Annotated in this window: 48 protein-coding genes, 2 pseudogenes and 1 riboswitch (2 of these 51 running past the window's edge); of the genes and pseudogenes, 18 read left to right on the top strand and 32 right to left on the bottom strand. The window is 69.9% G+C overall.

Annotated features, from left to right (window positions below; genetic code table 11):
• The 4 genes in view from WFG93_RS01045 to WFG93_RS01060 are tightly spaced (at most 51 nt apart) and all read left to right on the top strand, a layout consistent with a single transcriptional unit that may run on beyond the window.
• Positions 1–752, top strand: the 3' portion of a protein-coding gene (locus WFG93_RS01045; RefSeq protein ID WP_336644460.1) for a GntR family transcriptional regulator. The gene continues 40 nt to the left of window position 1, outside the view; the window shows 752 of its 792 coding nt (coding positions 41–792); its start codon lies beyond the left edge, outside the window; its stop codon occupies positions 750–752.
• Between the two features lie 51 nt (positions 753–803).
• Complete coding sequence (locus tag WFG93_RS01050; RefSeq protein WP_336644461.1) at positions 804–1,853, top strand: PLP-dependent cysteine synthase family protein; 1,050 nt, start codon at positions 804–806, stop codon at positions 1,851–1,853.
• Between the two features lie 18 nt (positions 1,854–1,871).
• Positions 1,872–2,390, top strand: a complete 519-nt coding sequence (locus WFG93_RS01055) for a glycine cleavage system protein R (protein WP_336644462.1) — start codon at positions 1,872–1,874, stop codon at positions 2,388–2,390.
• A complete protein-coding gene (locus WFG93_RS01060; RefSeq protein WP_336644463.1) occupies positions 2,383–3,771 on the top strand; it encodes an FAD-binding oxidoreductase in 1,389 nt (462 codons plus the stop codon). The genes WFG93_RS01055 and WFG93_RS01060 overlap by 8 nt, the downstream gene beginning before the upstream one ends.
• A gap of 63 nt (positions 3,772–3,834) precedes the next feature.
• Here the strand turns inward: WFG93_RS01060 and WFG93_RS01065 are convergent, their stop codons facing one another.
• From WFG93_RS01065 to WFG93_RS01075, 3 genes are read right to left on the bottom strand one after another with little or no spacing between them, the layout of a single operon-like run.
• Positions 3,835–4,848, bottom strand: a complete 1,014-nt coding sequence (locus WFG93_RS01065) for an aldo/keto reductase family protein (RefSeq protein ID WP_336644464.1) — start codon at positions 4,846–4,848, stop codon at positions 3,835–3,837.
• Positions 4,849–4,891: 43 nt separating this feature from the next.
• On the bottom strand, positions 4,892–5,383 hold the full coding sequence (locus WFG93_RS01070; protein ID WP_336644465.1) for a hypothetical protein: 492 nt from the start codon (positions 5,381–5,383) through the stop codon (positions 4,892–4,894).
• A 12-nt stretch (positions 5,384–5,395) separates the two neighbouring features.
• Entirely contained in the window at positions 5,396–7,003 is a 1,608-nt protein-coding gene (locus WFG93_RS01075) for a DUF4407 domain-containing protein (RefSeq protein ID WP_336644466.1), read from the bottom strand.
• Between the two features lie 103 nt (positions 7,004–7,106).
• Here WFG93_RS01075 and WFG93_RS13965 point away from each other — a divergent pair.
• Positions 7,107–7,325 (top strand): annotated as a pseudogene (locus WFG93_RS13965) (SixA phosphatase family protein); the annotation flags it as partial.
• 289 nt (positions 7,326–7,614) lie between these two features.
• Here WFG93_RS13965 and rlmN read toward each other — a convergent pair.
• Positions 7,615–8,931 carry a 23S rRNA (adenine(2503)-C(2))-methyltransferase RlmN gene (gene rlmN / locus WFG93_RS01085; RefSeq protein ID WP_336644468.1) on the bottom strand — a complete coding sequence of 439 codons (1,317 nt, stop codon included), beginning with the start codon at positions 8,929–8,931 and terminating at the stop codon, positions 7,615–7,617.
• 99 nt (positions 8,932–9,030) lie between these two features.
• On the opposite strand from rlmN, the gene WFG93_RS01090 reads away from it, so the two are divergent.
• Positions 9,031–9,684, top strand: a complete 654-nt coding sequence (locus WFG93_RS01090; protein WP_336644469.1) for a bifunctional 4-hydroxy-2-oxoglutarate aldolase/2-dehydro-3-deoxy-phosphogluconate aldolase — start codon at positions 9,031–9,033, stop codon at positions 9,682–9,684.
• A 27-nt stretch (positions 9,685–9,711) separates the two neighbouring features.
• Positions 9,712–10,443, top strand: a complete 732-nt coding sequence (locus WFG93_RS01095) for a sulfite exporter TauE/SafE family protein (RefSeq protein ID WP_336644470.1) — start codon at positions 9,712–9,714, stop codon at positions 10,441–10,443.
• A gap of 4 nt (positions 10,444–10,447) precedes the next feature.
• On the opposite strand, the gene WFG93_RS01100 is transcribed toward WFG93_RS01095, so the two are convergent.
• A complete protein-coding gene (locus WFG93_RS01100) occupies positions 10,448–11,278 on the bottom strand; it encodes an SDR family oxidoreductase (RefSeq protein ID WP_336644471.1) in 831 nt (276 codons plus the stop codon).
• Between the two features lie 110 nt (positions 11,279–11,388).
• Positions 11,389–12,165 carry an SDR family NAD(P)-dependent oxidoreductase gene (locus WFG93_RS01105; protein WP_336644472.1) on the bottom strand — a complete coding sequence of 259 codons (777 nt, stop codon included), beginning with the start codon at positions 12,163–12,165 and terminating at the stop codon, positions 11,389–11,391.
• 118 nt (positions 12,166–12,283) lie between these two features.
• Between WFG93_RS01105 and WFG93_RS01110 the strand changes: the two genes are divergently transcribed.
• Positions 12,284–12,646, top strand: a complete 363-nt coding sequence (locus WFG93_RS01110; RefSeq protein ID WP_336644473.1) for a DUF488 domain-containing protein — start codon at positions 12,284–12,286, stop codon at positions 12,644–12,646.
• Between the two features lie 8 nt (positions 12,647–12,654).
• Here the strand turns inward: WFG93_RS01110 and WFG93_RS01115 are convergent.
• From WFG93_RS01115 to WFG93_RS01125, 3 genes and pseudogenes are all read right to left on the bottom strand, one after another.
• Positions 12,655–13,404 (bottom strand): annotated as a pseudogene (locus tag WFG93_RS01115) (energy-coupling factor transporter transmembrane component T family protein); the annotation flags it as partial.
• A 155-nt stretch (positions 13,405–13,559) separates the two neighbouring features.
• Positions 13,560–15,053 carry an ABC transporter ATP-binding protein gene (locus WFG93_RS01120; protein WP_336644474.1) on the bottom strand — a complete coding sequence of 498 codons (1,494 nt, stop codon included), beginning with the start codon at positions 15,051–15,053 and terminating at the stop codon, positions 13,560–13,562.
• Between the two features lie 2 nt (positions 15,054–15,055).
• Positions 15,056–15,703 (bottom strand): ECF transporter S component, encoded by a 648-nt coding sequence (locus WFG93_RS01125; protein WP_336644475.1) that lies wholly within the window; start codon positions 15,701–15,703, stop codon positions 15,056–15,058.
• A riboswitch (TPP riboswitch) is annotated at positions 15,696–15,805 on the bottom strand. Its footprint overlaps the gene before it by 8 nt.
• A gap of 74 nt (positions 15,806–15,879) precedes the next feature.
• Here WFG93_RS01125 and WFG93_RS01130 point away from each other — a divergent pair.
• Positions 15,880–17,487 (top strand): D-alanyl-D-alanine carboxypeptidase family protein, encoded by a 1,608-nt coding sequence (locus WFG93_RS01130; protein WP_336644476.1) that lies wholly within the window; start codon positions 15,880–15,882, stop codon positions 17,485–17,487.
• 13 nt (positions 17,488–17,500) lie between these two features.
• Here the strand turns inward: WFG93_RS01130 and WFG93_RS01135 are convergent, their stop codons facing one another.
• Entirely contained in the window at positions 17,501–19,681 is a 2,181-nt protein-coding gene (locus WFG93_RS01135) for an ABC transporter ATP-binding protein (protein WP_336645041.1), read from the bottom strand.
• Positions 19,682–19,707: 26 nt separating this feature from the next.
• Positions 19,708–21,435, bottom strand: coding sequence for an ABC transporter ATP-binding protein (locus tag WFG93_RS01140; RefSeq protein WP_336644477.1), 1,728 nt, complete (start codon positions 21,433–21,435; stop codon positions 19,708–19,710).
• Positions 21,436–21,579: 144 nt separating this feature from the next.
• On the opposite strand from WFG93_RS01140, the gene WFG93_RS01145 reads away from it, so the two are divergent.
• Complete coding sequence (locus WFG93_RS01145; protein WP_336644478.1) at positions 21,580–22,743, top strand: glycosyltransferase family 4 protein; 1,164 nt, start codon at positions 21,580–21,582, stop codon at positions 22,741–22,743.
• A gap of 120 nt (positions 22,744–22,863) precedes the next feature.
• On the opposite strand, the gene WFG93_RS01150 is transcribed toward WFG93_RS01145, so the two are convergent.
• Entirely contained in the window at positions 22,864–23,922 is a 1,059-nt protein-coding gene (locus tag WFG93_RS01150; protein WP_336644479.1) for an enoyl-CoA hydratase/isomerase family protein, read from the bottom strand.
• A 133-nt stretch (positions 23,923–24,055) separates the two neighbouring features.
• Between WFG93_RS01150 and WFG93_RS01155 the strand changes: the two genes are divergently transcribed.
• On the top strand, positions 24,056–26,089 hold the full coding sequence (locus WFG93_RS01155) for an ABC transporter ATP-binding protein (RefSeq protein WP_336644480.1): 2,034 nt from the start codon (positions 24,056–24,058) through the stop codon (positions 26,087–26,089).
• 24 nt (positions 26,090–26,113) lie between these two features.
• Here the strand turns inward: WFG93_RS01155 and WFG93_RS01160 are convergent, their stop codons facing one another.
• From WFG93_RS01160 to hemE, 11 genes are all read right to left on the bottom strand, one after another.
• Positions 26,114–26,563: a hypothetical protein gene (locus tag WFG93_RS01160; protein WP_336644481.1), complete on the bottom strand. Its 450-nt coding sequence runs from the start codon at positions 26,561–26,563 to the stop codon at positions 26,114–26,116.
• A gap of 86 nt (positions 26,564–26,649) precedes the next feature.
• A complete protein-coding gene (gene hemL / locus WFG93_RS01165; RefSeq protein ID WP_336644482.1) occupies positions 26,650–27,978 on the bottom strand; it encodes a glutamate-1-semialdehyde 2,1-aminomutase in 1,329 nt (442 codons plus the stop codon).
• Positions 27,979–28,092: 114 nt separating this feature from the next.
• On the bottom strand, positions 28,093–29,076 hold the full coding sequence (hemB, locus tag WFG93_RS01170; protein ID WP_336644483.1) for a porphobilinogen synthase: 984 nt from the start codon (positions 29,074–29,076) through the stop codon (positions 28,093–28,095).
• Complete coding sequence (locus WFG93_RS01175; protein WP_336644484.1) at positions 29,073–29,870, bottom strand: uroporphyrinogen-III synthase; 798 nt, start codon at positions 29,868–29,870, stop codon at positions 29,073–29,075. Before WFG93_RS01175 ends, hemB begins: the two co-directional genes overlap by 4 nt.
• 11 nt (positions 29,871–29,881) lie before the next feature.
• On the bottom strand, positions 29,882–30,868 hold the full coding sequence (gene hemC / locus WFG93_RS01180; RefSeq protein ID WP_336644485.1) for a hydroxymethylbilane synthase: 987 nt from the start codon (positions 30,866–30,868) through the stop codon (positions 29,882–29,884).
• On the bottom strand, positions 30,865–31,542 hold the full coding sequence (gene hemQ / locus WFG93_RS01185; RefSeq protein WP_336644486.1) for a hydrogen peroxide-dependent heme synthase: 678 nt from the start codon (positions 31,540–31,542) through the stop codon (positions 30,865–30,867). Before hemQ ends, hemC begins: the two co-directional genes overlap by 4 nt.
• Positions 31,543–31,587: 45 nt before the next feature.
• Positions 31,588–31,932: a hypothetical protein gene (locus tag WFG93_RS01190; protein ID WP_336644487.1), complete on the bottom strand. Its 345-nt coding sequence runs from the start codon at positions 31,930–31,932 to the stop codon at positions 31,588–31,590.
• A complete protein-coding gene (locus WFG93_RS01195; RefSeq protein WP_336644488.1) occupies positions 31,919–32,329 on the bottom strand; it encodes a phage holin family protein in 411 nt (136 codons plus the stop codon). Before WFG93_RS01195 ends, WFG93_RS01190 begins: the two co-directional genes overlap by 14 nt.
• Positions 32,330–32,332: 3 nt before the next feature.
• On the bottom strand, positions 32,333–32,752 hold the full coding sequence (locus tag WFG93_RS01200; RefSeq protein WP_336644489.1) for a hypothetical protein: 420 nt from the start codon (positions 32,750–32,752) through the stop codon (positions 32,333–32,335).
• A gap of 115 nt (positions 32,753–32,867) precedes the next feature.
• Positions 32,868–34,379, bottom strand: coding sequence for a protoporphyrinogen/coproporphyrinogen oxidase (locus WFG93_RS01205; protein ID WP_336644490.1), 1,512 nt, complete (start codon positions 34,377–34,379; stop codon positions 32,868–32,870).
• A gap of 161 nt (positions 34,380–34,540) precedes the next feature.
• Positions 34,541–35,572, bottom strand: a complete 1,032-nt coding sequence (gene hemE, locus WFG93_RS01210) for a uroporphyrinogen decarboxylase (RefSeq protein WP_336644491.1) — start codon at positions 35,570–35,572, stop codon at positions 34,541–34,543.
• Positions 35,573–35,661: 89 nt separating this feature from the next.
• On the opposite strand from hemE, the gene WFG93_RS01215 reads away from it, so the two are divergent.
• The 3 genes from WFG93_RS01215 to WFG93_RS01225 all read left to right on the top strand — a co-directional run bounded on the left by WFG93_RS01215 (position 35,662) and on the right by WFG93_RS01225 (position 38,646).
• Entirely contained in the window at positions 35,662–36,936 is a 1,275-nt protein-coding gene (locus WFG93_RS01215; protein WP_336644492.1) for a glutamyl-tRNA reductase, read from the top strand.
• Between the two features lie 73 nt (positions 36,937–37,009).
• Complete coding sequence (locus WFG93_RS01220; protein WP_336644493.1) at positions 37,010–37,918, top strand: oxygenase MpaB family protein; 909 nt, start codon at positions 37,010–37,012, stop codon at positions 37,916–37,918.
• 155 nt (positions 37,919–38,073) lie between these two features.
• Positions 38,074–38,646: an HhH-GPD-type base excision DNA repair protein gene (locus WFG93_RS01225; RefSeq protein ID WP_336644494.1), complete on the top strand. Its 573-nt coding sequence runs from the start codon at positions 38,074–38,076 to the stop codon at positions 38,644–38,646.
• Between the two features lie 24 nt (positions 38,647–38,670).
• On the opposite strand, the gene WFG93_RS01230 is transcribed toward WFG93_RS01225, so the two are convergent.
• The 6 genes from WFG93_RS01230 to WFG93_RS01255 form a co-directional block, all read right to left on the bottom strand.
• The gene (locus tag WFG93_RS01230) at positions 38,671–39,144 is read right to left on the bottom strand and encodes an adenylyltransferase/cytidyltransferase family protein (RefSeq protein ID WP_336644495.1); all 474 of its coding nucleotides are present in this window, start codon (positions 39,142–39,144) and stop codon (positions 38,671–38,673) included.
• 120 nt (positions 39,145–39,264) lie between these two features.
• A complete protein-coding gene (locus WFG93_RS01235; RefSeq protein ID WP_336644496.1) occupies positions 39,265–40,479 on the bottom strand; it encodes an endo-beta-N-acetylglucosaminidase H in 1,215 nt (404 codons plus the stop codon).
• 38 nt (positions 40,480–40,517) lie between these two features.
• Positions 40,518–43,703, bottom strand: coding sequence for a GH92 family glycosyl hydrolase (locus WFG93_RS01240; protein WP_336644497.1), 3,186 nt, complete (start codon positions 43,701–43,703; stop codon positions 40,518–40,520).
• Positions 43,700–44,626 carry a carbohydrate ABC transporter permease gene (locus WFG93_RS01245; protein WP_336644498.1) on the bottom strand — a complete coding sequence of 309 codons (927 nt, stop codon included), beginning with the start codon at positions 44,624–44,626 and terminating at the stop codon, positions 43,700–43,702. Before WFG93_RS01245 ends, WFG93_RS01240 begins: the two co-directional genes overlap by 4 nt.
• On the bottom strand, positions 44,623–45,510 hold the full coding sequence (locus WFG93_RS01250; protein ID WP_336644499.1) for a carbohydrate ABC transporter permease: 888 nt from the start codon (positions 45,508–45,510) through the stop codon (positions 44,623–44,625). Before WFG93_RS01250 ends, WFG93_RS01245 begins: the two co-directional genes overlap by 4 nt.
• 55 nt (positions 45,511–45,565) lie before the next feature.
• Entirely contained in the window at positions 45,566–46,861 is a 1,296-nt protein-coding gene (locus WFG93_RS01255) for an ABC transporter substrate-binding protein (RefSeq protein ID WP_336644500.1), read from the bottom strand.
• 142 nt (positions 46,862–47,003) lie between these two features.
• Here WFG93_RS01255 and WFG93_RS01260 point away from each other — a divergent pair, with 142 nt between their 5' ends.
• A complete protein-coding gene (locus WFG93_RS01260) occupies positions 47,004–48,305 on the top strand; it encodes a glycoside hydrolase 5 family protein (RefSeq protein WP_336644501.1) in 1,302 nt (433 codons plus the stop codon).
• Between the two features lie 7 nt (positions 48,306–48,312).
• Here the strand turns inward: WFG93_RS01260 and WFG93_RS01265 are convergent, their stop codons facing one another.
• The gene (locus WFG93_RS01265; protein ID WP_336644502.1) at positions 48,313–49,338 is read right to left on the bottom strand and encodes a LacI family DNA-binding transcriptional regulator; all 1,026 of its coding nucleotides are present in this window, start codon (positions 49,336–49,338) and stop codon (positions 48,313–48,315) included.
• Between the two features lie 89 nt (positions 49,339–49,427).
• Between WFG93_RS01265 and WFG93_RS01270 the strand changes: the two genes are divergently transcribed.
• Positions 49,428–52,421, top strand: coding sequence for an alpha-mannosidase (locus WFG93_RS01270; protein ID WP_336644503.1), 2,994 nt, complete (start codon positions 49,428–49,430; stop codon positions 52,419–52,421).
• 419 nt (positions 52,422–52,840) lie between these two features.
• On the opposite strand, the gene WFG93_RS01275 is transcribed toward WFG93_RS01270, so the two are convergent.
• Positions 52,841–54,226, bottom strand: coding sequence for a glycine--tRNA ligase (locus WFG93_RS01275; RefSeq protein ID WP_336644504.1), 1,386 nt, complete (start codon positions 54,224–54,226; stop codon positions 52,841–52,843).
• A 109-nt stretch (positions 54,227–54,335) separates the two neighbouring features.
• Between WFG93_RS01275 and WFG93_RS01280 the strand changes: the two genes are divergently transcribed.
• The gene (locus WFG93_RS01280) at positions 54,336–54,752 is read left to right on the top strand and encodes a VOC family protein (RefSeq protein WP_336644505.1); all 417 of its coding nucleotides are present in this window, start codon (positions 54,336–54,338) and stop codon (positions 54,750–54,752) included.
• Here WFG93_RS01280 and WFG93_RS01285 read toward each other — a convergent pair.
• On the bottom strand, positions 54,742–55,431 hold the full coding sequence (locus WFG93_RS01285) for a GNAT family N-acetyltransferase (RefSeq protein ID WP_336644506.1): 690 nt from the start codon (positions 55,429–55,431) through the stop codon (positions 54,742–54,744). The genes WFG93_RS01280 and WFG93_RS01285 overlap by 11 nt on opposite strands.
• Before the next feature lie 121 nt (positions 55,432–55,552).
• Between WFG93_RS01285 and WFG93_RS01290 the strand changes: the two genes are divergently transcribed.
• On the top strand, positions 55,553–56,267 hold the 5' portion of the coding sequence (locus tag WFG93_RS01290) for a TspO/MBR family protein (protein ID WP_336644507.1). Its footprint extends 86 nt past the window's final position; the window shows 715 of its 801 coding nt (coding positions 1–715); its start codon is at positions 55,553–55,555; its stop codon lies beyond the right edge, outside the window.

Here is a 56,267-nt window from a genome sequence, read left to right on the forward strand (position 1 = left end):
ACCGCGATTCCACTGCGCCGCTGTACGACCAGCTTCGTCAGCTGATCCTCGACAGCATCTCGCGCGACGGCCTGCAGCCGAGCGACCCGCTCCCCGGCGAGCATCGGCTGTGCGAGCAGTACGGCGTCTCCCGCACGGTCGTGCGGCAGGCGCTTGCACAGCTCGAGCACGAGGGTGCCATCGAGCGCATCAAGGGCAAGGGCACCTTCGTCGCCCGCCCGCGCACCAGTGAGTCGCTCGTGCACACCCTGGTCGGCCTGTTCGACGAGGTGCAGCGCCGGGGTGGCCACGTGCGCAGCGACGTGCTGCGCCACGAGATCGTCGAAGCGGATGCCGAGGTCGCCGGCGCCCTCGAGCTCGACCCCGGCACTCCCGTCGTCGTGCTCACCCGCCTGCGCCACGTGGACGGGCAGGCCTGGTCGTTGTCGACGACATGGATGCCGCTCGATGTGGGCGAGCCCACGCTCGGCGTCGATCTCCGCGAATCCTCGCTGTACGCGCTCCTCGCCGCGCACGACGTGGTCGCCACGCACGGCGTGCGGTCCGCGGAGGCCACCGTCGCGACACACGAGCAGGCGACTCAGCTGGGGGTGAGCGCGGGATCGGCCCTGCTGCGGCTGCGCAGCGTCAGCCGTGACGAGTCCGGCCGGCCGATCGAGTTCTTCATCGCATACCACCGCGGCGACCGCTCGCGCTTCGAATTCCGGCTCGGCGCGGACAGCTCGCAGGGATCACTCGTGCACGTCGACTGACGGCATCCGCGACTCCTGTTCGCGCCGCACCGACCGCTACGCTCGAGGATCATGAGCGAATGGGTCAGTTCCGCCATCCAGGTGCTCGAGGCGGATGCCAACCGCTCGGCCGACACTCACCTGCATCTGTTCCCGCTGCCCGCCCAGTGGGGCATCGACCTCTACCTGAAGGACGAGTCGGTGCATCCCACCGGCTCGCTCAAGCACCGGCTCGCCCGCTCGCTGATCCTCTACGGGCTCGTCAACGGGCTCATCGACGAGGACACGACGCTCGTCGAATCCTCCAGCGGCTCCACGGCGGTGTCCGAGGCCTATTTCGCCCGGATGCTGGGATTGAAGTTCATCACGGTGATCCCGCGCTCGACGAGTCGCGAGAAGATCGAGCTCATCGAGTTCTACGGCGGACACTGCCACCTCGTCGACCACGCGGACGAGATCTCGCCGGAGGCCCGCCGCCTCGCCGCCGGATGCCACGGCCACTACCTCGACCAGTTCACCTTCGCCGAGCGGGCGACGGACTGGCGCGGCAACAACAACATCGCCGAGAGCGTGTTCAGCCAGCTGGCGCTGGAGCGGCATCCCATCCCCCGCTGGATCGTCGTGGGCGCCGGCACCGGCGGCACCAGCGCCACCTTCGGCCGCTACGTGCGCTATCGCCGCCATCCCACGCAGGTCGCGGTGGCCGACCCCGAGGGCTCGGCGTTCTACGCCGCTTGGCAAGGTGATCCGGATGCCGTGGGCAGGGCCTCGATGATCGAGGGGATCGGTCGGCCGCGCGTGGAGCCGTCGTTCGTGCCGAGCGTGATCGACGAGATGATCGCGGTGCCGGATGCCGCGTCGGTGGCCGCCATCCGCCTGCTGCGCGAGCGGACGCTGCACCTCGCCGGCGGGTCCACCGGCACGAATCTGTACGGCGCATTCGAGCTGATCGCGCGCATGCGGCAGGCCGGTGAGACCGGCAGCGTCGTCACCCTGATCTGCGACAGCGGCATCCGCTACACGCAGACCTACTACGACGACGGCTGGGTCGCCGCGCAGGGCTGGGACATGCGGCCGCACCGGGAGCGGATGGAGCGCTTCCTCGACAGCGGGGAGTGGTGAGCGGGCTACGCTGAGGGCATGACCACGCTCATCCTCACCGTCGCGGGAGCGGATCGCCCCGGACTCGTCTCCGCTGTCGCCGACATCGTCGACGCGCACGGCGGCAACTGGGAGAACAGCCAGCTCGCCGAGCTCGCCGGCACCTTCGCAGGCGTGATCCAGATCTCCGTCGCCGACGACCGCGTCGATGCGCTGCGCACGGACCTGGGCGCACTGCAGGGCACGCTCGCCGTCAGCGTGCACGAAAGCGCGGATCCGGCACCCGCAGTGACGGATCGCCGCATCTCGCTCACCGTGCTCGGCAACGACCGCCCCGGCATCGTCCGTGAGATCTCCGGCGTGCTCAGCGCCCACGCACTGAGCATCGAGACCATGGTCACCCACACCCGCGACGCGGCGATGGCGGGAGGACGCCTCTTCGAATCGGCGGTCACCGCGACGGTTCCGGCGTCGGCGGACCTCGACACGCTGCGTGCCGACATCGAGCGTCTCACTCACGATCTGCAGGTCGAGATCGACCAGGACGGCGATGAGTGAAATCTCTGCCGCGGAGGTAGTCGACGCGCTGACCGACGCCCTGGGGACCGACGCTGTGGTCACCGATCCCGATTCACTGCAGGCGTACCGACGCGACCGCGCCGAGGACCCGGACGCCGGCACGCCGCTCGCCGTCGTGCGCGCCCGATCCACCTCCGACGTGCAGACCGCCGTGCGCATCGCGGCCCGCGCCGGGATCGCGATCGTGCCGCGCGGCGCCGGCTCGGGTCTGTCGGGCGGCTCGACCGCCGTGGACGGCGCGCTCGTCGTGTCGCTCGAGCGGATGCGGCAGGTCACCATCGATCCGACGATGCAGATGGCCGTGGTGCAGCCGGGCGCCCTCAACGCCGAGGTGAAGGCCGCAGCATCCGAGCACGGCCTCTGGTACCCGCCCGACCCGTCGTCGTACGAGTTCTGCTCGATCGGCGGCAACATCGCCACCAACGCCGGAGGGCTGTGCTGTGTGAAGTACGGCGTCACCACCGACTACGTGCTGGGGCTGACGGTCGTGCTCGCCGATGGCCGCGCCGTGACGCTGGGCGGACCGCGACTGAAGGACGTCGCCGGGCTGTCACTGACGAAGCTGTTCGTCGGCAGCGAGGGAACGCTCGGCATCGTGACGGAGGCGACACTGCGACTCGTGCCCGCGCAGCGCACGCCGACGACGCTGGTGGCGATGTTCCCTAGCGTCAGCGGCGCCATCGCGGCCGTCGTCGACGTCAAGAGCGCGATGCGCCCGTCCATGCTCGAGTTCATGGACCGCGTCACCATCAACGCCGTCGAGGACGTCACCCGCATGCAGCTCGACCGAATCGCCGAGGCGATGCTCATCGTGCAGTCCGATGAGGCGCCCGAGGTCGCAACCGCGCAGATCGAGGCCATCGAGAAGCTGTGCGCCCTGCACGGCGCGACCGAGGTGTACGCCACCAGCGACCCGGACGAGAGCGAGGCGCTCATCGAAGCGCGGCGCATCGCCATCCCCTGCGTTGAGAAGCGCGGCGCACTGCTGCTCGAGGACGTCGGCGCACCGCTGCCACGCCTGGGTGAGCTTCTCGAAGGGGTGCGGGCCATCGCCGAGAGGCGCGCGGTGGAGATCGCGGTCGTCGCGCATGCCGGCGACGGCAACACCCATCCGCTCATCGTGTTCGACCCGGCGGATGCCGACCAGAAGGCGCGTGCGGAGGTGGCCTTCGGCGAGGTGATGGATCTCGCCATCGCGCTGGGCGGCACGATCACGGGCGAGCACGGCGTCGGCCGTCTCAAGCAGCCGTGGCTGGCCGACTACCTCGGCGAGGACGTGCTCGAGCTGAACCTGCGCATCAAGAAGGCGCTCGATCCGCAGAACATCCTCAACCCGGGGGCTGTGTTCGGAGAGCTCTGAACACAGCCCCGCTTCCCGTGCGATCGCGCGGGAAGCGGGGCTCGATCCGTCGAACGGGCCGGGTCAGACCAGCCGGGTCTTGGGCGACACGTCGTAGGTGTCCTCGGGGTTCGTGTTCGCCACGTCGCCGAGCGCCTCGTCGATGGCCGCCATCACGTCGGCGCCGAGTCGCACACCCGATGCCTTCACGGTCTCCGCGAGCTGCTCGGGCCGCGAAGCGCCGACCAGCGCGGCGGCGACGTTCTGGTTCTGCAGCACCCAGGCGATCGCCAGCTGCGGCATGGTGAGGCCGGCGTCCGCCGCGATCGGCTTGAGCTTCTGCACGGCGGTGAGGATGTCGTCCTGCAGCAGTCGCTTGATGAACTCCGCACCCGAGTGCGGGTCGGTCGCACGCGAGCCGTCCGGCACGGGCTGGCCGGGCAGGTACTTGCCGCTGAGCACGCCCTGCGCCATCGGCGACCACACGATCTGCGAGATGCCCAGGCTCTCAGCGGTCGGCACGACCTTGCCCTCGATCACGCGGTGCAGCATCGAGTACTGCGGCTGGTTCGAGATCAGCTGGAACCCGAGCTGGCGCGAGAGGGCATGTCCCTCGCGTAGCTGCTCGGCGGTCCACTCCGAGACGCCGATGTACAGCGCCTTGCCCTGACGCACGACATCCGCGAAGGCCTGCATCGTCTCCTCGAGTGGCGTCTCGTAGTCATACCGGTGCGCCTGATAGAGGTCCACGTAGTCCGTGCCGAGCCGCTGCAGCGATCCGTCGATCGACTCGAAGATGTGCTTGCGGCTCAGACCGGTGTCGTTCGGGCCCTTCGGCCCGGTGGGGAAGTACACCTTGGTGAAGATCTCCAGCCCCGCGCGGCGCTGGCCGGCCAGAGCCTTGGCCAGCACGACTTCCGCCGCGGTGTTGGCGTAGGTGTCGGCGGTGTCGAAAGTGGTGATCCCGGCATCGAGTGCGGCGTGCACGGTGGCGATGGCGGCGTCGTCGTCGACTTGCGAGGCATGGGTCACCCAGTTGCCGAAGGTGATCTCCGAGACCTTGAATCCGCTGTTTCCGAGGTAGCGATAGTTGACCATGGATACACGCTATCCGCGATCTGGGTCCGCGCGGCGCGATGCGTCAGGCCTTGACAACGGCGGGACGCGATCCCCTCATCCGCGTCGCCAGAACCACGGCCGCGACGGCAGCGACGAGGCTCACCGCATAGAGCAGAAGCGACCACCGGCTGTGATCGCCACCGCTGATCATGAACGCGTCAGCGAGGTTCATCCCGGGGCCGAACGAGGCGACGAAGTACCCGGGGGTGCCGATGATCAGCAGCAGCAGGAACAGCAAGGCGCTGAGCGTGGGCTCCAGCCGCGATCGGATGCTGAGCACCGCCACCGCGATCGCCGCGACCACTCCGGCGCCGAGCAGCAGCAGCGGCATGGTCACCGGCATGGTCTCGCCGACGGCATCCATCTCCGCATAGATCGCAGCGAGGGATGATCCCGGCACCGCTGCGAGCGGATTCAGCACCAGGATCTGCACGGCGGCGATCAGAGCGTAAGTCGTCACCGCTGCCACGCCGCCGAGCGCGACGCGCAGCGTGGTGACCGCAGGGGCGTTCATGGCGCCATCATGTCAGACCGACGCGGTCTCGCGGATGTCGGCGCGCGTGATCGGCTCGGTCTCCGCACGCTCATTCGCGGACCCGGATGCCCCCGGCCGGGCAGACCTGGCATCCGCAGACGCGCCTGCGGTGGACCGCGCCTCCGCGCCGGTCACGATCGCCGCCCGATCGCGGAAGCCCTCGGCGCTCACCCGGTCGAGCTCCACCTGATTGCGGATCGCGCGGGTGCGCTCGTACAGGGTCGGGTCCCCCCAGCTGGTGAGCACCTTCACCAGCACCGGCAGCAGCTCGATCATGAAGAACAGCGCGGCGATCAGCCAGTGAGCCCAGAGGATCGTCGGCTCCTTGTCGGCCAGGCGGTTCAGCCCGGTGATCTGACTGAGCAGGCCGACGGCACCCGCATTGCCCTGTGCGACGGCGTCGGCACGGGCATTGTAGGCGCCGAGTGCCTGCTGATAGGTCTGCTTCGCGGCGGGCAGCTGATCCTTCGCCTGCGCGCGGTTGGCGGCTTCGGATGCGGTGGTGTTGGCCTTCGCGTCGGACTCCGCCGCGGAGAGGTCGTCGTTCGCGCTGCGCAGCTGCGCGGCGAGGGCGTCGTACGTCTGCTGCGCCTGGGCGAGCTGCGCCTTGGCGGCATCCGAACTCGAGCCCTGCCCGTTCACCCCGGTGCAGCCGGGGACCTCCCCGACTCCTTCACCGGTCAGCTCGCACTGGTACAGCGCGCGGGCGGAGTCGATCACCTTCTGCTGCTCGGCCATCTTGCCCGTCAGCTCGTCGACGGTCGACTTCGCCGCGGTCGTGGATGCCGAGCCCGAGTCGGTGCCGGCGACGACACCCGTCGCTGCCTGGTTCTCGAGTGCGGCGACGCGAGCGGATGCCGCATCCAGCGCCTTCTTCTCCGGACCGCTCTCGAGCGCATCCTGGTCGGTCTGCGCCTGCGTGATGTTCGTGGATGCCACTTCGCGCGCGATGTCGTTGTGGAACACCTGCAGCACCAGCGGTTCGGCGACGAGGAAGCCGATGAGCGCGGCCATGGCCACACGCGGCAGCGCCAGCGCGATGATCTTGCCGACCTTCCGAGTGGAGGTCATGGTCGATGTGAGGAAACGGTCCAGGTTGAAGATGATGGCCGCCCAGACGATGGCCAGTGGCACGGCCACCCAGATGGCCACCTGCACGCCCGTGCTGAGGGCGAACATCATCGAGATCGCCGAGACCAGCGCCGTTCCCAGCAGCACGAAGAACATCTGCACGAACCGCGGGGTCTCGCTCGGCACGCGGTCGAGGACCTCTCCCTCGGCGCCGCCGAGGATGGCAAGGGCGCGCAGCCGCGAGCCGGGGGTGCGCTCGCGCTTCTGGCGGCGGGCGCGCGGGAGACGCGGCGAGCGCGGCGTGCGGGGCGCGCGCGGTGGGGATGCCGGCGCCGGCGATGCAGGCGCATCGTCGGCGGGCGCCTCGCGGGGCTGGTCGACGGGGGCAGGGGTGTCCGACCCCGAGGGCTCGTACTGACGCAGGAATTCGAGGTCGTCGTCTGTCACGGCGCCCTCGGGGGCGCCGGACTCGAACGAGATCCGCCCCTGGGAATCCATGCGGCCAGGGCGATGTGCGGAGTAGGACATCCTATGAGCGTAGGAAACCTCGGCTGTGGGACTGCCGGATGCCGCCTGCGAACGACTCCCAGGAACCGCTGCGCCTTCCCGCGCGCGGTGCCAGGCTGAGAGCATGAAGACGCTCCTGCTGGCCCGCCACGCGAAATCCGACTGGGCAGACCCGGCGGTGCGCGACCATGACCGTCCACTCAATGCCCGCGGGCGCCGGGATGCCCCCGCGATGGCGCGACGTCTCGTCGACGAGGGTGTTGCACTGGCGCACATCGTCTCGAGCACGGCGCTGCGTGCGCGCACGACGGCGGACGCGTATGCCGCCGCCTTCGGCATGGAGGTGGCGGACGAGGCGCTGCTGTACGCCGCCTCGGCGCAGACGATCCTTCGCGTGGCCGCGGAACTGCCCGACGACGCGGACGTCGCGATGCTCGTGGGGCACAACCCCGGGATGGCGGACGCCGTCGCAGAGCTCACCGGGCAGTTCGTGGAGTTCCCGACGTGCGCCGTCGCCGAGTGCACTCTGGACGTGGGCTCCTGGGCAGAGCTGATCTCGGGTTCCGGCGACCTCGTGGCTCTGCGCACCCCGCGCTGATGCTCTTTCGTCGACGATCGTCGACGACGCGCACTCAGGCCAGCGCGGCGGCCTCCGCCTCGTCCTCGCTGGTCGCCACGAGCTGGCCGCAGGCGCCGTCGATCTCCTTGCCGCGGGTGTCGCGCAACGTGGTCGGGATCCCCGCGTCGTTCAAGCGGCGCACGAACTCGTTCTGCACGTGCACCTCTGATGCGGTCCAGATCGATCCGGGAGTGGGGTTCAGCGGGATCGGGTTCACGTGCACCCAGCCCCGCCCGCGGGAGTTGAGCTTCGAGGCGAGCAGGTCGGCGCGCCACGGGTGGTCGTTCATGTCCTTGATCAGGGCGTACTCGATGGACACCCGACGTCCGGTCTTGTCGAAGTACTCCCGTGCGGCATCCAGTGCCTCGCCGACCTTCCACCTCGAGTTGACCGGGATGAGCTCATCGCGCAGCTCGTCGTCGGGAGCGTGCAGCGACAGTGCGAAGGTGACCGGGATGTCCTCGTCTGCCAGCTTCTTGATCGCGGGCACGAGGCCCACCGTGGAGACCGTGATGCCGCGAGCGCTCATGCCCAGGCCGTCCGGCTGTGGCGCCACCATGGTGCGTACGGCATCCATGACGCGCTTGTAGTTGGCCAGCGGCTCGCCCATGCCCATGAAGACGATGTTGCTGACTCGCTCGAGGGAATGATCGCTCGCACGCTTCCCGCCCAGACCGCCATCGGCGATCAGGCGGTTCGCGCGCACGATCTGCTCGATGATCTCCGCCGTCGACATGTTGCGGGTCAGACCCGCCTGGCCGGTCGCGCAGAAGGGGCAGTTCATCCCGCATCCGGCCTGCGACGACACGCACAGCGTGATGCGGCCGGGATAGCGCATGAGCACCGACTCGACCAGCGCCCCGTCGTGCAGACGCCACAGGAACTTGATGGTGTCGCCACGGTCGGTCTCGAGCCGTTTGACCTCGGTGAGCAGGGGCGGCAGCATCCCGGCGACGAGCTGCTCGCGCTGTGCGGCGGGCAGGTCGGTCATCTGCGCCGGATCGGAGGTGTAGTGCGTGAAGTAGTGCGTCGACAGCTGCTTGGCGCGGAACCCCGGAAGCCCGAGCTCCTTCACCTTCTCCACGCGCTCCGCCGGCGTGAGATCAGCCAGGTGCACGGGCGGCTTGCCGCGCTTCGGGCTCGCGAACTGCAGCAGGGGGCGCCCCTCGGCATCCTTCTGCTGCGTCCATCCCTCGGTGGCAGGGCGCACCTGCGTACGGCGCGAAGAGCCCGTGCCGATGTCTTCGCCCGACGCGGCGCTGCCCCGCGGCCGTCCGGTGGCGCGCACCGGGGTGGATTGCGGGCGCGAAGCGTCTGAGGAGGCGGGCATGCATCCAGGTTACGGGTAGCGCCCTCGGAGATTGCCGAGTCCGACTTGTAATTACAGGCTGTTGAGTCTCACAATGAGAGGACCGATCAGAGGAGCGACATGGGTCCAGCACCGAGCGGCGATGACCGCCTCGCACGCACGAGGGAGACGGGCGTGCTCGCCGTGCTGCGGGCGCCCTCGCCGGAAGCGGCGCTGGACGCGGCAGAGGCGATCATCGCCGGGGGCATCACCGGTATCGAGGTCACCTTCTCCACGCCGGAGGCGCCTGCCGTGATCCGCGAGCTCATCCGTCGACACGGAGCGGCCGCCCACATCGGCGCGGGAACCGTGACCACCCGCGCTCAGGCCGAGGACGCGGCGGCGGCGGGCGCGGCCTTCCTGGTGAGCCCCGGCACTCTCCCCGATCTCACCCACGCGATGCGTGACACGGGCCGTGTCGTGATGACCGGAGCGCTGACGCCCACCGAGGTGATGACCGCACGCGACCTCGGCGCTGATGTGGTGAAGATCTTCCCGGCGTCGCTCGGCGGCCCGGGGTATCTGAGCGCGCTGCGCGGACCGTTCCCGGATGCCCCCCTCATGCCCACCGGCGGCGTGACGCCGCAGAACCTCGGCGCGTGGTTCGAGGCGGGAGCGGTCGCGGTCGGCGCCGGCGGAGATCTGGCCAGCTCCGCCGCGATCGCCGCGTCGGACTGGGCCGACCTCGAAGCGCGCGCAAGTCGCTTCGCCGCCGCGCTGGCCGCGAGCCGCTGACCGCCGCGCGGCACAGCGCGCGCCATCATGAGCAGCATGGACATCGGTGCGTGGGCGCTGCTCGCCGTGGCTGCGCTCATCGCCGGAATCGGCAAGACCGCGCTGCCGGGCAGTTCCACCATCGCCGTCGTGATCCTGGCATCCGTTCTGCCCGCACGCACCTCGACGGCGGCGATGCTGCTGCTCTTCATCGTCGGCGACGTCTTCGCTCTCCTCGCCTACCGCCGCCATGCCGACAGACGCACGCTGCTGCGTCTGGCGCCGGCCGTCGTCGTGGGCCTGCTCGTCGGTGCGGGATTCCTCGCACTCAGCAGTGACGCCGTCGTGCGCCGCACCATCGGCGTCATCCTGCTGGCCATGGTGACGCTCACGCTGTGGCGGCGCCGGCGCGCGAGCGCCCCGGCATCCGGTCGCGTCGCGGCAGCAGGCTACGGCACGCTGGCCGGGTTCACCACGATGGTCGCGAACTCCGGCGGCCCGGTGATGTCGATGTACTTCCTGGCCACGCGCACCCCGGTGCAGGTGTTCCTCGGCACCTCCGCCTGGTTCTTCGCGATCGTGAACCTCACGAAGGTGCCGTTCCTCGCCGGCATCGGATTGCTGACCCCCGAGGTGCTGCTGCTGGATCTCACCCTGGCCCCGATGGTCGTCATCGGGGCGCTGCTGGGCATCCGTGTGGCCAAGCGCATGCCGCAGCGACTGTTCGACCGACTGGTGATCGCGCTGACGATCGCCGGTTCGGTCTACCTGCTGTTCTGAGCGGTCAGTCGAGGAAGATGTCGGGGAACAGCCGGTCGTCGGAGGTGCCGGGAACGGCGGCGTACTTCGAGAAGTCGGTGACCCCGTCGGCGGCGAGCACGTCCTCGACGATGAGCGTCTGACCCGTGTACGTCGCGGCAGGCTTGGTGATCACCGCGTAGGCCGCATCGGCGTAGATGTCGGCGGTGCGGCTGGCGGCCATCACCCGGTCCCCGCCGAGGAGGTTCTGGACGGCGGCGGTGGCGATCGTGGTTCGCGGCCACAGCGTGTTGGCGGCGATTCCGGCATCCGCGAACTCGGCAGCCAGACCCAGCGTCGCCATCGTCATGCCGTACTTGGCGAGGGTGTAGCCGGTGTGCGCGCCGAGCCACTTCGGCGAGAGGTTCAGCGGCGGCGAGAGCGACAGGATGTGCGGATTGGCCGACTCGCGCAGCACCGGCACGGCAGCTCGGGAGAGCATGAACGTGCCGCGGACGTTGACGTCCTGCATGAGGTCGTACTTCTTGGCAGAGAGGTCGAGCGATCGCGACAGGTCGATGACGCTGGCGTTGTTGATGACGATGTCGATGCCACCGAACTCGCCCTGCGTCTTCATCACCGCCTCGGTGACCTGGCTGTCGTCGCGGACGTCGCCGACGATCGGCAGGGCCTGGCCGCCCGCGGCGCGGACTGCGTCCGCCGCGGTGTGCACGGTGCCCTCGAGCTTCGGATGCGGGGTGTCGGTCTTGGCGAGCATGGCGATGTTCGCGCCGTCTGCTGCGGCTCGCAGCGCGATGGCCAGGCCGATGCCACGGCTGCCGCCCGACATGAGGATGGTCTTGCCTGCGAGGGTCATGTTCTCTCCTTGCTCTTCATCTACCACCACCGCTACTCGCTCCGGTATGAGTTCCTGCCGCCTGATCCTTGTTCAGGCGACTCGAACTCATACCGGAGCGAGAGGCGGGGTCACTTGGGGGCCATCCGGATCGCACCGTCGAGGCGGATCGTCTCGCCGTTGAGGTAGCCGTTGGCGACGATGTGCTCGACGAGGGCGGCGTACTCGTCGGGCCGACCGAGGCGCGAGGGGTAGGGCACCTGCTGACCGAGCGAGTCCTGCGCGGCCTGCGGCAGCCCGGCGAGCATCGGCGTCTCCATGATCCCGGGCGCGATCGTGCAGACCCGGATGCGGTGGCGCGCGAGTTCGCGCGCGATGGGCAGGGTCATCGCGTGCACGCCGCCCTTCGATGCGGAGTACGCCGGCTGCCCGATCTGACCATCGAACGCGGCAACGCTCGCGGTGTTGACGATCACGCCCCGGTCGCCCGGCTGGCCCTCTGCGGCTGTCGATGGCGCGTTCTGTGCCATGACGGCGGCGGCCTGGGAGATGACGTTGAAGGTGCCGACGAGATTGATCCGGATGATCCGCTCGAAGCCGGCGAGGTCGGCGGGATTGCCGTCGCGATCCAGCACCTTCGCCGGCGGCGCGATGCCGGCGCAGTTCACGACCACGCGCAGGGGCGCGACGGCGTGTGCGGATGCCACCGCAGCGGCGATCTGCTCGGAACTGGTCACATCGGCCGGCAGGAAGAGCCCGCCGAGCTCGGCGGCGATCTGCTCACCGGCGGAGCTCGGCAGGTCGATGATGGCGACCCGCGCTCCGGCGGCGGACAGCCGGCGGGCGGTGGCGAGTCCGAGGCCGCTGGCACCGCCGGTGATCAGCGCGCCCTGTCCAGAGATCTGCATCGTGTTCTCCTTCGAACGGTGCGGCGGCGGTCGGCCACCACTGCGACTGAGTCTCAGCATATGTGACCTCGAGTATCTCCCGCTGGCGGGATCGCCGCGGCGGGAGGATGCTGGGGACATGGAACTCCGTCGCAGACGAGCCTACGACACCCCCTCTCCGGACGACGGGTTCCGGGTGCTCGTCGACAGACTCTGGCCGCGCGGTGTCTCGAAGGAGCGCGCAGCGATCGACCTGTGGGCGAAGGAGGTCGCGCCCAGCGTCGAGCTGCGCCACGATTGGCATGCGGCGCCCGAGGCCGGCTTCGATGTGCACGCGCAGCGCTATCGAGCGCAGCTGGAGCACGAGAGCGCCGACGCGCTGCAGGCGCTGGTGGATGAGCTGCGGGGCCGGCCCATTGTCACCCTCGTGTACGCGCTGCACGACACCGAGCACAATCACGCGGTAGTGCTGGCGGATGTGCTGCGCGAGCGACTCGGCTGACTTTCGATTCAGGTCCAGACGAAGCGGAAGACTCCAGCCGCGACGGCCGCGACGATCGCGATCGTCATGATCGCCGCCCCGCCCAGCAGCGCCAGCGCGTCACGCGGATGCAGCCGGGATGGTCGCCACCAGGTGCGTCGGATGCCAGAGCCGAAGCCGCGCGCCTCCATGGCCATCGCCAGCTTGGTGCCCCGGCGCACCGCGAACACGAGCAGCACGAACGCCATCGAGAAGAACCGGCGCAGCGCACCCCGATCACCTACACCGCGAGCCCGGCGCGCGAGCGCCATGGTGCGCCAGTCGTCGAGGAAGAGTCCCAGCATCCGCGCCCCCGCCAGCACGCCCAGCACGAACCGGCTCGGCAGATGCGCGACCTGCGCCAGCGCGTCGCCGAGCTCGGTCGGATCGGTGCGCCCGAACAGCAGGATGGTCGGCAGCCCGAGAGCGATCACACGCAGGGTGACCGCGACGGCGAGCGCGATGGAGCCCTCGCTGATCGCAGCGAAGCCGAACTGCCAGAACACCCGTCCTTCGGGTTCGGCGTAGAGCAGCATGCTGACGCCGGCGATCGGCGAGAACACCGCGATCGGCAGCAGCCGCAGCAGCACGGTGCGCACGGGCAGGCCGGTCAGCGGCAGGCACAGCAGCTGCAGCGCGATCGCGACCAGCGCGCTCACCGGGTCGATCGAGGCGAACAGCGGCACCGAAAGCAGCAGTGCCAATACCACCTTCGTCACCGGGTTCACCCCGTCGAGCCAGGTGTGGGGCCGGTCGGCACCCGAGCCGCCCGAAGCAGTCGAAGCACCCGAACCGCCCGAAGCAGTCGAAGCACCCGAACCGCCCGAAGCAGTCGAAGCAGTCGAAGCAGTCGAAGCAGCCGAAGCGGCCGCGGCAGCGTGATCCGCGATCCTGCTCATCGCGCCCCTCCTGCGTGTGCGGCCGCGGCGCGCTCCCCCTCGGCGCCGACAGGGGCGAGCGCGAGGCGGTGCGCGCCCAGGTGCCGCACCACGGCTTCATCGTGGGTGACGGCGACCACGGTTCGTCCGGCGGTCACCTCGGATTGCAGCAGCTCGACCAGGCCGATCCAGCCGCGTCGGTCCTGACCGAAGGTCGGCTCGTCGAGCACGAGCACCTCGGGTGCCGCGGCGAGCACCGTGGCCACCGACAGTCGGCGCTTCTGGCCGCCGCTGAGAGTGAAGGGGTTCGCGAGAGCGAGCGGCGCGAGCTGCAGCCGCTCGAGCAGATCGTCGACGATCCCGTCCACCTGAGTCGCTGAGAGCCCCAGCGCTCGCGGACCGACCGCGAGCTCCTCACGCAGGGTCCTGGCGAGGAACTGGTGCTCGGGCTCCTGGAACACCGTGCCGATCCGCGTGAGAAGTTCACGCGAACTCCACCGCCACGGGCGCCGCCCGGAACGCCCGGCGAGGTCGGCCGCCGCGCGCACCTCGCCCGCCTTCTCGGGCAGCAGGCCGGCCAGTGTGAGAGCGAGGGTGGACTTTCCGGCGCCGTTGGGCCCGGTGATCACGGTCGCGGCCGCACGCGGGATGCCGACCTCCAACCCGGACTGCACGGGCGTGCGCCCGTCGCGCGAGACCGACAGCCCAGTCGCCTCGAGCACGACCGGGGTGCTCTGCGTGGCGGGCAGGCACGGCAGATCGATCTCGTGGTGCGGTACCCACACCCCGGCCTTCGCCAGCGCGTCGCCGTACTCACCGAACACGCGCTGCGGGGAACCGTCCGCCAGCAGCCCGCCATCAGCGGCGAGAACGATCACCCGCGTGAGCAGGTCGAGCCAGACCTCGGTGCGATGCTCGACGACGATGAGCGTCGCGCCGGTGGCATCCAGCACGCGCTCCACGCTGGCGCGCACCTCGTGCACCCCTTCCGGGTCGAGGTTCGCGGTCGGCTCGTCGAGCAGCAGCAGCCCGGGCCGCATCGCCAGCACGCCGGCGAGGGCCAGCCGCTGCTTCTGCCCGCCCGAGAGCGCCTTGGTCGGCCGGTCGAGCGGCACCTCGAGTCCGACAGCGTCGAGCGCGGTCTGCACGCGGTCGCCGATCTCCGCGGCGGGGACGCCGATGTTCTCGCAGCCGAACGCCACATCGTCGCCCACCTTCGAGAGCACCACGCCGGCATCCGGGTCCTGCAGCACGAGGCCGACCGCCCCCCGACGCGACTCCGGGGCGGCGCCGTCGACGAGCAGCTCGCCGGCGCGCTCACCCTCGTCGGCGTCGCCGAGCACTCCGGCGAGTCCGGCGAGCAGCGTCGACTTGCCGGCGCCCGAGGCGCCCAGCAGCAGCACCCGCTCGCCGGGCTCGATGGCGAAGGACACATCGCTCACCGCGGGCAGTCGCCGGCCGGCATAGCGCCAGCCCCACCCGTTCGCGGTGACGCGGGCCGGGGAGGACATCCTCAGACCTCCTGGCGCACTTCCCGGCCAGCCGCGAAACGGCTGAGCGCGCCGGTCGCGGCGAGTGCGCGCACCAGCATCCAGCCGACCACCCCGGCGAGCACGGCGCCCGAGACGATCAGCGTGCCGAGGTAGATCAGGTTGAACTCGATGCTCTTGAGAAAGTTCGGCGAGGAGCCGTAGAACATCTCGAAGATCCAGGCGGCCACCGCTGCTCCGATCCCGGCGAGTGCCGCCACGATGACACCGAAGCGGCGGTACAGGAAGAGCGCGAAGATCAGCTCGGCCCCGAGACCCTGCACGAGGCCGGAGAGCACGGTCGAGACACCCCACACGTTGCCGATCAGCATGGAGATGATCGCGGCAACCACTTCGACGACGAGCGCGGCACCGGGCTTGCGGATCACGAGCCCGCCGATCACGCCGCCGATCAGCCAGATCCCGACCGCGATGCCGCCCAACCCGGGCGTGAGAGCGTCCGCCGCTCCCCACCACGCGCCGCCGATGATGTTCCAGGCCCAGAAGATCAGGCCTGTCGCGACTCCCAGCACCGCGGCGACGACGATGTCCACGACTCGCCAGCGCAGATTCGGTGCGGCTGAGGCGGTGGTGGTGTTCGCGGCGACGGATGCAGACGTGGACGTACTCATATGAACTCCTCCCTGCGCCGGCATGATCCGGATCAGGTTCAACGGTCGAAGCGCGTGTCGCTTCCTCTCAGCCCGGCTGACCGGACTCCCGTGGTGATGGCTCGATCATAGCCCCGCCGGTGCGGCTCGGGCGGACTGTTTCGCCTGCCGAAACAACGGCCCTGTACCGTGGTCGGGTGGGCACCACTCCGGAATCGACGCGCTCGGTCACGCGTCGCACGCTGCGCGAACGCGGGCGCTCGCGCGGTGCCCGTGTGGATGCCGGCGGCGCGCTGCCGATGTTCGGCGACAGCCTCGGTCCGGAGCTGGCCACGACCCGCGATACTGAGGCAGTGACCGCCACCGATCCCGCGATCGACCCTGCGAACGACCCCGTGATCGCCGAGGAGTCCGCACACGAGTCCGCCGACGAGTCCGCGGACGGGTCGGTCGTCGCTCCGGTGCGCCGGGTGTGGGCGGATGAGGCGCGCCCGCCGACGGCGCTCACCTGGCTCGCCGCCGACAGCGTGCTCGCGGAGCCCGGGGAGGCGCCTGCCACCGCTGACCTGTTCGCCGGCGCCGCGCTGACCCCGGAGTGGCGGCGTCCGCGCATCCTCGTGCCAGTCGGGATCGTCGCCGCCCTCTGCGCGGGGTACGTCTCCACCACGCTGCTGTGGTCACTGGACGAGATCGCCCCCACCGTGCAGGCGTCCTCGGTGCAGATCGCGCCGGCACCTCCCGCGAGCGTCGCCTGGCCCGCCACGGGAAGTGCGGCCGTCGGCATCCCCGGCATCCCCACGGTCGCGTCGACGAGCACGCCGAGCGAGATCGCCAGCATCACCAAGGTCGTCAGCGTGCTCATGGTGCTCGACGAGCTGCCGATGAAGGTCGGCGAGCAGGGGCCGAGCTTCTCGTTCACCTACGCCGACACGCTGGACTACTGGCGCTATCGCAGCAGCGACCAGTCGTCCCTCGATGTGCCGGTCGGCGGCAGCCTGACGGAGTATCAGATGCTGCAGGGCATCCTGCTCGGCTCGGCGAACAATTACATCGACCGCCTGGCGGAGGAGCTGTGGGGCTCGCCACGCGGCTTCGCCGAGGCGGCCGAGCGATGGCTGAATGACCGCGGCATCACGGATGTGACGCTGAAGTCGCCCTCCGGGTTCAGCGAGCAGAACGTCGCCAGCCCGGCGTCGCTGATCCGGATCGGCGAACTCGCGATGGCGAACCCGGTGTTCGCCGAGATCGTCGCCACCCGCACCGCGGAGATCCCCGGCGTCGGCGTGGTGACGAACACGAACGAGATGCTGGAGGATCCGGGGGTGGTCGGCGTGAAGACCGGCACCCTCGAGCACTGGAACCTGCTCACCGCCAAGGATGTGCGCGTGGGCGACACCACCGTGCGCGTGTACACGTCGGTGCTCGGTCAGGACAGCAACGACGACCGCATCGCCGCCACGCGCGCGCTGCTGGCCGGCGTCGAGGCCGACCTCGTCGCGCAGGAACCGGCCGTGCCGGCCGGCACCGTCGTCGGGCAGGTGCGCACCGAGTGGGGCGAGCGTGTGGATGTCGTGACGGATGCCGACGTGCCCCTCGTGCTCTGGAACGGCGCCCCCGGCAGCGCCTCGACCGAGTTCTCTCTCGGCGAGCGCGCCGCGGCGGGGTCGACCGTGGGCACCCTCACGGCGGAGGGTCCGCTGAACACCGCCCAGTCGTCGGTGTCTCTCGCCGACGACGTCCCCGCTCCCAGTGCCTGGTGGCGCCTGACGCATCCTCTCGAGCTGTTCGGCCTCGACAAGGACTGACCGGCCGGCGGGATCAGTCGCGCGGCTCGGACGTCGTCGTCTCCGCGCCCCGCACCGCCTCCGCCAGGCGCTTCGCATCCGCCGCCTCTGCGACGGCCTCCTCGGCAGCCGCCTCCGCCGCGTCGTCGGCTCGATCGGCAACGTGCACGGGTGTCGCGGCGGTCAGCGACTCCTCGGCGTCGATGTCGGTCGCCGCCTGCTCGAACTGCGACTGGTACAGCCGCCAGTACGCCCCGCGGCGGGCGATCAGCTCGTCGTGGTCGCCCTGCTCCACGATGTCGCCGTGCTCCATCACGAGGATGAGGTCGGCGTCGCGGATGGTCGAGAGCCGGTGCGCGATGACGAAGGAGGTCCGCCCTGCGCGCAGCGCGGCCATGGCGTTCTGCAGCAGCAGCTCGGTGCGCGTGTCGACGGCGCTGGTGGCCTCGTCGAGGATGAGGATCGACGGCTGCGACACGAAAGCGCGGGCGATCGTGATCAGCTGCCGCTCCCCCGCCGAGACGTTCGACGCGTCCTCATCGAGCACCGTGTCGTACCCCTCGGGCAGCGCGTGCACGAAGCGGTCGACGTACGTCGCGGTCGCCGCCGCGATCACCTCGTCATCGGTCGCGGTGGACTTGCCGTAGCGGATGTTCTCGCGAATGGATCCCGCGAACAGCCACGGATCCTGCAGCACCATCCCGGTGCGCGAGCGCAGCTCGTCCCGGCTGATCTCGGCGATGTCCTGCCCGTCGAGCAGGATGCGCCCCGAGTTCAGCTCATAGAACCGCATGATGAGGTTCACCAGCGTGGTCTTGCCGGCACCGGTCGGGCCGACGATCGCCACCGTCTGGCCGGGCTTCACTCGGAACGACAGGTCGGTGATCAGCGGCCGGTCCGGCGTGTACGAGAACGCGACGTCCTGGAACTCGATGACGCCGCCGCTGACCTGGTTCCCTGAGCCTGCCGAAGGGCGGGAGGGCGTGGACTCGGCATCCGGCGCCTGCTCGTCCGCGTCGAGAAAGTCGAACACCCGCTCGGCGGATGCCGTACCCGACTGCACGACGGCGGCCATGCCGCCGAGCTCGCTGAGCGGCTGGCTGAACTGCTGCGAGTACTGGATGAACGCCTGCACGTCGCCCAGACGCAGGTTGCCGCCCGCGACCATCAGTCCGCCGAGCACGGCGATGCCGACGTAGGTGAGGTTCCCCACGAACATCATGGCGGGCATGATGATGCCGGAGAGGAACTGCGCCTTGAAGCTCGCCTGGAACAGCTCCTCGTTCTCGGCCTGGAAGCTCTGCAGCGCGTCCTTCTCACGACCGAAGACCTTGACCAGCGCGTGACCGGAGAAGGCCTCCTCCACCCGCGCGTTCAGACGGCCCACCTTGCGCCACTGCGTGCCGAAGGCCTTCTGCGAGCGGGGGCCGATGACGCCGAAGATGACGCCCATCAGGGGCAGCGAGACGAGGGCGACCAGCGCCAGCTGCCAGGAGATCGAGAACATCATGACCAGCACGCCGACCACTGTGAGCACGCTGGTCAGAGCACCCGACAGCGACTGCTGCATGGTCTGGGTGATGTTGTCGATGTCGTTGGTGACGCGCGAGATCAGCTCGCCGCGCTGCACCTTGTCGAAGTACGACAGCGGCAGACGGTTGATCTTCGCCTCCACGTCCTCGCGCAGACGCCACATGGTGCGCACCATGATCACGTTGATCACGTAGCCCTGCAGCCAGCTGAGGATCGCCGAGACGACGTAGATCGCCAGCACGGCGACGATGATCATGCGCAGCCGCTCGAAGTCGACTCCCGCGCCGACCTGGAAGCTGTCCATGGCGCCGACCATGTTGGCGAAGTCGTCCTGCCCGGCACCGCGCAGCGCGTCGACCACCTGCTGCTTGCTGGTGCCCCGCGGGAAGCCCGGGAAGTCGCCGAAGCCCGTGGCGAGGATGTGCGAGACGAAGCCCTCGTACACGACGTTGGTCGCCTCGCCGAGCACCTTGGGCGCTGCGACGGCGAGCACGACGCCGACCGCTCCGAAGAACGAGACCAGCGCGAACCACCACGCCGATGGCTTGAGCAGCCCGATCATCCGCCGGAAGCTGGGCCCGAAGTGATCGGCCTTGCCGGGCGCGGGGCCGGAGAACATGCCGCCGCCCTCGAGGCGCGCCTTCTCGGCGAGCTCGGCTTCCTCCTTCTCGGCGTCGGTCATCTCGACCTGCGCCGTGCTCTGCCCGCTCACGCGTCCACCCCCAGCTGCGACTCGACGATCTCGCGGTACGTGGTGCTGCTCTCCAGCAGCTCCGCATGGGTCCCGACCGCCACCATGGTGCCGCCCTCGAGCACGACGATGCGATCGGCGTCGGTGATGGTCGACACGCGCTGCGCGACGACGATCTTGGTCACCTCGGGCAGCTCTCGCCAGAGCGCCTGGCGCAGCCGGGCATCCGTGGTGAGGTCGAGTGCCGAGAACGAGTCGTCGAACACGAGCACCTTCGGCTGGTGCACCAGAGCACGGGCGATCGCGAGGCGCTGACGCTGCCCACCCGAGACGTTGGTGCCGCCCTGGGCGATGCGCGAGTTCAGCCCGTCGGGCATCTGCGCGACGAAGTCGCTGCCCTGCGCGATCTCGAGCGCCTTCCACAGCTCTTCGTCCGTGGCCTCCTCGCGGCCGTAGCGGAGGTTGGAGGCGACGGTGCCGGTGAACAGGAAGGGCCGCTGCGGCACCAGCCCAATCCCCGCCCACAGCCGCTCGACGTCGGCCTCGCGCACGTCGACCCCGCCGACACGCACCACCCCGCCGGTGGCATCGAACAGTCGCGGGATGAGCGAGACGAGCGTCGTCTTGCCAGAGCCCGTGGAACCGACCACGGCGACCGTCTCGCCCGGCTCGGCGTGGAAGCTGATGCCACTGAGCACCGGCGCCTCGGCGCCCGGATAGGTGAAGGCGACTTCCTCGAACGCGATCGAGCCGGGAGCGGGGAAGTCGGCGATGCCGTTCTCGGGGCGCGTCATCGAGGATTCCGCGTCGAGCACCTCGGTGACGCGCTCGGCCGAGACCGCGGCGCGGGGGATCATCATCGCCATGAAGCTCGACATGATGACGCCCATCATGATCTGGCCGATGTACTGCATGAAGGCGAAGATGGTGCCGATCTCGGCGTTGCCGGCGTTGATCTCGATGCCGCCGAACCAGATCACCGCGACGACGGTGACATTCAGCACCAGCATGAACAGCGGGAACATCAGCACGAACAGCGAGCCGATGTTGCGACCGAGCATCATCAGGTCCGTGTTGACATCACGGAACCGGCTCTCCTCCACTCGCTCGCGCACGAAGGCGCGAACGACGCGCACGCCGGTGAGCTGCTCGCGCATGATGCGGTTGACGTCGTCGAGCTTGCGCTGGTTGCGCCGGAACAGCGGCACCATGCGACCGATGATGAGCACGGCGATCAGCAGCAGGAGGGGCACCGAGACGGCGATCAGCCAGCTGAGGCCGATATCGGTGCGGATGGCGTAGATGATGCCGCCGATGGCCAGCAGCGGGGCGGTGACGAACATCGTCGCCCCCATCATCGCCAGCATCTGCACCTGCTGCACGTCGTTGGTGTTGCGGGTGATCAGCGAGCCGGCGCCGAACTGCGACACCTCGCGCTCGGAGAACCCGCTCACCCGCGCGAAGACGTCGGCGCGGATGTCGCGGCCGGCGCTCATCGCCATGCGCGCGGCGAAGAACGTCGCCACGATCGAGGCGAGGATCTGGCCCAGCGAGACAAGCAGCATGAAGGCGCCACGGCTCCAGATGTAGCCGATGTCGGCCTTCGCGACGCCGTTGTTGATGATGTCGGCGTTGATCTCGGGCAGATTGAGGGATGCCATCACGCTGGCGAACTGCAGCACGACGATGATCAGCAGCAGGAGCCGGTACCTCTTGAGGTAGCGGAGGAGGAGCTTTCCGAGCACGAGCGGACTTCCTTAGAGAAGGGCGACCGAGAAGCGGCCACAAGAAAGAGTGCCACGAACCGCCGACATCCGTATCCCCCTCTCGGGGGACCTTCGCTGACAGCGAAAGCAGGTGGCCGCGAGGGCCGCTTTAGACTCGAATCCATGTCCTCCGAGAACGCCGCCCCTCTGCTGCTGGTGTGCGACTACTCGCTGCGCTACCTCGGCGGGGCGCAGACCGCGTTCATGCGTCAGGCGCAGGCCCTCGCCGGCGAAGGCGTGCAGGTGATCGTCCTGGCTCCGGATGCCGATGCCCTGGCATCCGAGGGCATCATCACCGTCTCCCCTCCCCGGCGCGGCACGATCCCGGTGCTCGATCTGCCGCTGCTCGGCCGCGCCCGCGATCTCGAGCCGCTGGTCGCGGCGACCATCCGCCGGCATGGCGTCGGCGCGGTCGTCGTGCACTCCGAGTTCGCGCTCGCGGCGGCGGCGATCGACGTGGCGCGGCAGCTCGGCATCCCCTCGCTGCACACCGTGCACACCTTCTTCTGGCGCGCGCCGGCGGCGCTCGCGCCGTTCGCGCCGGTCGTGTCGCGCGTGCACCGCGGGCTCACGGGCATCCGTAGCGGCGGTCGTTCCACGGGCAGCCACCCGCTCAACAACGCCCTGCGCACCATGACGCTGCGCATCGCGGAGCGCGCCGACATCGTGCTGTCCCCGTCGACGCATCAGGCCGCCGCGCTGCGCGACGCAGGTGCGGGGCGGGTGGAGACGTTCTCGAACGTCGCGCAACCGCTGCAGGTGACACCCCCGGCATCCGACGGCGGGCCGCTGCGCCTGCTCTGGGTGGCGCGCTTCGCGCCCGAGAAGCGCGTCGACGTCGCGCTCGACGCGATTCGTCTCGTCGCGGACCGGCTCGGCGAAGGGCGGGTGCACCTCGACGTGGCCGGCGGCACGCATCGCCCTGTGCCCGGTGTGACCTTCCACGGATCGGTGCCGGGCGAACGCGTCGGCGAGCTGATGGATGCCGCGGATGCCGCCCTCATCACCTCGCTCGGCTTCGACAACCAGCCGATGGTCGCGCTCGAAGCCTTCGCGCACGGGCGCCCGGTGATCGTCAGCGACCCCGTGCTCGCGACGGAGTTCGAGGCTGCGGCGCTGGGCACCCCCACACCGGATGCCGAGGGGCTCGCCGACCTCATCATGCGGCTCGAGGCGGACCGCTCACTGCTCGCAGAACCGCGCGACGCAGCCGTCGCCTACGCGAGCGAGCGCGTGGCATCCGCGCACGTCGCTCGACTGCTCGAGCTCGCCGCCTCAGTCGGCTGAGGCCGGGGCTTCCGCCCACGGATGTCGGCAGATCGCACGCGTGCAGGTCGAATCCGCGACATCGAGCCGACATCCGTCCATTCCGCCGACACCCGTACCGGGCGGTGCTCGAAAGCCGCCTCAGAACAGGGCCGGCTCAGGCACGTACGCGCGCGCCGGCGCGCCGGGATCAGCCGGAAGCTCGGCCACGGTGGCCGGCTGCCACTTCGGGTTCCGGTCCTTGTCGACCAGCTGCGCCCGGATGCCCTCGACCAGGTCCGGGTGGTTGTGCCCAAACCACATCACCCGCCGGTACTCCCCCTCCAGCGCCTCGCGCACCCCGCTCATCGCACGCGCCTCGCGGACGGCGTCGAGGGTCACGGAGAGAGCGGTGGGTGAGAGCTCCTCGAGCGTCGCCAGGGCGGATGCCGCATCCGGGACATCCGCATCCCGCAGCCGCTGCATGATCTCCGCGACGGTGTCCGCAGAGAACGCGTCGTCGATCCATGCCCGGGCGGCGGCAAGCTGCGACGGCTCCGGGGTCTCGTCGAACAGCAGCGTCAGTTCGTTCGGCGTGCTCGGATCGGCGCGCGTGGCCAGCGCATCACGCAGCCCGTCGAGGTTCTCGGACGGCACGAAGTGATCGGCGAAGCCGAGGTACAGGGCATCCGCCGCGTTCATGCTCTGCCCGGTGAGGCCGAAGTACTCCCCCAGCCGCCCCGGTGCCTGACCGAGCAGCCAGGTGCCGCCGACGTCGGGCGTGAAGCCGATTCGCGTCTCGGGCATCGCCAGCCGCGAGCGCTCGGTGACGACGCGCACGGCGGCGTGACCGGCGAGGCCGATGCCGCCACCCATCGTGATCCCGTCGGCGAAGACGACGATCGGCTTGCGGTACTCGGCGATGAGCGCGTTCATGGCGTACTCAGCGCGGAAGAACTGCGCGATGTGATCGGGATGACCGCTTGTGATGGAGTCGTAGAGCGCGCGCACGTCACCGCCTGCGCACAGACCGCGCTCGCCGGCACCGTCGATGAGCACGGTCTGCACGTCGCTGTCGTCCACCCATGCGGTGAGCGCGGCGGTGATCTGCTCGATCATGCTCAGATCGAGCGCGTTGATGGCGCGGGGGCGGTTGAGCGTGATGCGCCCGAGGGAACTCTCGGTGCGGACGAGGACAGTGGCGGCTTCGGCATCGGTCACGCCTGCCAGGCTACTCCGCCTGCCGATCTGGCCCGATTTGCTCACGAGGATGGCCGCTTTCGGCAGGTGAAGCGCCGATTCTCGCAGGTTTCCGGGAAGATGGAAGAGATTGTCCCGATCAGGAGAGGTCGCCATGCCCGAAGGCCAGGTGCTCGAATTCAGCCAGGTCACCAAGCGCTTCGGCGCGGTGACCGCGGTTTCCGACCTCTCCGTGCGGGTGCAGCCCGGAGCGGTGACGGGCTTCCTCGGCCCGAACGGCGCGGGCAAGACGACGTCGCTGCGCATCCTGCTCGGACAGATCCGCGCCACCTCGGGCACCGCCACGATCGGCGGTGCGAGTTACTCCGAGCTGCGCAATCCGCTGCGCACCGTCGGCGCGGTGCTGGAGGAGTCGGCCTACCGCCCCCGCCGCACCGCGAGTCGTCAGCTCATGCTCGCCGCGAAGGCGAACGGCATCTCGCCGTCGCGGGTCGACGAGGTGCTGCGTCTGGTGGGCCTGCAGGACGACGCGAACACCCGCCTGGGCAGCTACTCGCTGGGCATGCGCCAGCGCCTCTCCGTCGCCGCGGCCCTGCTCGGCGACCCCGGTGTGCTGGTGCTCGATGAGCCGGCGAACGGGCTCGATCCCGAGGGCATCCGCTGGATGCGGCTGCTCATGCGGCGGCTCGCCGATGAGGGCCGCACGGTGCTGGTGTCGTCGCACGTGCTCAGCGAGATCGAGCAGGTCGCCGATGATGTCGTCGTGCTGTCGAAGGGACGTGCCGTGCACGCCGGACCGATCGCCGACCTGGCCGAGTCGTCGGGTGGAGCGGTGGTGGTGGATGCCGAGAACCGCGCCCCGTTGATCACGGCGCTCTCCGCGGCGAAGCTGGACTTCGACGTGCTGCGCTCAGGCGTCACCGTGCGCGGATCGGATGCCGCCGCGGTCGGCGCTGTCGCCGCGGCCGCCGGTGTCGCGCTCACCCTGCTGCAACAGCGTTCGCCGAGCCTGGAGGAGGTCTTCCTCGATCTCGTCTACGGCCGGCGCGCGGACAGCCCCCGTCTGGACGAGGTGGCCAACCCCGTCGCACACGCCCCGTCCGGCGACGCGGTTCAGACGAATGCGGCGGACACCGCTCTCGTCGCCAGCGGTGTACCGGTGGCCGGTGCGGCCGCGGTCGTCGCCGACGGCGGTGTGGTCGACGGCGGTGCGGTCGACGCCGGTGCGGCACACGGCGGTGTGGTCGACGCCGGTGCGGCCGTCGGCGGTGCGGTCGCTGACGAAGAACCCGGCGACGGCGCTGACCCGATCGACGCCGCACCGGAGGCTGCTGCCGATGACGCGGAGGCAAGCGGCGCTGATGAGGCGGACGCCGACGCGGATGACACGCCGGAAGAAGCCGAGGTCGAGCCCCCGGCCGGCGCGGAGTCCGAAACAGATGCCGACGCGGGCGCTGACTCTCCCTCGGACTCGGAGACCACCGCTGACGAAGCGCCGACGGCCGTCGTCGAGAGCGCTCCGGACTCCGAGGACGACGTCGAATCGGAGGACGACGGGGCCTCCGAGAGCGCGCTCGAATCCGAGAGTGCACCGGAAGCGGATGATGACACCGAGTCCGAGACCGCACCTGAGTCCGAGAACGACGCCGAGTCCGAGGACCCAGCCGAGTCCGAGGAGGCGACCGAGTCCGAGGACGCGGCCGACACCAAGGCCCCCGCCGACGTCGACCTGTCCGACGAGACCCGGCCCCTCGTGCTGCCACTGGCGACCGAAGCAGTGACGCTGCCGAGCGCGGCGATCGAGCCGACCTTCACGGAGCTGATCACCGGCCTGCCGGCATCCGTCACCGTCGAGGGCGCCGACAGCAACGCGCCGGCCACCGAGGCCATCTCGATCGCGACGCCCGATCTCACGCGCGAGCACGACGATGATGACAGTGTCGACGACAGTGACGACGACCCGCGACTCGCGGCCATGCGCACCTCCCTCTCCGACGCTGCCAGTCGCTTCTTCGACGGTCCTGCCCCGGACTACCCCTACTCCCGCGCGCTGCGCAGCGACCGTGCGCACCTCATCCGCGAGAGCGAGCGGGAGTCGGCCGCAGACGACGCGCACGGGCAGTCGGAGGACGACAGCGCATCCGGTTCGGGCGGCGTCGCAGACGACGCGGAGCACCGCGCCGGCTGAGTGCCGGCGGTCCGCGCCTTTCGCTCAGGCCGGACGGGGACGGATCACCGGTCGCTGTCGCGGCCGGACGACGGGCACCGGGGCCGTCGAGGCGATGTCGACGACGTCCTCCGGGTGGTCGCTGACCTCCAGGCGCAGAGCCTGGGTGAGGGCCGTGCCGTGCCGCGTCGTCAGGATCAGGCGCTGGAACTGCGGGTCGCCCTCGAGGTCGATGACCACGCTCGGACGACGGCGGCGGATCAGCACGAAATCGGTGGTCTCGGCAGCCTTCCAGGTTCCCGCGGCGAGCACACCGGGGATGTGCGTTCCCGGCCCGGGCACGCCGCGCAGCCAGGTCCACGCGTCCTGCGTGAGCTGCACCTTGGTGATGTGGTCGCGCTCGATCCGCAGGGGTTCACGACGGAAGGTCGGCACCCGTTCGATCGGAGACAGCACGACCTCGAGCCGCGTCTGATCCAGAAGCAGCGTCACCATGTCCCCAGTCTGCCAGCGACGACGCGGGAGATGCTTGCGACTTGCTCACAGGACCGCAACGATCATCCGATCGCGCCGGCATGCGCTCAGGCGGAAGCGGAGGCGGCGGCGGCCGCGCGGGCGGCATCCGGCAGTGCGGACTCGATCGCCGCGAGCTCGTCCTCGCCGTGCGCCGCGGTGAGGAACCAGGCCTCGAACACGCTGGGCGGCAGGGCCACTCCCTGCTCGCGCATGGCGTGGAAGAACGGCGCATAGCGGAACGACTCCTGTGCCTGCGCCTGCGCGTAGTCGCGGGGCGCATCGGGCAGGAAGGCGACGCCGAACAGGTTGCCGGCTCGTGGTACGGCGTGCACGACTCCGGCATCCGTCAGCGCCACATCAAGTGCCGCGGCGAGACGCGCGGCACTGGCATCCACCCGCGAGTACACCTCGGGTGTCGCGAGCCGCAGGGTCGCGATGCCGGCAGCGACCGAGAGCGGATTGCCCGATAGCGTACCGGCCTGGTAGACCGGGCCGACCGGGGCGAGCATGTCCATGACCTCGGCGCGGCCGCCGAGGGCAGCCAGCGGCATCCCTCCGCCGATCACTTTGCCAAAGGTGAAGATGTCGGGCAGGTACTGCTCGCCCTCCTGCTGCTGCAGGCCCCAGAAACCGGCGGGGTGCACTCGGAAGCCGGTGAGCACCTCGTCGAGGATCATCAGCGCGCCATGCGCGTGGGCGGTCTCGGCGATCAGGCGGTTGAAGCCCGGCAGCGGCGGGACGACACCCATGTTGGCCGAGGCGGCCTCGACGATCACTGCCGCGATGCGGTCGCCGTACTCGGCGAACACCGCCGCGAGCGCGTCCGGGTCGTTGTAGTCGATCACGAGGGTCTGCGCGGCGATCGGCGCCGGCACGCCCGCGGAGCCGGGCAGCGCCAGGGTCGCCACGCCGGAGCCCGCGGCGGCCAGCAGACCGTCGGAGTGGCCGTGGTAGTGGCCGGCGAACTTGACCAGCAGGTCGCGCCCGGTCGCACCGCGGGCCAGGCGGATCGCGGTCATGGTCGCCTCGGTGCCGGTGGAGACCAGGCGCACCCGCTCGATCGGACGGGCGTCGCCGTACCGCACGCGCTCGGTGACCAGCTGCGCGAGCTCCACCTCGGCCTCCGTCGGTGCGCCGAAGGAGAGTCCGCGCGCGGCGGCATTCTGCACGGCTGCGACGACCTCAGGCTGGGCGTGCCCGAGCAGCGCGGGGCCCCACGAGGCGACGAGGTCGATGTACTCCCGCCCGGCGGCATCCGTCACCCGCGCGCCGGATGCGGATGCCAGGAAGCGCGGCGTCCCGCCGACCGAACCGTAGGCGCGCACCGGCGAGTTGACGCCGCCGGGGATGACGGAGCGGGCGCTGTCGAACAGGGAGTCGTTGCGGTCGGTCATCGTGTTCCTCACTTCTCGAACCACCCCTCGCTCCGGTATGAGTTCGTGTCGCTCAGGCGAGCCTCAGACGGCATGAACTCATACCGGAGCGAGAGGCGGTTGGCGTTGGGGGCGTCAGGGAGAGCGGAGCCAGCGGGCGGCTTCCACGGCCCAGTAGCTCAGCACCGCGTCGGCGCCGGCACGGCGGATCGACAGCAGCGATTCGAGCACTGCGGCACGACGGTCGATCCACCCGTTCCCGGCCGCCGCCTCGATCATCGCGTACTCGCCCGAGACCTGGTACGCCCACACGGGCACCTCGACCGCGTCGCGCACCTCGCGCAGCACGTCGAGAAAGCCCATCGCCGGCTTCACCATGACGATGTCGGCGCCCTCGTCCTGGTCGAACAGCGCCTCGCGGACGCCCTCGCGGCGGTTGCCGGGGTCCATCTGGTACGTGCGCCGGTCACCCTGAAGCTGCGAATCGACGGCCTCGCGGAACGGTCCGTAGAACGCGCTGGCGTACTTCGCCGCGTAGGCGAGCACGAGAGTGTCGTGGAAGCCCTCGTCGTCCAGCGCCGCGCGGATGACGGCGACCTGGCCGTCCATCATGCCGCTGAGCCCGAGCAGCTGGGACCCCGCACGAGCCTGCGCAAGCGCCATCGCCGCGTAGCGCTCGAGGGTGGCGTCGTTGTCCACTGCTCCTGCCGGAGTGAGGACGCCGCAGTGGCCGTGGTCGGTGAATTCGTCGAGGCACAGATCGGTCTGCACCAGGAGGGCGTCGCCCACCTCGGCGGCGAGCGCGGTGGTGGCCACGTTGAGGATGCCGTCGGGATCGTCTGCTCCGGAACCGATGGCGTCGCGCACGGCAGGCACGCCGAACAGCATCACTCCGCCAACGCCGGCGTCGGCGGCCTCGGTCGCGGCGGCCCGGAGCGAGGTCATCGAATGCTGAACCACGCCCGGCATCGAACGGATCGGCGCCGGCTCGGACAGTCCTTCCCGGACGAACATCGGCAGCACGAGCTGGCGCGGCTCGAGCGAGGTCTCGCGCATGAGGTCACGTACCGGTGCGGACTGGCGCAGGCGGCGCAGACGCGCCTCGGGGAAGCGGCTCACGGCGCGAACTCGTCAGCCGCGTGCGGAAGGGTGAAGCGCGAGACCGTGTCGATGAGCGCGTCGACGGTCTGCTTGTCTGCGATCGCGGTCACCGGCAGGCCGACCCTGCGGGCGTCCTTCGCGGTGCGCGGCCCGATCGCAGCGAGCATCGTGGTCTCGGGGATCTCGGGGAACTGCTCGCGCACCTGCGCGGCCACCGAGCCACTGGTGATGAGGATCGCGTTGATGCGCCCGTTCTCCACGTCACGCCGGATGCGGTCGGTGACCGGGACGCCCACCGTGCGATACGCCACGACGCTGTCCACGTCGTGCCCGGCTTCGGTCAGCATCACCGAGAGCACGGGCTTCGCGATCTCGCTGCGCAGGGTCAGGATACGCTGCGCGTCGGCCTCCAGGCCGATGATCTTCTCCGCCATCCCCGCGGCCGAGTTGTCGAGGTCGGGCACCAGGGCCACGTCGTAGCCGACGGCCTGCAGTGCGGCCGCCGTGGTCTCGCCCACTGCTGCCACCTTGGTGGTCGAGGGGATCTGCACGCGGTGCGCGAAGAGCACGTCCACGGTGGTGGCGCTCGTGATCGTCAGCCAGTCGTACTCGCCGGCCTGCAGCCGCGCCAGCGCCGCATCCAGTGCCTCCTGGTCGGTGGTGGGGGCGAAGTTGATCAGCGGTGCCACCACCGGCACGGCGCCCTGCGCGCGCAGACTCGCCGCCACGCCGTCGCCCCACGGGCCCCCGCGCGGCACGAGAACACGCCAGCCGTCGAGCGGCCGGGCCGTCTTGGTTTCGGAAGCAGTCATCACGATCACTCTCAGGGGAGGAGGTCGGCCGCTCCCTGTTCGAGCAGCCGATGGGCTACAGAGTCGCCGAGCTCACGAGCCGTGCGCATCGGGTCTGCACCATCGGCAGCATCCGCTCCGTTGCCGCTGCCGTTCCGTCGAATATACCCCCTGTTCAGGGGCTCGGTGACGTCCAGCCCGATCCGGCGTCCGCCACCGGGTTCGTAGACGACGGCACGGACTCGGATGCTGTCGCCGGCGACGACGGCGTGCGCGGCCATCGGCGCCTGGCATCCCGCGTCCAGCCCGGCCAGGATCGCCCGCTCCACGGTCACCGCGATCCGCGTATCGTCGTCGTCGAGTTCGGCGAGCGCGGCCAGCAGCTCGGCGGGGGCGTCGGCAGTGGTCTCCACGGCGAGCGCGCCCTGACCGGGTGCGGTCGGCCACTCGGCCAAGCCGAGGTCCTCACGATGCAGCGCCGTCTCCGTACCCAGCCGGCCGAGTCCGGCCGCGGCGAGGATCACGGCATCCAGCTCACCTGTCGAGACGCGCTCGAGGCGGGAGTCCACGTTTCCGCGGATGTCGACGACCTCGGCGTGCGGCGCACGGCGGCGCACCTGCGCGACGCGCCGCGGCGAGCCGGTGCCGACGGTGCTGCCGCGCCGCAGCTCATGCAGCGGCGTGCCGCCGCGCGTGATGACGACGTCTCTGGCATCCGCGCGGCGCGGGGTGGCGGCGATGACCAGTTCTGGCGGCACGGCGGTGGGAAGGTCTTTCAGCGAGTGGACGAGGATGTCGCACTCCCCCGCGATGAGCGCCTCGCGCAGGCGGTTCGCGAAGATGCCGGTCCCGCCGATCTCAGAGAGGGATGCCCGGTTCGTGTCGCCCTCCGAGACGATGGGCACCAGTTCGACGGGGCGGCCGGCCACCGCCGCGAGCGCATCGGCGACGTGGCCCGACTGCGCCTGGGCGAGCGCGCTGCGTCGGGTGCCGAGCCGGATCGGGGCGAGGGACGTCACTGCAGCACTTCAGCGATCTCGTCGATGCGCAGGCGGCGCCCGGTGTAGAAAGGGACCTCCTCCTTCACATAGCGACGGGCCTCGGTGTAGCGCAGGTCGCGCATGAGGTCCACCAGCTCGGTGGGGGTGTCCGATTCCAGCGGCAGCAGCCACTCGTAGTCGCCGAGCGCGAAGGCGGCGACGGTGTTCGCGATGACGCCGCGGAACGCGGCGCCCTTGCGGCCATGGTCGGCGAGCATCGTGCGCCGCTCGGCCTCGTCGATGAGGTACCACTCCGGCGTGCGCACGAAGGGGTACAGGCACAGCCACTGCTTGGGCTCGACCCCGCGCAGGAAACCCGGCACGTGGGCTCGGTTGAACTCCGCGTCGCGGTGGGCGCCCATCACGTTCCACACCGGCACCAGGGTGCGCAGCATGTCGGTGCGGCGCAGACGGCGCAGCGCGCTCTGCAGTCCCTCCACGGTGTCGCCGTGCAGCCAGACCATCAGGTCGGCGTCGGCCTTCAGCCCGCTCACGTCGTAGAAGCCCCGGACGGTGACCCCGGCCGACTCGATCTCCGCGATCACGGTCTCGAGCTCGCTCACATCGGCGTCGAGCGCCGGGATGTGCGGGTCTCGACGCCACACGGCCCACAGGGTGAATCCGGACGGGTTGTCATCGTGCGTTTCGGGCATGCTTCCAGTCTGCCCCCTCTGGGGCGGACACGGCGAACCCGCCCGTCAGCGAGCGATCGCGCGCGCGAGCACCCACACGAGGGCGCCGACCGCGGCGGCCACACCCGCCACCGCGACCGCTGCACCGGCCGGATTGCGGTGCGCGAAGGCGCGCGCGCGGACCGCTTCCCGCGCGGATGCCTTCTGGATGCGACGCGGGAAGTTGCCGCGCACCTCGATGGCCGCCAGGGCCGCCCGCAGTTCCGCCCGAGCCGACTCCACAGGGTCGGTGATCCCGGCCGGCACCACCGTGCGCGACAGCTCGCCCTGAGCGGTCTCCCGCCCGGCCAGTTCCGCGCCGGCTCGCGTCGAGCGCTCGAGTTCGGCTCTCGTCAGATCAGAGTCGGTCATTTTCAGAGGCTCCCTTGATGATGCGCACGTCGGTGGCGACGGCCTGACCCGGGTTCTCCCGCTTGACCACCTTGCGGAACCGCGCGATGCCGAGCAGCGCGAAGACGACCACAGCGACCAGCAGGAAGCCGAACACGGCGAGGGCGGCGAGCCACGCCGGCCACCACGAGCTCAGGCCGATGATCGCGAAGGCCAGCAGCACCGGAATCGACCAGAACAGCAGGAACAGCACGACGACGAACCACAGGCCGCCCATGCCGGCGTCCTTCGCGGTGCGCGAGATCCACGCCTTGGCGGCGTCGATCTCGGCGGTCACGAGGTTCCGCACCAGCTCCGGCAGATCGCCGAGCAGGGTCAGCAGGCTGTCGTCGGCGCGATCGCGGTATCCGCGCAGCATCCGTCAGCCCTTGTTCTGGGGCGTGGCAGTGCCCTCCGAGCCGACAGGCCGGGCGGGAGCCATCGTCGCACCGCCGGAGTTCGAGCCCGTACCGCTGCTGCCGTCCTTGGCCTCCTTCGCATCGGCGACCTTCTCTGCGGCGTCCTTCGTCGCGTCGATCGCGCCATCCAGCTTCTCGCCGGGCGTGCCCGACTTCGAGACGGCCTTGACGACCTTCACGGCGCCGGTCCACACCGCGCCGGGGACAGCAGCGGCCTGCGACTTGGCGAAGTCCTGCACGCGGGCGACCTGCTCCTGCACCGGGTCGAGGTGCATCAGCTTGTTCCACTGCGTGCGGATCTGCTCGAATCGCTCGCGTCCAGCTCGGCTGCCGAGGACGTAGCCCGCGCCCAGTCCGATGACGAGTCCGATCTTCCCCTTCATGAGGGCCTCCTGACGTTGGTTCCGGCCTCTTTCGCGTTCCAGGGTAGCCACATATTCCTCTTTCGGCATCCACCCTTGCGCGAAGCCGTCGTTGGATGTAACGCGCGCCGTCGCCTCAGTCCCAGAGCAGGTCGCCGCGCAGCCGATCCGCTTCGGCGACGGCATCCGGGATCACCTGGGCGAGGCCGGTTCCGGCCAGCCAGGCGCCGACGACCCCGAGCCCGGGCACCGCGGCGATCGCCGCACGCGCCGCGGCGCGTCGTTCGGCCGCGCCGATGAGCGAGGTCGGCTGCGCCTGCACATATCGCGCGCGGTGGAACTCGAGCAGCTGCTGCGGCTGCAGCGGTACGCCGACAAGAGCGGATGCCTCGGTCAGCGCCAGCTGTGCCGCTGCCGCGTCGTCGAGCGTCGCGGTGGCGGCGGCCTCGCCCTGGCTGCCGAACGACACGCGCACCAGGTGCCGGTCGGACGCGGCGTCGCGCACCCAGCCCCACTTCGCGGTGGAGTGGGTGAGGGCCTTGGCGGTGTGACTGCCGGGCACGGTGAGCACTCCGCTGCCGCGTGGGGCGGTGTCGAGCTCGGGCGCGTCGAGCAGCAGCGTGATGATCTCGATCTCCGGGGCCGCGCTGCTCGTGGGCAGCCCGGACACGTGCGCGTCGATCAGTTGACGCGCCGGCGGCTCGGCGGTGGCGACGATGACGGCGGTCGCCGTCAGACTCTCGGATGTCGCCCTCACGACCGTCGTCCCGTCGGCGGTCGCGTCCTCGCCGGGTGTGTCCTCGCCGGGCGCATCCTCGGCCGGCGCGGTCTGCACGGTCCAGTTCTTCCCGTCTCGGTCCAGTCGCGTCGCCTGCACGCCGGTGTGCACCTCCACGCCGTAGCCGAGCAGGTCGTTCCGCAGAGCTTCCACGAGCCGGCCCATGCCACCGCGGATGCCGAGCACCGCGGCGCCGGGCGCTTTGCCCTTCCGCTCGGCGGCGAGCAGTCCGACCGCGCCGCTGAGCGAACCGACGCGGGTGAGCGCGGCGTTGAGCCCCGGGGCGGCGACGTCGGTGTCGACGTCGTCCGGGTTCGCGGAGTAGACCCCCGCGGTGACCGGGGCGACCAGCCGGTCGTGCACCCTGCGGCCCATCCGTGCGCTGACCAGGCGGCCGAGGCTGCGTTCGTGGCCGATGGTGAGCGGCGGACGCAGGCGGTCCATGTACGCCCGCCACGCGCCGCGCCAGCCGATGATGCGGCGCACGTCGTCCTGGAAGGGGTTGGCCGGGATGCCGAGCAGGCTGCCCACCGGCAGTGGTGCGTCCGGGGCATCCGGGATGCCGCTGAGCCACGCCCCACCGCCCTGCGGCGCGACGACCTCGTCACCCAGCCCCAGTTCGTCCACCAGCGCGCGGACGTGCCCGCCGCGCGTCGCGAAGCTCTCGGCGCCGACGTCGACGACGATCCCGCCGAGCTGCGCCGAGCGGATGCTGCCTCCGAGTGTCGACGCGGCTTCGAGCACGGTCACGCGCATGCCGACCTTCGCGCACTCGCGGGCGGCCACCAGACCGCCGATCCCACCGCCGATCACGACGACGTGCTGCTCCGCGGCGCGCGCGGCGAGTTCGGGGGAATGCTCGGGCGTCATGCTCCGATTCTTCCATCGGGGGCTGTGCGTCGGATGCCGTCACGCGCCGCTTCACCGTGCGAGGTGCGTACCGGGGAGCCGAATGCCGATCAATCGCGGCGCTTCACCGACATCCGGCTCCCCGCACCGCGCTCCGCGCCGCGAAGCGGGCCGCGGCCGGTTCAGAGCTCTCCGTGGGCGAGTTGCACGATCCGCGTGAGCTGATCGGGGTCGGTCTCCGGCGGCACGCCGTGACCGAGGTTGAGGATGTGACCCTTCGCTGCGCGGCCGCGTGCGATGACGTCGCGCACGTGGGCTTCGAGCACGGGCCACGGCGCCTGCAGCAGAGCGGGGTCGATGTTCCCCTGCACGACGGCGTCGGGTCCGAGGATGCCGACAGCCTCGTCCAGTGGCATCCGCCAGTCCACTCCCACGGCGTCTGCCACGCCGTCGAGCCGCATGTCGGCGAGGAACGGGCCGGTGCCGACGCCGAAGTGGATGCGCGGCAGGCCGATGCCCTCGAGCGCCGCCTTCGAGTGCGCCGCGACATGAGCCCGGTAGTCGGCGGTGCTCAGCGAACCGGCCCACGAATCGAAGAGTTGCACCACGGATGCACCGGCGTCGCGCTGGATCTCGAGGAAGCGCCGCGAGATGCGCGAGAGCCAGCCGGCGAGGGCGTTCCACGCGACGGGGTCGGCGTGCATCATGGCGCGCGCGCGCAGGTGCTCCTTCGAGGGGCCGCCTTCGATGAGGTACGCGGCGAGCGTGAACGGGGCGCCGGCGAAGCCGATCAGCGGCGTGTCACCGAGCTCGGCCACGGTCAGGCGCACGGCCTCGGCCACCGCGGTGCCGTCGAGGTCGGCGGGATCGATCTGCGTGATGCGCGCGACGTCGTCTGCGGTGCGCACCGGGTTCGCGAACACCGGACCACGGCCGGGCTCGATCTCCACGTCGACGCCGGCCAGGCGCAGCGGGATGACGATGTCGCTGAAGAAGACGGCCGCGTCGACGCCGTGGCGCCGCACCGGCTGCAGCGTGATCTCGGACGCCAGCTCAGGCGTGAGGCAGGCGTCCAGCATCCGAGTGCCGACGCGCAGCTCCCGGTACTCCGGCAGTGAGCGCCCGGCTTGACGCATGAACCAGACGGGGGTGCGCTCCGGCGACTCGCCAGTTGCGACCCTGTCGCCACTGAGGGCGCGCAGCAGATCAGTCATGCCGCCATCCTTCCATCCGGCACCTATGCACGTGCCGGGTTAGGTGGGCCTTGGATGCCGCTCACAGCAGCGCGCCGTAGAATGGACTCGTGCTGCTCTGCGTGACGGCGAGTCACAAGACCGCCTCTTTCGAACTGCTCGAACGCCTCAGCCGCAACCCCGAGAACGTCGCGCCTGCTCTGCTGGATGCCGGCGCGCAGGGAGCCGTAGTGCTCGCCACCTGCAACCGATTCGAAGCCTATGTCGAGGTGGAGGACGTCACCTCGGATGCGGTCATCGACGCGGTCGCGCATGCCGCCGGCATCCCCTCGGATGACCTCGACGGGTCGTACCGCGTCGTCGACGACCCGCACGTCGCCGAGCACCTGTTCGCTGTCGCCTCCGGCCTGGAGTCGGTCGTCTCGGGCGAGGGAGAGATCGCCGGTCAGGTGCGGCGCGCCCTCAGCGGAGCCCGCGAGCAGGGCACGACGTCTCCCACACTGGAGCGGCTGTTCCAGCGCGCCAGCCAGGCGCAGCGCAAGGTCAAGAACGTCACCGCCCTGCACCGCGCCGGCCGCTCGCTCGTGCGGCTCTCGCTCGAGCTGGCCGACAGCCGGATCGCGGATTGGAGCGCCGAGCGCGTGCTGCTGGTCGGCACCGGGTCGTATGCGGCGGTCACCCTCGCCGCGCTGCGCGAGCGGGGCGCGGTCGACATCGCGGTGTACTCGGCGTCCGGCCGAGCCGTGCCGTTCGCGCAGAAGCACGGCATCCGTCCGGTCGCCGCCGCGGATTTCGCGAGCGTCGCGCAGCACGCGTCGCTGCTGATCACCTGCACCTCCGTCGAGATGGTGCTGGGGCCGGCGCAGCTCGAACGTCAGCCCGGCACCACCGCCGGGTGCCTGTCGACGACCGCAGGAGCCCACCCTCACTCGCAGCTGATCATCGACCTCGGGATGCCGCGCAACGTCGATCCCGCCGTCGCCCAGCTCGAAGGCGTCGCGCTGCTCGACCTCGACACCATCCGTCTGCACGCACCGCTGGAAGAGCTGCAGGCCACCGACGCCGCACGGGATGTCGTGCGCGAGGCCGCGGAGAGCTTCCACCTCGACGGGTCCAAGCAGAGCGTGACCCCGGCGGTGGTCGCGCTGCGCACTCACATCTTCGGGCTGCTCGAGTCGGAGATCGAGCGCGCACGCCGGCGCGGCGACGAGAACGGCCGGGTCGAGCAGGCCATGCGCCACCTCGCGGGAGTGCTGCTGCACACGCCCACCACGCGTGCTCACGCCCTGGCCGCCGAGGGTCGCGCCGACGAGTTCCATGCCGCGCTCGAAACGCTCTACGGCCTGAGCGCCGACGCGTCCGGCGCTGCATCCGCCACCGCCTGATCGCGCGCACCACCTCGCGCGCATCACTCGCGCGCACCGCTCCGAGCCGACCCGGACGTGCGACGCTGGGAGGATGACACAGCGCACACCTCTGAGAGCGCGACTGCTCACTGCCCTCAGCGGCGATCCGAACGGGACGCCGAGGTGGGTGCGCGAGCTCGCCGAGGGTGACGACGAGGGCTGGTTCGCCGAGGACGGCGCCGTCTGGAGCGTGCACGCGGGTATGGGGACGCTCGTCGCCGGCATCCGGGCTCTGCTCATCCAGGCCCTGCATCCCGGGGCGCTGGCGGGCGTCCACGACTTCTCGCGCTATCGCGAAGACCCCATCTCGCGCCTCAACGGCACCGTCCGGTGGGTGCTGAGCGTCACGTACGGCTCGCGTGCGCAAGCGGAGCGCGAGACCGCGCGAGTGGCTCGACTGCACCGGCGTGTGAGTGGCGACTATGTCGGTGGGGACGGCACAGCGCGGGAGTACAGCGCGTCCTCGCCCGACCTCGTCGAATGGGTGCATCTCGCCTTCGCCGATGCGTTCCTCACCGCGCATCAGGTGTGGGGAGGGCCGATCCCTGGCGGCGCCGACGCGTACGTCCACGAGTGGGTGGCCGCCGGGCGCCTGATGCACGTGCCCGACCCGCGCAGTGCAGCGCAGCTGCGGGCACGGCTCGACTCATACCTCGAGCGCGGCGAGCTGCGCGCGGACGAGCGCACGCACGACGTGGTGGCCTTCCTGCGGCGCCCGGCGTTCTCGGGAACCATGGGAATCGCCTATCGCGCGCTCTTCAGCGCGGCAGTCGCCACCATCCCCCGTCGGTATCGCCGGATGCTCGGCGTGCGTCGCAGCATCCTGCCGGTCATCACCATGACGCGGATCGTTCTGGCCGTCGCCGAGCGCGCACTCGGCTCGGGCCCGCGCGCGCAGGACTTCGCCCGCCGGCGTCTTGCTCGCCTGGCCAGCGCGCAAGGTGCCGACGAGCCCGCCTGAGCGCTGCCGCACGGATGTCGGCAGGAAGGACGGATGCCGGCAGCATCCGCCCCTTTCCGCCGACATCCGTGATGTGACCCGACACCTGTGCGGTCGAGGAGGGACTGAGACGCGCATGCGGCGATCCACGCGACTCGGGGTGCGACACTGGATCTATGGCCCTTCACATCACCGGAGACACCGCCGCAGACGAACTGCTCACGAACAACCCGCTCGCACTGCTGGTGGGAATGCTGCTCGACCAGCAGGTTCCGATGGAGACCGCGTTCGCCGGTCCGCTGAAGATCGAGCAGCGCACCGGGGCGTCGGATGCCGAGGCGATCGCCGGCATGGAACCGGATGCCTTCCTGGAGGCGTTCAAGCAGGCCCCCGCGGTGCACCGCTTTCCTGGCTCGATGGCCACGCGTGTGCAGACACTGTGCCAGACGGTCCTCGACGAATGGGGCGGCGACGCCTCAGCCCTGTGGACCGAGGGCGATCCCGACGGCCCCGAGGTGCTGAAGCGGCTGAAGAAGCTGCCGGGGTTCGGCGAGCAGAAGGCGAAGATCTTCCTGGCTCTGCTCGGCAAGCAGTACGGCTTCACCGGCGAGGGCTGGCGTGAGGCATCGGCCCCCTACGGCGAGCCGGATGCGTTCCGCAGCGTCGCCGACATCGTCTCCCCCGAGTCGCTGACGAAGGTGCGTGAGCACAAGAAGGCGATGAAGGCGGCGGCGAAGGCCGCGAAGTGAGCTGATCAGTCAGCTCCGCACGGGTCAGCCGCGGGCGAGGCGCTCGGCTTCCTTCGCAGCGACGATCTTGCGCAGTCCGGAGCTCGAGAAGCGGTGGTTGCGGCTGTTGAAGTAGAGCTCGATGCCGGCCTGCTCGCAGTACTCGCGGCCCGTGAAATCGCGGTCCTCGTACTCGTCGCCGACAATGCGCACGTCGAGTTTGAACGAGCGGAGGATGTCCTCCAGGTCCTGCTCGGTCGAGTACGGCACGATCTCATCGACGTACTCGCAGCCCCGCAGCTGGATGTAGCGCTCGACGACCGTCTGCGTCGGAGCGTTCTTCTCGGGACGGTCCAGCGTCGGATCCATCTGCAGGCCGCAGATGAGGTAGTCGCACTGACGCTTCGCCTCGGCGAGCATCATGATGTGCCCCGCGTGCAGCAGATCGAACGTGGAGAACGTGATACCCACCCGCGGTCCGGGGTTGTAGTCCTCGTGCTTCTTGACGGTATCGCTCATGGCGTCCTTCCGTTTCGGCTTCAGAAGATTCTATTGCCCTGCAACGCGGGTAACTGTTCGCCGGGCGCGACGAGACGGCTGCGGCGGCGCGAGCCGATCCGCAGCCGTCTCTCGTCGTCCTCAGCCGCAGGCGGGCACGGCGTACGACTCGGTGAGGTTGCGTGTGCCCTCGGGACCGGTGATGCTGACGGATAGCGAGCCGTCGGCGACGGCGCCGTGCTTCGCGTGCTGCACCACCACGCGCTCCTCGCCGTTGCGGATGCCGTCGAACGATCGACTCCCGATCGACGACGCCACCGTCGCATCCAGTCGCGCGTCGTCGTCACTGGCGATGCGGACCTTCAGCTTGGCATCGCGTCCGGCGCAGGTCGCCTGCACGTCGACGTCGACGTCGTACCAGGGAGTTCTGTACAGCGTCGCGCGACCCGTGAGGATCTCGGTGATGGGCGAGAGGTACGCGGAGCGGTCGGCCGAGGTGAGGTTGTACGTCACGTAGACCCCGTAGTCCTCGTCGACGGTGCGCTGCGCGAGCTGTGTGGCTCGATCGAGGCTGGTGCGCGTCAGGTCGACGGCGGCAGCACCGAACTGGCCCTTGCTCATTCCCGGCACCTGGGGCGGGTTCCAGCCCCCGTAGTAGGGGTTCCACGAGTAGTCGAGGTTCTCGGAGGCACTCGTGCCGTCCCAGTCGGTGACGTCGTAGGACGGGCCGATGTTGTACAGCGTGATGAGCTTGTCGGGTCCGAGGCGGTCGCGCAGCTCGTCGAGCAGGTAGGCGAACGAGGTGTCGTTGGGCTGGGCGGTGCCGTTGTTGCCGTATCCCGACCACTCGTCGTCGAAGTCGATGCCGTCGAGGCCGTACTGCTCGACGGCATCGGCGAGCTGGTCTGCGAAGGCGGCAGCGCTGTCGCGGGAGGTGAAGTTGGCGAACCCGGCACCCTGGTGGTTGCCGAGCACCGAGAGCAGCACCTTGGTGCCGCGCTCTTGAACTGGGCGGATCTGCGTCTCGGCCTGCTCGAGCGTCGCGGTGACCTGGTCGTTGAAGTGCAGGTACGCCTGCTGCTTCTCCGCGTCGTAGTTGATGTTCGCTGCGAAGATCATCGCCATGTCGAACGCGGGACGGGTGGTGCCCTCCAGCGTGTAGTCGGCGACGTTCGCGAGTTCTTCATTGTTGACCTCGACGTACACGACGCGCTTCGGGTCGTGGCTGTCGTCAGCGGCGGCGTATGCAGCGCCGGCCGCGGCGGCGGGCACGGTGAGTCCCGCCACAGCGAGGCCGAGCGCTGCCACAGCGGCAAGGCCGGCCCGGCGGCGGCGCGGGGATGGGGAGCTGTTCATGGCATTCCTTCCGATCTACTTCTTCGTTTTCCGGGGGATCAGCGGCTCAGGTCGTACAGCTCGATCTGGCGTAGGGCGAGTGGCGCCGAGGTGGCATGGACGCGCAGCATGCGGGCGACGACAGGTTGGGCGAATGTGAACGGGGTGATGCGGTCAGCGGGCAGCGACTCCCGGTGCGTAGCGGCGACCTCCCGCCACTGCACTCCGTCATCGCTGGCCTGCCAGACCCACGCGTCCGCCGGCGTGTCCTCGAGTGCGGTGAGGGTCACGTCGGTCACGCGGCACGGCGAGCCGAACACCCAGCCCGCGTCGGCCGTGCTCACCGCGCCGACCCCGGTGTCGTCGAACAGCACAGCGTCCGACGGCGCCAGGGGTGCCCCGTCGGACGCGGTGAGGTCCGGATGCCAGGGAGCCGCCGGCTCATCGGCATCCCACAGTCCGCCTCGCGCGGCCTCCTCGGGATCGCACGTGAAGGTCAGCTCGAGCAGGACGTCCCCGATGAGCGCGTCGACGGGCAGCACGGCCCGCGCCAGCGGCACGGCGTCGAGCGTCGCGGCCGCGAGGTAGCGGGCATCCGGTGACGAACGGCGAGAGCGCACACGCAGGCGGGAGCCGTCCGCGCGTCGGACGCGGATGTCGTCGAAGAGCGGGCTGCCGATGCGCAGCTCTCCGGAGGCGAGCTCGAGCGGGTAGAGGCCGAGAGCCGCCCACAGCCACCACATGCTCATCTCGCCGTTGTCCTCGTCGCCCGGAAAGCCCTGACCGATCATCGCGCCGGCGAAGAGCCGGCCGGCCAGCCCGTGCACGAGAGCACCCGCCTGCCACGGGCGGTCGCCGTGCACGTGCATCCAGGGGATGTGGTGCGCCGGCTGGTTCGAGATCGCGCACATCCCGCTGCGCTGCGCCCGCGCCTCGCGCTGCTCGTGGATGACCGTGCCGTAGCTGCCGCCGAAGGCCGGATCGCCGGTCTCGGGTTCGGCGAACAGGCGGTCCAGGTGCGCACGCAGTCCGGTGCGTCCGCCGTGCAGCGCAGCCAGGCCGGCGCCGTCGTGCACGGCGCTGACCGACATCCCCCACGCGTTGGTCTCGACGTTGTCGCCACCCCAGACCCGCGGGTCGAAGGCGTCCGCGAAGCGACCGGCGGCGTCACGGCCGCGGAAGAAGCCGGATGCCGGGTCGAACAGCGTGCGGTACGACAGCGCCCTATTGGCGAAGTATCGCGCAAAGGCGGTGTACCGGGCCTCACCCGTGGAGTCGGCCAGCCGATGCGCGAAACGCGCGGTTCCGGCATCCGACATCGCGTTCTCGAGGCTCCAGCTCATCCCCTCGGGCACGTCGCTCTCGACGTATCCGGCGAAGCGGCCGCGCCCGATGCCCTTCCGGCCCTTGCGCGGGTCGTCGCTGGGCTCGCACGCATTGCGCCACGCCGTCTCGAACGCGGCGTTCGCATCGAAGCGGATGCCCCAGCGCTGGGCATCCGCGAAGATCTGGTCACTCGAGGTGCCGACCATCGAGTCGACGTATCCGGGGGCACTCCAGCGCGCCATCCATCCCCCGCGGGCTGCCTGCTGCAGCAGCCCGTCGAGCATGCGGCCGGTGCGCTGCGGATCGAACAGGGCGAGCGCCGGCCAGGCCGTGCGATAGGTGTCCCAGTAGCCGTTGTTGACGAACAGCTCGCCCTCGGCGATCGGGGCGCCCGTGGTCTCGTCGCCGTGCGGGGACGCCGGGACGGTGGGGTCGGCGAAGCGCAGGCGCGGGGCACCGACGGTGCCGGTGTTCTCGGCGGTGGTGTTCGGGTAGAGGTGCAGCCGATACAGCGCAGACGCGATCTGCGCGCGCGCCTCACCGTCGGCGAGACCGCGCAATGGAGCCTCGGCGGGGTTCAGCGGAGGGATGTCCACTGCGTCCAGCAGGGTGTTCCAGTCGTCGCGGAGCGCGTCGCGCAACTCCTCGAAGCTGCGTGCCGCGTCGAGCTCCTGCGCGAGCGACCGCCGCGCCTGCTCCACCGACAGGAACGACTGCGCGATGCGCACCTCGAGCGCGCCGACCGCGCTGAGCACGAGGGATGCCCGCCCCCCGCTCACCCGGATGTCTGCCGGCTCTGCGACGACGAGCCCGGCGAAGTAGGCGCGCGGCGGGTTGCCCCAGTCGGTCGAGCCCTCCGGTGTCCAGCCGTCGAACGTGCCATCGGAGTAGGCTCTCACACGTCCCTCGCCGTCCGGCGAGCCGATCACGAAACCCACGGTGCCCTCGGGCTCGGCACCACGGATGCGGAAAGCGCCGCCGTGCGAGGTCGCCGTCATCTGCGCCGTTCCCCCGCCCACGAACTCGGCGCGGTACTCGTGCGGGCGGGCGTGCTCGCCGCCCGGCGCGATGTGCAGCGTTTCAACGCCCGGGACGACGCCATCCTCGGCATCTCCCCGGAACGGGCGCACCTGCAGCACGCCGCGGTCGCCGATCCACGGGCTCGGCTGATGCGAGAACTGCAGCGCGGCGAGCGGCCGACCTTCGGCGGCGTCGTGCACGGACCAGCGGTACGGCCAGCGGGTGTCGGCCGTCTGCGTCGCCGGCGTGAGGAAGCAGAAGCCGTGCGGTACGGAGGTGATGGGGATCGTGTTGCCGCGCGAGAAGCGATCGCCGGAGTGGCTGCCCCGACGGGTGTCCACACGGTCCGCCGCCGTGAGTTCCGCCTCTCCGACAGCGAGCGGCGGCGCGAAGGCATCCGTCGTGCTTCCGACGACGACCTCGACGAAACCACCCACCGGCCCCTCAGCCGCGGCCAGGGTCGGAGAGCCGAGCACGATCTCGACGCTCGCACGTCGCCCGGCCCATGGCTCCAGCGACACCGAGTCGGCATTCCACTGCTCCGGCATCGACCACGCGGCAGCCAGCTGCGCCTCCGGCGTCACCGGCACGTCGTAGCGATCACGCACCCCCTGGTGCTGGCTGAGGCGCGACCCGTCCTCGAAGACGACGTCGACGGTCACCGCCAGCGCGGCGTATGGCGCACGCACGGCCGCCGGGCCGTCAGCATAGAAGGCCCAGTGCACGACGGCATCCGGAGCGACCTCGAAGTCGGTCAGCTCGGTGAGGGCGATGCGCTGCACCCCGGCGGCCGGTTCGAACCGGAACGCGTGCACCTGCCCGCCGAGCACACCGGCCAGCGGCCGGGACGACGGCGGATCCGCAGGACCCTCTGCCTTCCGCAGCTGTGCCGAGATCATCCCTTGACTGCTCCCTCTTGCACTCCTTGGAAGAAGAAGCGCTGCATGAGCGAGAACAGCACGATGATCGGGATGAGCGCGACCATGGTGCCGGCGGCGATGAGGCGCGGGTCCGGCGAGAAGTTGCCGTTCAGGTAGGCCATGCCGACCGTCAGCGTGTAGTTGTTCGGGTCGGTGAGCACCATGAGCGGCCACAGGTAGTCGTCCCACTGGCCGATGAAGGTGAAGATGGCGACGACGCTGGCCATGCCCTTCACGTTCGGCCACACGATGTGGCGGATGCGCTGCCACGTGGTGGCACCGTCGACAGTCGCCGCGTCGAGCACGTCCTGCGGGATCATGCGGCACGCAGTGGCGATGAGCAGGACGTTCATCGCGCCTACGGCGCCGGGCAGGAACACGCCCCAGAGCGTGTTCGCGAGACCGAGGGAGTTGATCGTGAGCAGGTTGGCCGTCACGGTGACCTCGCCGGGCAGCAGCATGGTCGAGACCAGGATGCCGAGCGCGATGTACTTGCCGCGGAACTTCATGCACGCCAGCGCGTAGCCGCCGAACAACGAGAGCACGACGTTGGTGATCACCGCTCCAGTGGCGATGAGCAGCGAGTGCCAGGCGTAGGTGTACACCGGGATCAGGTCGGTGACCTTGATGTAGTTCTCGATCGTCGGATCGGTCGGGATGAGGTTCGGCGGGAACGTGTACAGGTCGTCGGCCGGGCCCTTGAACGAGGTCGCGAGCTGCCAGACGAACGGGCCGATGAAGAGCACCAGCACCAGCGCGAGAAGCGCGTAGCGTCCGATGAGGCCGCCGATCGTGGGCTTGCTGAAGTCGCCGGATCCCTTCCGGCGGAAGCGGCGGTCGAGGCGCAGCTGCTGGGGCTGCGTCTGCTCGGGGGACGCGGGGAGATCCTGCAGGACGCTCATGCCGGCACCTTCGTCTTCTTCTCACGGTTCATCAGGGCGATCGCGACCAGAGGCACGAGCGTCAGCAGGAACAGCGCCACGCTGATCGCCGCCGCGTAGCCGAGGTTCCCGCTCAGTCCCGAGCCGACCTGGCGGATCAGCATCACGATCGACATGTTGTAGCCGCCCGGGCCGCCGGTGCCGTTGGAGAGCACGTCGAGCTCGGTGAACACGCGCATGGCCGATACGGCGACGAGCACCGAGATCAGCAGCATCGCGCCGCGCACGCTGGGGATGGTGACGCTGATGAAGCGGCGGCCGGCTCCCGCGCCGTCGAGCATCGCGGCCTCGTGCAGATCCTTGCCGACGTTCCCGAGGGCGGCGAGGTAGACCACCATGTAGTAGCCCAGGCCCTTCCACACGGTGAGCAGGATCGAGACCCCGAGCATCCACCAGCGGTCGACGAGGAACGCGACGGGCTGATCGGTCACGCCCATCCACTGCAGGCCCTCGTTGATGATGCCGCGGCTGTCGAAGAGCCAGCCCCAGATGAGGGCGACGACCACGACCGAGGCGATCACCGGGAAGTAGTAGGTGGTGCGGAACAGCGCGATGCCGGGGATGTTCTTCTCGACCAGCAGCGCCAGCAGCAGGGGCAGGATCGTCAGCAGCGGCACGCACACGATCACGTAGATGAGGCAGGTGATCAGGGCGTAGCGGAACTGCTCATCGGTCAGCAGCCGTTCGTACTGTGCGAATCCCACCGGCTGCACCGGCTGCAGCGGCCGCGCGTCGGTGAAGCTGAGCACGACCGTGTTCAGGAACGGCCAGAGCGAGAACACCAGCACCCAGATCACGGCGGGCGCCAAGAGCAGCCAGGGTGTGAACCACCTGTGCGACTTCATGCGTGCTGCCTTCCTCCGGGTGCTGGTGTTCGTGCTCGTCAGACGCGGGTGCGCGTCACTTGTCGATGCGGTTGTCGTTGGCGTACTTCACGATCTTGTCGAGCGTGTCCTTCGCCGGAGCGTCGCCACGGATCGCCAGCGCCATCTGCTGGTTGAGGTAGTCGGTCATGCCGCCGGTCCACTGGAAGGGCGTCGCCTTCGCCTCGGGGATCGCCTCGAACATCACCTTCATGGCCTGAGCCTGAGCCGGGTCGAGGTCCTCGCCGAGCGAGTCGACGACCTCGTCGGCACCCTCTGCGGTGCCGGGGGCGAAGCCGACGGCGAGCTTCACGAACTCGACCTGGTTCTTCTGATCGGTCACGAACTCCGCGAATGCGAGCGCCGCGGCCTTGTTCTTCGAGTCGGCGGCGACGTTCACTCCCTGCACGAACAGCGGCGGGATGCCGGGACGGGGAGTTGCGACGGTGGTCTCGAGCAGTGTGGGCGCCTTCGTGCGCAGGTCGCCGGCGAAGCCGGAGCCTCCGGTCGAGTACGCGACCTTGCCCTGCAAGTACATCTCGGCGTTGCCGCCGTAGCTGCCGGTGAGCGCCTCGGGCGGCATCGCGCCGGCCTTGTACGCGTCCGCGTACTTCTGCACGATGTCGACGGCCTCGGGTGTGTTGAACACGAAGGTGCCGTCGTCGTCCATGACCTTGATGCCGGCCGAGACGAAGGTGTCGAGGCCCGGCATCGACGAGACGACCTTGACCTTGCCGTTCGAGTCCGCCGCGACCTTCTTCGCAAGGTCGAGCCACGCGTCGGTCGTGGTGGGCAGGTTCTCCTCGGTCACGCCGTAGGGCTGCAGCTGAGCGAGGTTCCACCACGACTCGTCGCTGCCGAGGTACCAGGGCAGACCGTAGGTGCCCTCGACGCCGAACTCGCTGTACGCGGCCCACGCGCCTTCGTTGTACTTGTCCGCGAGCTCCGGGTCGGCCTTGTCGAGATCGAGCAGCTTGCCGGCCTTGACGAGCGGGAAGGCGACGTCCGGCGGCAGGTTCAGCACGTCGGGCAGCGTGTTCGAGTTGGCCTGGCTGAGGATCTTGTCCTGGTAGCCGTCACCGGGCTGGTCGATCCATTCGACCTTCACCTTCGGGTGCTCGTTCTCGAAGTCCTTGATCAGCGCCTCGAAGTAGGGAGTGAACTTCTCGTTCTTCAGCGACCAGGTCTGAAACTGGATGTCGCCGCTCAGCTCGCCCTTCGTGTCGACCGGGCCCGCCTCTGCGCCGCTCGGCGCCGTACCACCGGTGCAGCCTGCGAGAGCCAGCGCAGTCACGGCGGCGAGCCCCATTGCGAGAGTCGTTCTGATCCTCATGGACGTTCTCCTTCGAAGTGGTCCGGATGTTCTCCCCCGGCTGGGGCGGCATCCCGTACTAAACCGTTATAGTGCATTTAGCATTGCACATCACAGCCGCTCCGTCCAGCGAGAACTCCGATCCCGTCCAGAAAGGACAGCGATGTCCGCCCGCTCCTCCAGCACGCCCCTCCGCTTCGGCGCGAACTACACGCCCTCGACGAACTGGATGCACTCCTGGCTCTCGTTGAACCTCGACGACGTGCGCCGCGACTTCGCCGGGCTCGCCACGCTGGGCCTCGACCATCTTCGGATCTTCCCGCTGTGGACCGTGCTGCAGCCGAACCGCTCACTGATCCGCGCGGAAGCCGTCGCCGACGTGCGCGCGGTCGTCGACGTGGGAGCGGAGTTTGGCCTCGACGTGAGCGTCGACGTGATCCAGGGTCATCTGTCGAGCTTCGACTTCATGCCATCGTGGCTGTACACCTGGCACGACAAGAACATGTTCACGCACCCGGACGCTCTCAGCGGGCAGGTCGCGCTGGTCGAGCGGCTGGCGGAGGCGCTCGGTGACGCGAAGAACTTCCTCGGCTTCACCACCGGCAACGAGACCAACCAGTTCTCCGCGTCGGTGCATCCCTCCCCCTGGCCGGTGACCACCGTTGAGGCGGCGAACTGGATCACCACGCTCCTGGACGCGGCGGATTCCACCGCCCCCGGCCAGGAGCACGTGCACAGCGAATACGACGCCGCCTGGTACCTCGACGGCCACGGATTCACACCGGCCCTCGCGGCCCGGCTCGGCGCGATGACGACCGTGCACTCGTGGATCTTCAACGGCACCGCGCAGCGGTACGGCGGGCGCTCCGCAGCATCCGATCGCCACGCCGAATACATGATCGAGGTGTCCCGCGCGTTCGCGACGGACCCGCAGCGACGCACCTGGCTGCAGGAGGTCGGCGCACCTTCGAACTGCCTGACGGAGGACGAGATGCCGGGCTTCCTCGAGGCGACCGTGCGCAACGCCGCGCGCACCGAGAACCTGTGGGGCGTGACCTGGTGGTGCTCACACGACGTCAGCCGCACGCTGGTCGACTTCCCCGAGCTGGAGTACTCGCTCGGGCTCATCGACCAGTCCGGCGCGGTGAAGCCGATCGGCCGCCGTTTCGCGGAGATCATTCCCGAGCTGCGCGAGCGCGGGCCGCGGGTTCCGCGCCAGCTCGGTATCGTGATCGAGGTCGACGAGGACGACACCCCGATCAGCCGAGGGGCGCTCGCGCCGGGCGGCCCGATCTTCGAGGCGTGGGTGCAGGCGTGTGAGAGCGGGGTCGACGCCACCTTCGTGACGTCGGCGCAGGCGGCGGATGCCACGGCGCTGGCATCACGCGGGATCACCGAGCTGGTGCACCCCGACCTGTCGCAGCAGGTGCCGGTCTACGCGTCGAACAACACGGTGGTGGGCTGACCCGCGGTCAGGACGGCACTCGGCCGGTGCTCTCGCGTACGGTGAGCGTCGGCACCGGCCCGCGGCGGTCCGGCAGCACCTCCGGGGCGTTCAGCTGCTCGAGCAGGAAGTCCGCCGCGTGCTCACCGAGCAGGAACGTGTCGCGAGTGAGGCACGTGATCGACGGATGCACGAGTCCCGTCACGATCGAGTCGTCGAACGACGCGAGCGACAGCTCAGCCGGCACGCGCACGCCCATCTCCTGCGTGACCCGCAGGCCGGCGAGAGCCATCATGTCGTTGTCGAACACCACCGCAGTGGGCAGCTCGGCGCGGCTGAGCAGAGCCCGCATGACGGCTGTGACGCGATTCGGCGAGTAGTCGGTCTCGAACACCTCGCCATGCACGCCGCGCGCTGACAGCCCCTCGAGAACCCCGCGACGCAGGCGCACGTGCTCATGGGCGGCGGCGCCGGAGACGTAGACGATGCGGCGATGACCGAGGCCGGCGAGGTAGCCGAACACGGTGTCGGCGGCCGCGCTGTCGTCGAGCCAGAGGGTGGCGTGCTCGCCGCCCTGCGACGGCTGGCCGCCGATGGTGATCGACGGCAGTCCGAGCGAGCGCAGCAGACCGGGGCGCGGATCGTCCACCCGCGGATCGAGCACGAGCACGCCGTCCACCTGGTTGGCGCGCCGCCAGCGGCGGTAGGTCTCGAGCTCCTCTTCGAGAGTGGGAACGACCACGAGCTGCAGACCCACGCGCTGGGTCGCCAGGGATGACTGCACCCCGGCGATGAAGTCGGTGAAGAAGGCTTCGGTGCCGAGTGTGCGAGCGGGGCGGTTGACCGCGAAACCGATCACGCCGGCGCGGGCGCCCACGAGGGCGCGTGCGGTGGAGCTGGGGCGCCAGTCGTGCTGGTCCGCGATGGCGAGGATGCGCTGACGGGTCTCCTCGCTGACTCCGGGGCGGCCGTTCAGCGCGAAGGACACCGCTCCGGGCGACACTCCCGCCTGCCGTGCGATATCCGCGATGGTGACACGCTTGGACCGTGGCATAGACTCACCGTACTAGATCGTTTTAGTTACGATCGACCCCTGGCCCCCCGGCTGATCGCCCCCATTCTCCCATCGCGAAGGAGCGCCCCGTGCACGAAGAGACCTCGCTGACCGTCGGACGTGTGAACCGCGTGCTGCTCGAACGGATCCGCCCCGCCATCCACTCCGCCCGAGTGCCGCTCGAGATCGCCGCCCGTCAGCTGCCCGGCGAGCCCGTCAGCCCTTCCGAGGGGCTGGGCCTCGAGTTCGAGCCGTTCACCGCCGGGAGCGTGTGGGGACCCGCCTGGGGCACCACCTGGTTCCGCGTGCGCGGCGAGGTGCCTGCGGAATGGCGGGGCAGGAAGGTCGAGGCGCTCATCGACCTCGGCTTCGACATCAACATGCCGGGCTTCCAGTGCGAGGCGCTCGTCTACCGTCCCGACGGAACGCCGGTGAAGAGCATCAACCCCCGCAACCAGTGGGTGCCAGTCGACGCCGCCGCCGGGCATCCGGTCGAGCTCTACCTCGAGGGCGCTGCCAACCCTGTGCTTCTGGACTACCACCCCTTCCTGCCCACCCAGGAGGGCGACATCCGCACCTCCTCCGCCGAGCCGCTGTACCGGGTGCGGCACATGGACCTCGCGGTGTTCGAGCCGGAGGTCTTCGACCTCTCGCTCGACCTCGAGGTGCTGCTCGAGCTGCAGGCCGAGCTGCCCGAGACCAGCCCGCGCCGCATGCGCATCCTGCAGGCCCTCGACGACGCGCTCGACGTGCTCGACCTGCAGCGCATCGTCGAGACCGCCGGTGACGCCCGCGCGCAGCTGGCCGAGGTGCTGGCGTCCCCCGCCGACGCCAGCGCGCACCGCATCGCCGCCGTCGGCCACGCGCACATCGACTCCGCATGGCTGTGGCCGGTGCGCGAGACGATCCGCAAGGTCGCCCGCACGACCTCCTCGATGACAGCGCTGATCGAAGAGCAGCCCGACTTCCTGTACGGCATGTCCAGCGCACAGCAGTACGCGTGGATCAAGGAGCACCGCCCCGAGGTCTTCGAGCGGGTTCGCGACGCGGTGAAGGCCGGCCGCTTCCTGCCGCTGGGCGGCATGTGGGTGGAGTCCGACACGGTCATGCCGACCGGCGAATCGCTGGTGCGCCAGTTCTTGCACGGCCAGCGCTTCTTCGAGCGCGAGTTCGGCATCCGCTCGAAGGGCGTGTGGCTGCCAGACAGCTTCGGGTACTCCCCCGCCCTGCCGCAGCTGATGCGCCGGGCCGGATTCGAGTGGTTCTTCACGCAGAAGATCTCGTGGAACCAGCGCAACGTCTTCCCGCACCACAGCTTCCTGTGGGAGGGCATCGACGGATCGCGGATGTTCACCCACTTCCCTTCGATGGACACCTACAACTCGCAGCTCTCGGGCATGGAGGTCGCCAAGGCGTCGCGGCAGTTCAAGGAGAACCGCGTGGCGACCATGTCGATCGCGCCGGTCGGCTGGGGCGACGGCGGCGGTGGCACGACCCGTGAGATGACGGGCAAGGCCACGCGCCTGGCCGATCTCGAGGGCTCGGCGAAGGTCGAGTGGAAGCATCCGGACGCCTTCTTCGACGACGCCAAGGCCGAGCTGACCGACCCCGCGGTCTGGGTCGGCGAGCTGTACCTCGAACTGCACCGCGGCACGCTCACCAGCCAGCACGCGACGAAGGCGCTGCACCGCTGGGCCGAGCAGGCGCTCATCGAGGCCGAGCTGTGGGCGGCCACGGCCGCCGTGCGGCTCGGCGCCTCGTACGACTACGAGGAGTTCGACCGGCTGTGGCAGCTCGTGCTGCTGCACGAGTTCCACGACATCCTGCCCGGCACGTCGATCGCGTGGGTGCACCGCGAGGCGGTCGAGGTGCTCACGGACGTGATCTCGGATGCCGAGGCGCTGTCGGCCGCGGCGCGCGAGTCGCTGGCGGGCGAAGGCGAGCGGGTGCTCGTGTTCACCCCGACGTCGGTGGGCCGCGGTCGTGCGCTGGGGGCGCGGGTCTCCGGCGGCGAGGAGACGGACGATGTCACGCTGTCGGAGATCGACGGCGGATACCGTCTCGAGAACGACCTCGTCGTCGTCACCATCTCGCCCGAGGGCCTGATCACCTCGGCGATCGACAAGGCGACGGGCCGCGAGGCGATCCCCGCTGGGAAGCCGGCGAACCTCTTCCAGCTGCATCAGGACTTCCCCAACATGTGGGACGCGTGGGACATCGACAGGTACTACAAGAACCGAGTCGACGACCTGACCGCCGTTTCGACGATCTCGGCCGAGGTCATCGACGGCACGGCGACCGTGCTCGTCACCCGCGAGTTCTCGCAGTCGAAGATCACGCAGACCATCATCCTGGCGCCGGGTTCGCGCACGGTGCTGCTGCTGAACGACATCGACTGGAACGAGACCGAGAAGCTGCTCAAGCTGGCCTTCCCGCTCGATCTCTTCGCTCGCGAGACGCTCGCCGAGACGCAGTTCGGATTCCAGCGCCGGGTCACGCACGTGAACACCAGTTGGGAGGCGGCGAAGTTCGAGACCTCCATGCACCGCTTCGTGCTCGCGCAGGAGGACGACGGCTTCGGTGTCGCACTGGTGAACGACTCGATCTACGGCTACGACACCTCGCGCGACGTGGACGGTGACGATGTCAGCACCACCATCCGGCTGTCGCTGCTGCGCGCGCCGCGGTTCCCCGATCCCGACACCGACCACGGTCACCACGAGATCGAGGTGGGCTTCGTGATCGGAGCGGATGCCGAGATCGCCACCGCCGAGGGGATCCGCCTGAATGCGCCGGCGACGCTCGTGCGCGGTGCGAACGAGGTCGAGCCGCTGGTCTCGGTGACCGGCGCAGGCATCGTCGTGTCGTCGGTCAAGCTCGCCGATGACCGCTCCGGCGACGTCATCGTGCGCGTCTACGAGTCGCTCGGCCGTCGCACGAGGGGCGAGCTGTCGATCGGGTTCGAGCACTCGGGCATCCGCGAGGTGAGCCTGATCGAGGACGACCTCGACGACGCCCGCACCGGCGGCGAGCTAGCGCTCAAGCCGTTCGAGGTGCGCACCCTGCGCGTCTCCCGCCCCTGACCCACCCGCTTCTCGCTCCGGTATGAGTTCGTGCCGCCTGAATTGGTTTCCAGCGGCACGAACTCATACCGGAGGACGGTGGTTCGGGTCTTGAGGCGGGGAGGTCTTACTGCGGGGGAAGGAACTTGGGATCTTTCGGATGGGAAGCCGAGCAAGAATCGGCGCTCTCGGGTGAGGCTGGATTCAAGCCATCCACATCCGCGCGAAGGAGCCACGAACATGGACCGCGAGAACGACCTCATCGACACCGACGCCCTGCTGCACATCGGCCGCCCCTACTGGTTCGACCGTCACCCGTCGCAGGCCGAGGGCGAGGACTTCTGATCCGGCGCTGATCCGGCGCTGATGCGCACCGAAGCCCCGATTCCGATCGTTGGAATCGGGGCTTCGTCGCATCCAGCGAGAAGCGAGTGCGTGCTTCAGGCGCCGCGCAGGCGCTCCGCCAGGTACACCTCGAGGTTCTCCAGCGGCACGCGCTCCTGCCCCATGGTGTCGCGATCGCGCACGGTCACTGCGTTGTCGTCGAGCGAGTCGAAGTCGACCGTGACGCAGAACGGGGTGCCGATCTCGTCCTGACGACGGTAACGGCGGCCGATGGCGCCGGCGTCATCGAAGTCGACGGTCCAGTTGCCGCGCAGGGTGTCGGCCACCTCGCGCGCCAGCGGCGACAGCCGCTCGTTGCGCGACAACGGCAGCACGGCGACCTTGACCGGCGCCAGGCGCGGGTCGAGCTTGAGCACCGTGCGGGTGTCGGTGCCGCCCTTGGCGTTGGGCACTTCCTCCTCCTCGTACGCGTCGACGAGGAACGCCATCATGGCGCGGGTGAGCCCGAACGACGGCTCGATCACGTAGGGCGTGTAGCGCTCTCCGGATGCCTGGTCGAAGTACGTCAGCGACTGGCCCGACGCCTCGGAGTGGCTGGACAGGTCGTAGTCGGTGCGGTTCGCGACACCCATCAGCTCGCCCCACTCCGAACCCTGGAAGCCGAAGCGGTACTCGACGTCGATGGTGCCGGCGGAGTAGTGCGCGCGGTCCTCTTCCGGCACGTCGAACCGTCGGATGTTGTCGGGGTGGATGCCGAGCTCGACGAACCAGTTCCAGCACGCCTCGACCCAGTGGTCGAACCACTCGTTCGCATCGGCCGGCGGCACGAAGTACTCGATCTCCATCTGCTCGAACTCGCGAGTGCGGAAGATGAAGTTTCCGGGGGTGATCTCGTTGCGGAACGCCTTGCCCACCTGGCCGATGCCGAACGGCGGCTTCTTGCGCGACGCGGTGAGCACGTTCGAGAAGTTCACGAAGATGCCCTGCGCGGTCTCGGGACGCATGTAGTGCAGACCCGACTCGTCGTCGACGACGCCGAGGTAGGTCTTCACAAGGCCGGAGAACGACTTCGGCTCGGTCCACTTGCCGCGGGTGCCGCAGTCGGGGCAGACGATGTCGGCCATGCCGTTCTCGGGCTGGCGACCCTTCTTCGCGACGAACGCCTCGACGAGGTGGTCCTCACGGTGCCGCTTGTGGCACTGCAGGCACTCGACCAGCGGGTCGGAGAAGGTGGCGACGTGCCCGGATGCCTCCCACACGCGCTTCGGCAGGATGATCGACGAATCGAGGCCGACCATATCGCCGCGGCCGCGGACGAACGTCTGCCACCACTGCCGACGGATGTTCTCCTTCAGCTCGGTGCCGAGTGGGCCGTAGTCCCAGGCCGAACGCGAACCGCCGTAGATCTCACCCGCTTGGAACACGAACCCGCGGTGGCGGGCGAGGGCGATGACCTTGTCAAGACGGGACTGTTCGGCCACGGTGGCTCCAATGGTCGGATGCTGCGGGTGAGAAGCCCGTGAGCACGGGCATCCCAATCCTACCCGCGACGCTCTTCCGGGATGTCGGCCACGGGTGGATGCTGGAGGCATGCAGCAACGCGTGAGCTTCATCACCCTCGCCGTGGCCGACGTCGCCCGCACCAGGGCGTTCTACGTCGACGGCCTCGGGTGGCGGCCCATCTTCGAGGCGGACGAGGTGATCATGCTGCCGGTCGCGGATCGCCTGATCCTGTCGCTGTGGAGCGTGGCCGGCTTCACCGCCGAGATCGGGGCGGCCCCGGCATCCGGCATCGCGCCCCTCACCCTCGCGCACAACCTCGCCACCGAAGCAGAGGTCGACGCGGTGCTCGCCGAGGCCGCGGCGCTCGGCGCCACGGTGACGCCCGCGACACACCGCGAGTGGGGCGGATACTCCGGCTACTTCGCCGACCCCGACGGATTCCGCTGGGAGATCGCGGTCAACCCCGGCGAGACCGGCACCTTCGTGCTGCCGCCTACTCGGTGAAGAGGTAGCCGCGCGCGGTGTCGAAGCCCGCGATGCGCAGGCCGCGGCCGAGCAGCTGCTCCATCTCACCGCGCAGGCGCAGGCGCCACTCATGCGCGGCATCCGGGTCTGCGACGCGCATCGCCTCGACGTCGTCGGGGATCTCGAGGGTCGCGACCACGGCGTCGGATGCCGGGGGCTTGGCGATGTCGGCGAGGGCCCAGTCCACGTCCAGCCGGTCGCTCTCGTCGCCCGCGTCGCCGCCACCGAAGATGCCGTACCGGTTCACCGAGTAGCCGCTCACCCGCGCGCCCAGCACGGTGAGGAAGAAGTGCGCGTTGCGCGCGACGAGCGGGTCGTACGTCCAGGTGATCCGGCCGACCTCGCGCGAGAAGGCCCACTGCCGCTGATGCTCCTTGAGCTCGCGGCCCCAGCCGCGCCCCCGGTACTCGGGCAGCAGCGCGGTGATGTGCGAGTGCATGGTGCGACGAGCGGGCACCCCGAAGAACGCGATCGACGCGCCGACCATCCGCTCCTCGCCGCCCTCGTCGTCGAACAGGCCGACGACGTAGTTGCCGGAATGCTGCAGCGCGCGCAGCGTGCCCGCATCGATGACACGCTCGGGACCGCGGATGGAATCCAGCAGCTCCTGGGCCTCGATGATCAGTTCAACGGTGTCGAGATCTCGAATGGTGCGCACGGTGTCAGTCTGCCCTCCTCGACGCGAATGCGGAAACGCGGGCCACCGGAGAACGGGCGAGACCGCGACCGCCGCGACCGACAACGGGGCGAACGACAGGCCGCCGAGTAGAGTCGGGGCCATGCACAGCGCCGGCAGAGACATCCTCAGACAGTCCAGCGTCATCGCGGCGGCGGTGTTCATGCTGATCGGTGCGGCAGTGGGCGGAGGCGCGTTCGGCGGCGACTCCGTGGATGAGCTGCAGAACGGCGCGCTGTCCGCCGAGGGCTCCTACCTCGCCCCGGCAGGACCCGCCTTCGCGATCTGGTCGGTGATCTACCTGGGCCTGGCGGCGTACACGATCTGGCAGGCGCTGCCCGCGCAGCGGACCAACCCGCGACAGGTGCGCACCGGGTGGTGGATCGCGCTGTCGATGGTGCTGAACGGCCTGTGGCTGGTCGCCGCCCGCTATCTCACCCTGCCCCTGACCGTCGTGGTCATCGCGCTGCTGCTCATCGTGCTGGCAGTGGTGATCGTGCGCCTCGGTCGGCCGGCCGCCGGGTGGCTGGAGCTCATCCTGCTCGACGGCACCATGGGCCTGCACTTCGGCTGGGTGACGATCGCCACCGTCGCGAACACCGCCGCCTGGCTCACGCAGACCCTGCCGGACGACCTCGCGGACCAGGCGGACGTGTGGGGTGTGGCGGTCCTCGTCGTCGTCACGATCATCGGCGCGCTCGGCGCGCTGGTCACCCGTCGGATCGCTCCCGCCCTCGCGACCGCGTGGGGGCTCGCGTGGCTCGCCGTCGGACGTCTCACCGGCGAGCCGCACAGCACGGCGATCGGCATCGCCGGAA

This window comes from Microbacterium sp. USHLN186, from assembly GCF_037145155.1.
GTDB lineage: Bacteria > Actinomycetota > Actinomycetes > Actinomycetales > Microbacteriaceae > Microbacterium.

What these genes read in the sequence shown, in the direction of transcription:
- WFG93_RS01245 (WP_336644498.1), bottom strand. Translation starts at nt 44,626, where the DNA reads ATGAGCGTCCTGCAGGATCTCCCCGCGTCCCCCGAGCAGACGCAGCCC.
- WFG93_RS01230 (WP_336644495.1), bottom strand. Translation starts at nt 39,144, where the DNA reads ATGAGCGATACCGTCAAGAAGCACGAGGACTACAACCCCGGACCGCGG.
- WFG93_RS01260 (WP_336644501.1), top strand. Translation starts at nt 47,004, where the DNA reads ATGTCCGCCCGCTCCTCCAGCACGCCCCTCCGCTTCGGCGCGAACTAC.
- WFG93_RS01220 (WP_336644493.1), top strand. Translation starts at nt 37,010, where the DNA reads ATGACACAGCGCACACCTCTGAGAGCGCGACTGCTCACTGCCCTCAGC.
- WFG93_RS01255 (WP_336644500.1), bottom strand. Translation starts at nt 46,861, where the DNA reads ATGAGGATCAGAACGACTCTCGCAATGGGGCTCGCCGCCGTGACTGCG.
- WFG93_RS01070 (WP_336644465.1), bottom strand. Translation starts at nt 5,383, where the DNA reads ATGAACGCCCCTGCGGTCACCACGCTGCGCGTCGCGCTCGGCGGCGTG.
- WFG93_RS01240 (WP_336644497.1), bottom strand. Translation starts at nt 43,703, where the DNA reads ATGATCTCGGCACAGCTGCGGAAGGCAGAGGGTCCTGCGGATCCGCCG.
- rlmN (WP_336644468.1), bottom strand. Translation starts at nt 8,931, where the DNA reads ATGCCCGCCTCCTCAGACGCTTCGCGCCCGCAATCCACCCCGGTGCGC.
- WFG93_RS01135 (WP_336645041.1), bottom strand. Translation starts at nt 19,681, where the DNA reads ATGACCGACGCCGAGAAGGAGGAAGCCGAGCTCGCCGAGAAGGCGCGC.
- WFG93_RS01065 (WP_336644464.1), bottom strand. Translation starts at nt 4,848, where the DNA reads ATGGTCAACTATCGCTACCTCGGAAACAGCGGATTCAAGGTCTCGGAG.
- WFG93_RS01075 (WP_336644466.1), bottom strand. Translation starts at nt 7,003, where the DNA reads ATGTCCTACTCCGCACATCGCCCTGGCCGCATGGATTCCCAGGGGCGG.
- WFG93_RS01195 (WP_336644488.1), bottom strand. Translation starts at nt 32,329, where the DNA reads ATGCTGCGCGGATACCGCGATCGCGCCGACGACAGCCTGCTGACCCTG.
- WFG93_RS01100 (WP_336644471.1), bottom strand. Translation starts at nt 11,278, where the DNA reads ATGACCCTCGCAGGCAAGACCATCCTCATGTCGGGCGGCAGCCGTGGC.
- WFG93_RS01190 (WP_336644487.1), bottom strand. Translation starts at nt 31,932, where the DNA reads ATGACCGACTCTGATCTGACGAGAGCCGAACTCGAGCGCTCGACGCGA.
- WFG93_RS01055 (WP_336644462.1), top strand. Translation starts at nt 1,872, where the DNA reads ATGACCACGCTCATCCTCACCGTCGCGGGAGCGGATCGCCCCGGACTC.
- WFG93_RS01225 (WP_336644494.1), top strand. Translation starts at nt 38,074, where the DNA reads ATGGCCCTTCACATCACCGGAGACACCGCCGCAGACGAACTGCTCACG.
- WFG93_RS01235 (WP_336644496.1), bottom strand. Translation starts at nt 40,479, where the DNA reads ATGAACAGCTCCCCATCCCCGCGCCGCCGCCGGGCCGGCCTTGCCGCT.
- WFG93_RS01110 (WP_336644473.1), top strand. Translation starts at nt 12,284, where the DNA reads ATGGAACTCCGTCGCAGACGAGCCTACGACACCCCCTCTCCGGACGAC.
- WFG93_RS01250 (WP_336644499.1), bottom strand. Translation starts at nt 45,510, where the DNA reads ATGAAGTCGCACAGGTGGTTCACACCCTGGCTGCTCTTGGCGCCCGCC.
- WFG93_RS01205 (WP_336644490.1), bottom strand. Translation starts at nt 34,379, where the DNA reads ATGACGCCCGAGCATTCCCCCGAACTCGCCGCGCGCGCCGCGGAGCAG.
- WFG93_RS01280 (WP_336644505.1), top strand. Translation starts at nt 54,336, where the DNA reads ATGCAGCAACGCGTGAGCTTCATCACCCTCGCCGTGGCCGACGTCGCC.
- WFG93_RS01155 (WP_336644480.1), top strand. Translation starts at nt 24,056, where the DNA reads ATGCCCGAAGGCCAGGTGCTCGAATTCAGCCAGGTCACCAAGCGCTTC.
- WFG93_RS01265 (WP_336644502.1), bottom strand. Translation starts at nt 49,338, where the DNA reads ATGCCACGGTCCAAGCGTGTCACCATCGCGGATATCGCACGGCAGGCG.
- hemQ (WP_336644486.1), bottom strand. Translation starts at nt 31,542, where the DNA reads ATGCCCGAAACGCACGATGACAACCCGTCCGGATTCACCCTGTGGGCC.
- WFG93_RS01160 (WP_336644481.1), bottom strand. Translation starts at nt 26,563, where the DNA reads ATGGTGACGCTGCTTCTGGATCAGACGCGGCTCGAGGTCGTGCTGTCT.
- hemE (WP_336644491.1), bottom strand. Translation starts at nt 35,572, where the DNA reads ATGACTGATCTGCTGCGCGCCCTCAGTGGCGACAGGGTCGCAACTGGC.
- WFG93_RS01200 (WP_336644489.1), bottom strand. Translation starts at nt 32,752, where the DNA reads ATGAAGGGGAAGATCGGACTCGTCATCGGACTGGGCGCGGGCTACGTC.
- WFG93_RS01125 (WP_336644475.1), bottom strand. Translation starts at nt 15,703, where the DNA reads ATGAGTACGTCCACGTCTGCATCCGTCGCCGCGAACACCACCACCGCC.
- hemL (WP_336644482.1), bottom strand. Translation starts at nt 27,978, where the DNA reads ATGACCGACCGCAACGACTCCCTGTTCGACAGCGCCCGCTCCGTCATC.
- WFG93_RS01090 (WP_336644469.1), top strand. Translation starts at nt 9,031, where the DNA reads ATGGGTCCAGCACCGAGCGGCGATGACCGCCTCGCACGCACGAGGGAG.
- WFG93_RS01105 (WP_336644472.1), bottom strand. Translation starts at nt 12,165, where the DNA reads ATGCAGATCTCTGGACAGGGCGCGCTGATCACCGGCGGTGCCAGCGGC.
- WFG93_RS01050 (WP_336644461.1), top strand. Translation starts at nt 804, where the DNA reads ATGAGCGAATGGGTCAGTTCCGCCATCCAGGTGCTCGAGGCGGATGCC.
- WFG93_RS01120 (WP_336644474.1), bottom strand. Translation starts at nt 15,053, where the DNA reads ATGTCCTCCCCGGCCCGCGTCACCGCGAACGGGTGGGGCTGGCGCTAT.
- WFG93_RS01175 (WP_336644484.1), bottom strand. Translation starts at nt 29,870, where the DNA reads ATGACTGCTTCCGAAACCAAGACGGCCCGGCCGCTCGACGGCTGGCGT.
- WFG93_RS01095 (WP_336644470.1), top strand. Translation starts at nt 9,712, where the DNA reads ATGAGCAGCATGGACATCGGTGCGTGGGCGCTGCTCGCCGTGGCTGCG.
- WFG93_RS01060 (WP_336644463.1), top strand. Translation starts at nt 2,383, where the DNA reads ATGAGTGAAATCTCTGCCGCGGAGGTAGTCGACGCGCTGACCGACGCC.
- WFG93_RS01145 (WP_336644478.1), top strand. Translation starts at nt 21,580, where the DNA reads ATGTCCTCCGAGAACGCCGCCCCTCTGCTGCTGGTGTGCGACTACTCG.